This is a genomic window from Affinundibacterium seohonense (assembly GCF_014284305.1).
GTDB classification, from domain to species: domain Bacteria; phylum Pseudomonadota; class Gammaproteobacteria; order Burkholderiales; family Burkholderiaceae_D; genus Undibacterium; species Undibacterium seohonense.
On sequence record NZ_JACOFW010000016.1, the window covers coordinates 1 to 57,671 of the forward strand.

Annotated in this window: 46 protein-coding genes and 1 tRNA gene (1 of these 47 running past the window's edge); 22 read left to right on the top strand and 25 right to left on the bottom strand. The window is 46.5% G+C overall.

All coding sequences use genetic code 11. The features are described 5' to 3' along the window. Window positions 1–228: 228 nt before the first annotated feature. Genes H8K52_RS13635 through glcF form a run of 3 tightly spaced genes read left to right on the top strand, consistent with a single transcriptional unit; the run spans window position 229 to window position 4,313 of the window. Complete coding sequence (locus H8K52_RS13635) at window positions 229–1,695, top strand: FAD-linked oxidase C-terminal domain-containing protein (protein WP_186923461.1); 1,467 nt, start codon at window positions 229–231, stop codon at window positions 1,693–1,695. A 33-nt stretch (window positions 1,696–1,728) separates the two neighbouring features. Further along, window positions 1,729–2,793 (top strand): glycolate oxidase subunit GlcE, encoded by a 1,065-nt coding sequence (glcE, locus tag H8K52_RS13640; protein ID WP_186923462.1) that lies wholly within the window; start codon window positions 1,729–1,731, stop codon window positions 2,791–2,793. 53 nt (window positions 2,794–2,846) lie between these two features. Next, on the top strand, window positions 2,847–4,313 hold the full coding sequence (glcF, locus tag H8K52_RS13645; protein WP_186923463.1) for a glycolate oxidase subunit GlcF: 1,467 nt from the start codon (window positions 2,847–2,849) through the stop codon (window positions 4,311–4,313). Window positions 4,314–4,476: 163 nt separating this feature from the next. Here the strand turns inward: glcF and H8K52_RS13650 are convergent, their stop codons facing one another. The 4 genes from H8K52_RS13650 to glk all read right to left on the bottom strand — a co-directional run bounded on the left by H8K52_RS13650 (window position 4,477) and on the right by glk (window position 9,737). Then, window positions 4,477–5,088 (bottom strand): OmpW/AlkL family protein, encoded by a 612-nt coding sequence (locus H8K52_RS13650; protein WP_186923464.1) that lies wholly within the window; start codon window positions 5,086–5,088, stop codon window positions 4,477–4,479. A gap of 315 nt (window positions 5,089–5,403) precedes the next feature. Continuing rightward, window positions 5,404–6,750 carry an alpha-amylase family glycosyl hydrolase gene (locus H8K52_RS13655; RefSeq protein ID WP_186923465.1) on the bottom strand — a complete coding sequence of 449 codons (1,347 nt, stop codon included), beginning with the start codon at window positions 6,748–6,750 and terminating at the stop codon, window positions 5,404–5,406. A 42-nt stretch (window positions 6,751–6,792) separates the two neighbouring features. Continuing rightward, window positions 6,793–8,721: a glycoside hydrolase family 13 protein gene (locus H8K52_RS13660; protein WP_186923466.1), complete on the bottom strand. Its 1,929-nt coding sequence runs from the start codon at window positions 8,719–8,721 to the stop codon at window positions 6,793–6,795. A gap of 5 nt (window positions 8,722–8,726) precedes the next feature. Then, on the bottom strand, window positions 8,727–9,737 hold the full coding sequence (gene glk / locus H8K52_RS13665) for a glucokinase (RefSeq protein ID WP_186923467.1): 1,011 nt from the start codon (window positions 9,735–9,737) through the stop codon (window positions 8,727–8,729). A gap of 527 nt (window positions 9,738–10,264) precedes the next feature. On the opposite strand from glk, the gene H8K52_RS13670 reads away from it, so the two are divergent. After that, window positions 10,265–12,211, top strand: a complete 1,947-nt coding sequence (locus H8K52_RS13670; RefSeq protein WP_186923468.1) for a glucokinase — start codon at window positions 10,265–10,267, stop codon at window positions 12,209–12,211. Between the two features lie 486 nt (window positions 12,212–12,697). Then, complete coding sequence (locus H8K52_RS13675; protein ID WP_186923469.1) at window positions 12,698–12,961, top strand: hypothetical protein; 264 nt, start codon at window positions 12,698–12,700, stop codon at window positions 12,959–12,961. Between the two features lie 181 nt (window positions 12,962–13,142). Here the strand turns inward: H8K52_RS13675 and H8K52_RS13680 are convergent, their stop codons facing one another. After that, entirely contained in the window at window positions 13,143–14,054 is a 912-nt protein-coding gene (locus H8K52_RS13680) for a hypothetical protein (protein ID WP_186923470.1), read from the bottom strand. 462 nt (window positions 14,055–14,516) lie between these two features. On the opposite strand from H8K52_RS13680, the gene H8K52_RS13685 reads away from it, so the two are divergent. Further along, window positions 14,517–14,789 carry a hypothetical protein gene (locus H8K52_RS13685; protein WP_186923471.1) on the top strand — a complete coding sequence of 91 codons (273 nt, stop codon included), beginning with the start codon at window positions 14,517–14,519 and terminating at the stop codon, window positions 14,787–14,789. Between the two features lie 120 nt (window positions 14,790–14,909). Here H8K52_RS13685 and H8K52_RS13690 read toward each other — a convergent pair whose 3' ends face one another. The 10 genes from H8K52_RS13690 to mutL form a co-directional block, all read right to left on the bottom strand. Further along, window positions 14,910–16,664, bottom strand: coding sequence for a GspE/PulE family protein (locus H8K52_RS13690; protein ID WP_186923472.1), 1,755 nt, complete (start codon window positions 16,662–16,664; stop codon window positions 14,910–14,912). 346 nt (window positions 16,665–17,010) lie between these two features. Further along, on the bottom strand, window positions 17,011–20,190 hold the full coding sequence (locus tag H8K52_RS13695) for a type I restriction endonuclease subunit R (RefSeq protein ID WP_425507539.1): 3,180 nt from the start codon (window positions 20,188–20,190) through the stop codon (window positions 17,011–17,013). Between the two features lie 517 nt (window positions 20,191–20,707). Continuing rightward, window positions 20,708–22,117 (bottom strand): ATP-binding protein, encoded by a 1,410-nt coding sequence (locus H8K52_RS13700; protein WP_186923474.1) that lies wholly within the window; start codon window positions 22,115–22,117, stop codon window positions 20,708–20,710. A gap of 121 nt (window positions 22,118–22,238) precedes the next feature. Next, window positions 22,239–22,742 (bottom strand): REP-associated tyrosine transposase, encoded by a 504-nt coding sequence (locus H8K52_RS13705; protein WP_186923475.1) that lies wholly within the window; start codon window positions 22,740–22,742, stop codon window positions 22,239–22,241. Between the two features lie 535 nt (window positions 22,743–23,277). Further along, window positions 23,278–24,657 (bottom strand): restriction endonuclease subunit S, encoded by a 1,380-nt coding sequence (locus tag H8K52_RS13710; protein WP_186923476.1) that lies wholly within the window; start codon window positions 24,655–24,657, stop codon window positions 23,278–23,280. Further along, complete coding sequence (locus H8K52_RS13715) at window positions 24,647–26,329, bottom strand: class I SAM-dependent DNA methyltransferase (RefSeq protein ID WP_186923477.1); 1,683 nt, start codon at window positions 26,327–26,329, stop codon at window positions 24,647–24,649. Before H8K52_RS13715 ends, H8K52_RS13710 begins: the two co-directional genes overlap by 11 nt. Window positions 26,330–26,394: 65 nt before the next feature. After that, window positions 26,395–27,018 (bottom strand): GIY-YIG nuclease family protein, encoded by a 624-nt coding sequence (locus tag H8K52_RS13720; RefSeq protein WP_186923478.1) that lies wholly within the window; start codon window positions 27,016–27,018, stop codon window positions 26,395–26,397. Between the two features lie 144 nt (window positions 27,019–27,162). Further along, window positions 27,163–27,239: transfer RNA gene (locus H8K52_RS13725), tRNA-Met, on the bottom strand. A 110-nt stretch (window positions 27,240–27,349) separates the two neighbouring features. Continuing rightward, complete coding sequence (gene miaA / locus H8K52_RS13730) at window positions 27,350–28,279, bottom strand: tRNA (adenosine(37)-N6)-dimethylallyltransferase MiaA (protein WP_186923479.1); 930 nt, start codon at window positions 28,277–28,279, stop codon at window positions 27,350–27,352. Between the two features lie 147 nt (window positions 28,280–28,426). Then, the gene (mutL, locus tag H8K52_RS13735) at window positions 28,427–30,334 is read right to left on the bottom strand and encodes a DNA mismatch repair endonuclease MutL (protein WP_186923480.1); all 1,908 of its coding nucleotides are present in this window, start codon (window positions 30,332–30,334) and stop codon (window positions 28,427–28,429) included. A 113-nt stretch (window positions 30,335–30,447) separates the two neighbouring features. Here mutL and H8K52_RS13740 point away from each other — a divergent pair, with 113 nt between their 5' ends. From H8K52_RS13740 to H8K52_RS13760, 5 genes are all read left to right on the top strand, one after another. Further along, the gene (locus tag H8K52_RS13740) at window positions 30,448–31,098 is read left to right on the top strand and encodes a VTT domain-containing protein (protein ID WP_186923481.1); all 651 of its coding nucleotides are present in this window, start codon (window positions 30,448–30,450) and stop codon (window positions 31,096–31,098) included. A 10-nt stretch (window positions 31,099–31,108) separates the two neighbouring features. After that, entirely contained in the window at window positions 31,109–31,438 is a 330-nt protein-coding gene (locus H8K52_RS13745; protein ID WP_186923482.1) for a hypothetical protein, read from the top strand. Window positions 31,439–31,694: 256 nt separating this feature from the next. Beyond that, window positions 31,695–32,759, top strand: coding sequence for an ATP-binding cassette domain-containing protein (locus H8K52_RS13750; RefSeq protein WP_186923483.1), 1,065 nt, complete (start codon window positions 31,695–31,697; stop codon window positions 32,757–32,759). Beyond that, entirely contained in the window at window positions 32,760–33,419 is a 660-nt protein-coding gene (locus tag H8K52_RS13755) for a methionine ABC transporter permease (RefSeq protein ID WP_186923484.1), read from the top strand. It abuts the gene before it with no gap. A gap of 63 nt (window positions 33,420–33,482) precedes the next feature. Then, window positions 33,483–34,289 carry a MetQ/NlpA family ABC transporter substrate-binding protein gene (locus tag H8K52_RS13760; protein ID WP_186923485.1) on the top strand — a complete coding sequence of 269 codons (807 nt, stop codon included), beginning with the start codon at window positions 33,483–33,485 and terminating at the stop codon, window positions 34,287–34,289. A 416-nt stretch (window positions 34,290–34,705) separates the two neighbouring features. Here H8K52_RS13760 and H8K52_RS13765 read toward each other — a convergent pair whose 3' ends face one another. Next, window positions 34,706–36,031, bottom strand: coding sequence for an N-acetylmuramoyl-L-alanine amidase (locus H8K52_RS13765; RefSeq protein ID WP_186923486.1), 1,326 nt, complete (start codon window positions 36,029–36,031; stop codon window positions 34,706–34,708). Window positions 36,032–36,044: 13 nt separating this feature from the next. Continuing rightward, window positions 36,045–36,530, bottom strand: coding sequence for a tRNA (adenosine(37)-N6)-threonylcarbamoyltransferase complex ATPase subunit type 1 TsaE (gene tsaE, locus H8K52_RS13770; RefSeq protein ID WP_186923487.1), 486 nt, complete (start codon window positions 36,528–36,530; stop codon window positions 36,045–36,047). Between the two features lie 44 nt (window positions 36,531–36,574). On the opposite strand from tsaE, the gene queG reads away from it, so the two are divergent. Continuing rightward, window positions 36,575–37,645: a tRNA epoxyqueuosine(34) reductase QueG gene (gene queG / locus H8K52_RS13775; RefSeq protein ID WP_186923488.1), complete on the top strand. Its 1,071-nt coding sequence runs from the start codon at window positions 36,575–36,577 to the stop codon at window positions 37,643–37,645. A 2-nt stretch (window positions 37,646–37,647) separates the two neighbouring features. Here queG and H8K52_RS13780 read toward each other — a convergent pair whose 3' ends face one another. Both H8K52_RS13780 and H8K52_RS13785 read right to left on the bottom strand, forming a co-directional pair. Next, a complete protein-coding gene (locus H8K52_RS13780) occupies window positions 37,648–38,238 on the bottom strand; it encodes a response regulator transcription factor (protein ID WP_186923489.1) in 591 nt (196 codons plus the stop codon). Window positions 38,239–38,247: 9 nt separating this feature from the next. Then, window positions 38,248–40,242 (bottom strand): two-component system sensor histidine kinase NtrB, encoded by a 1,995-nt coding sequence (locus H8K52_RS13785; RefSeq protein ID WP_186923490.1) that lies wholly within the window; start codon window positions 40,240–40,242, stop codon window positions 38,248–38,250. Window positions 40,243–40,491: 249 nt separating this feature from the next. On the opposite strand from H8K52_RS13785, the gene H8K52_RS13790 reads away from it, so the two are divergent. The 7 genes from H8K52_RS13790 to plsY all read left to right on the top strand — a co-directional run bounded on the left by H8K52_RS13790 (window position 40,492) and on the right by plsY (window position 46,619). Further along, complete coding sequence (locus tag H8K52_RS13790; protein WP_246464544.1) at window positions 40,492–41,442, top strand: TRAP transporter substrate-binding protein; 951 nt, start codon at window positions 40,492–40,494, stop codon at window positions 41,440–41,442. Between the two features lie 83 nt (window positions 41,443–41,525). Next, window positions 41,526–42,077, top strand: coding sequence for a TRAP transporter small permease (locus tag H8K52_RS13795; protein ID WP_186923492.1), 552 nt, complete (start codon window positions 41,526–41,528; stop codon window positions 42,075–42,077). After that, window positions 42,074–43,354, top strand: a complete 1,281-nt coding sequence (locus H8K52_RS13800; RefSeq protein ID WP_186923493.1) for a TRAP transporter large permease — start codon at window positions 42,074–42,076, stop codon at window positions 43,352–43,354. The genes H8K52_RS13795 and H8K52_RS13800 overlap by 4 nt, the downstream gene beginning before the upstream one ends. A gap of 543 nt (window positions 43,355–43,897) precedes the next feature. Then, complete coding sequence (locus H8K52_RS13805) at window positions 43,898–44,443, top strand: methylated-DNA--[protein]-cysteine S-methyltransferase (RefSeq protein ID WP_186923540.1); 546 nt, start codon at window positions 43,898–43,900, stop codon at window positions 44,441–44,443. After that, entirely contained in the window at window positions 44,437–45,369 is a 933-nt protein-coding gene (gene xerD / locus H8K52_RS13810) for a site-specific tyrosine recombinase XerD (protein ID WP_186923494.1), read from the top strand. The genes H8K52_RS13805 and xerD overlap by 7 nt, the downstream gene beginning before the upstream one ends. Before the next feature lie 32 nt (window positions 45,370–45,401). Further along, complete coding sequence (locus H8K52_RS13815; RefSeq protein WP_186923541.1) at window positions 45,402–45,890, top strand: aminoacyl-tRNA deacylase; 489 nt, start codon at window positions 45,402–45,404, stop codon at window positions 45,888–45,890. A gap of 123 nt (window positions 45,891–46,013) precedes the next feature. Further along, window positions 46,014–46,619, top strand: a complete 606-nt coding sequence (gene plsY, locus H8K52_RS13820) for a glycerol-3-phosphate 1-O-acyltransferase PlsY (protein ID WP_186923495.1) — start codon at window positions 46,014–46,016, stop codon at window positions 46,617–46,619. Between the two features lie 75 nt (window positions 46,620–46,694). Here plsY and tsaD read toward each other — a convergent pair whose 3' ends face one another. Together tsaD and H8K52_RS13830 are read right to left on the bottom strand one after the other, a co-directional pair. After that, entirely contained in the window at window positions 46,695–47,735 is a 1,041-nt protein-coding gene (gene tsaD / locus H8K52_RS13825; RefSeq protein WP_186923496.1) for a tRNA (adenosine(37)-N6)-threonylcarbamoyltransferase complex transferase subunit TsaD, read from the bottom strand. Window positions 47,736–47,846: 111 nt separating this feature from the next. Then, the gene (locus H8K52_RS13830; protein ID WP_186923497.1) at window positions 47,847–49,973 is read right to left on the bottom strand and encodes a putative bifunctional diguanylate cyclase/phosphodiesterase; all 2,127 of its coding nucleotides are present in this window, start codon (window positions 49,971–49,973) and stop codon (window positions 47,847–47,849) included. Window positions 49,974–50,179: 206 nt separating this feature from the next. Here H8K52_RS13830 and H8K52_RS13835 point away from each other — a divergent pair, with 206 nt between their 5' ends. After that, the gene (locus H8K52_RS13835; RefSeq protein ID WP_186923498.1) at window positions 50,180–50,500 is read left to right on the top strand and encodes a hypothetical protein; all 321 of its coding nucleotides are present in this window, start codon (window positions 50,180–50,182) and stop codon (window positions 50,498–50,500) included. Window positions 50,501–50,597: 97 nt separating this feature from the next. Here H8K52_RS13835 and H8K52_RS13840 read toward each other — a convergent pair whose 3' ends face one another. Further along, on the bottom strand, window positions 50,598–51,278 hold the full coding sequence (locus tag H8K52_RS13840) for a MarC family protein (RefSeq protein WP_186923499.1): 681 nt from the start codon (window positions 51,276–51,278) through the stop codon (window positions 50,598–50,600). A 438-nt stretch (window positions 51,279–51,716) separates the two neighbouring features. Here H8K52_RS13840 and H8K52_RS13845 point away from each other — a divergent pair, with 438 nt between their 5' ends. Then, a complete protein-coding gene (locus H8K52_RS13845; protein WP_186923500.1) occupies window positions 51,717–52,484 on the top strand; it encodes a GNAT family N-acetyltransferase in 768 nt (255 codons plus the stop codon). Further along, on the top strand, window positions 52,481–53,338 hold the full coding sequence (locus H8K52_RS13850) for a UDP-2,3-diacylglucosamine diphosphatase (RefSeq protein ID WP_186923501.1): 858 nt from the start codon (window positions 52,481–52,483) through the stop codon (window positions 53,336–53,338). The genes H8K52_RS13845 and H8K52_RS13850 overlap by 4 nt, the downstream gene beginning before the upstream one ends. Before the next feature lie 165 nt (window positions 53,339–53,503). On the opposite strand, the gene H8K52_RS13855 is transcribed toward H8K52_RS13850, so the two are convergent. The 3 genes from H8K52_RS13855 to ppk1 all read right to left on the bottom strand — a co-directional run. Then, complete coding sequence (locus H8K52_RS13855) at window positions 53,504–55,978, bottom strand: WD40/YVTN/BNR-like repeat-containing protein (RefSeq protein WP_186923502.1); 2,475 nt, start codon at window positions 55,976–55,978, stop codon at window positions 53,504–53,506. Window positions 55,979–56,382: 404 nt separating this feature from the next. Next, window positions 56,383–56,865, bottom strand: coding sequence for a SixA phosphatase family protein (locus H8K52_RS13860; RefSeq protein WP_186923503.1), 483 nt, complete (start codon window positions 56,863–56,865; stop codon window positions 56,383–56,385). Between the two features lie 10 nt (window positions 56,866–56,875). After that, a protein-coding gene (ppk1, locus tag H8K52_RS13865; RefSeq protein WP_186923542.1) for a polyphosphate kinase 1 crosses the window boundary here: on the bottom strand, window positions 56,876–57,671 show its end. 1,289 nt of this gene lie beyond the right edge of the window; 796 of the gene's 2,085 nt are visible here — the last part of the coding sequence; its start codon lies off the right edge, out of view; the stop codon is at window positions 56,876–56,878.

Below are 57,671 nucleotides of genomic sequence, written 5' to 3' on the forward strand. Positions count from 1 at the left end.
TTGAGTCTTCGTTTGAAAAATACGTGGCGAAGTTCTTTTATTTTTAAAGTGCCTACTAGAGACGCAATCATTACCCAATAAAAAACCCCGCTTTTAATAAAAGACGGGGTTTGTCAGCGATCTGAGACGCTGCGGCGTCTTTTTTTTATTTAAGAATTATTTCTTACTCACAAATTCCTCTGCACAGGCTACACTCATTGAGATAGCGAAAAAACCTAAGGCAACGGGATGGAAAGTTCCAATTTAAGAGCGGTGTTAGTGAAGGCTTTACGTAAGTCCATACCTTTGCATTGCATTTTATCGGACGCAGAAGACACACGCCCTTATGAGTGCGACTCTTTGAGCACCTATAAACAATTGCCTTTGGTTGTGGTTTTGCCTGAAGATGAAATGCAAATCTTAGCGATCCTCAAGGTGTGTCGGGAACTGCAAGTACCTATCGTACCTCGTGGCGCTGGCACAGGACTGTCTGGAGGTGCGACGCCGATTGAAAATGGCCTTGTGCTGTCGACCGCTAAACTCAATAAAATCCTAGAGGTCAACGCCTATGCACGCTCCGCACGCGTACAACCAGGTGTTCGCAATCTAGCGATCTCTGATGCCGCTATCAGTTTCGGACTGTACTACGCACCAGACCCTTCATCTCAACTGGCTTGCAGCATAGGCGGTAACTTGGCTGAAAATGCCGGTGGTGTACATTGTTTGAAATATGGCTTGACCGTGCACAATGTCTTACGAGCCCGTGTTGTGACGATCGATGGTGATATTTTGGAATTGGGAAGTGAGGCATTAGATGCTCCGGGTTTGGACTTGCTTGGGCTTTTTATTGGTTCGGAAGGGATGTTGGGAATTGTCACCGAAATTACCGTCAAACTGATACCTAAACCGCAAACTGCCCAAGTGATTGTGGCGTCATTTAGTGATGTCGAGCAAGCCGGGAACGCAGTCGCGCAAGTGATTGCCCAAGGCATTATTCCCTCGGGCTTGGAAATGATGGATCAAACGTCGGTGCGTATGGTGGAGCCATTTGTTCATGCGGGATATGACGTTAATGCGGCTGCGATTTTGCTGTGCGAAGCTGACGGCAATACGGAAGAAGTCGCAGATGAAATAAGTCGCATGTGTGCCGTGTTGGAAAAGGCAGGAGCGAGTAGTTTAAAGCTGTCGATGAATGAAGCTGAACGTACCAAACTATGGTCGGGGCGCAAGAATGCGTTTCCTGCTGCAGGGCGAATGTCGCCAGATTATTATTGCGTTGATGGCACGATCCCGCGCAAGCATCTTGCACAAGTTTTGAGATCGATTACGGAGATGGAGCGTCAATATGCAATGATCTGCGCCAATGTATTTCATGCAGGAGATGGCAATTTGCACCCTTTGATATTGTTTGACGCGAATGACCCAGGTGCCTTTGAAAAAGCCGAAGCCTTTGGCGCTGAGATTTTAGCGCTATGTGTTGCCTTGGGGGGAACCATCACTGGTGAGCATGGTGTCGGTATTGAAAAACTTAATTCCATGTGTTTGCAGTTTAACGCAGCTGAATTAGCCTGTTTCATGGCTGTAAAAGAGGCGTTTGATCCGCACAAATTGCTCAATCCTACCAAAGGTATTCCTAGCCTTAATCGTTGTGCCGAATTTGGTCGTATGCACGTGCAAAATGGCCGTTTAAATTTCCCTGAACTCCCACGTTTTTAAATCTATACAAAATCTGACAGAAATCGCCTAAGCATGAATCCAGTGTTACAACAATTTCGTGAACAAATTTTATTGGCGAGTGAGAGCAAACTGCCACTCTGCATACAGGGTGGCGCCACTAAATCTTGGTATGGAAATCAAGTGAACGGTGAGGTTTTGGATACCCGTGCTTATGCAGGCGTGATTGCTTATGAACCGACAGAATTGGTGCTAAGCGTACGCGCAGGAACTACGTTAAAAGAAATCGAATCGCTATTAGATCAACATGGACAGATGCTCGCTTGCGAAGCTCCCCATTTTGGTGAACACGCAACCGTCGGTGGCATGCTGGCGGCAGGATTGTCCGGACCTCGACGTGCTTATGCTGGCGGGATACGAGATTTTGTCTTAGGCGTTACCATGATGAATGGTCGAGGAGAGTTGTTGAAGTTTGGTGGTCAAGTGATGAAAAATGTGGCTGGCTACGATGTTTCCCGTTTAATGGTTGGATCGATGGGTGCGCTGGGCTTGATCACGGAGATTTCACTTAAAGTGATGCCACGACCTTTGCTAGAAACGAGTTTGGCCTTTGCGCTATCAGAGCAAGACGCATTGCACTGTTTAAATAAATGGGCGGGGCAAGCGCTTCCAATTTCCGCTAGTGCTTATCACGCTGGACGCTTGATGCTACGTTTATCCGGGTCGGAGTCCGCGATCAGATTGGCGAAACAGAAATTAGGCGGGCAAGACGTTCATGATGACAAAGCATTTTGGATAAGTTTGCGTGAGCAGCAGCATCATTTTTTCACCCCGGAACAGGGTCTTGCTTTATTACGTTTATCTCTGCCATCGACTGCATCGGCACTTAAATTGCGAACAAAAACCTTAATCGAGTGGGGCGGTGCACAACGCTGGATTTGGACGCACGAGCCGATACAATCGGTGCGTGAATTGATGCAAAATTTGGGCGGACACGTCACCCAGTTTCGTTATGCGGATGCATCGCAGGTGACCTTTATGCCTTTGCATCCGGCACTTTTAAAGATCCATCAACAGTTGAAAAAAACCTTTGACCCCTTTGATATTTTTAATCGTGGTCGCTTGTTTCCTAGTGATTGATAGATGACCCCAGTTGAATAAAGACGTATTGAACCAATGCGGCAAAAGAGACTATGCAAACTAAACTAAGCGCTGATTTTGTAGCGACTCCCGAAGGGCAAGAAGCAGACCAAATTTTGCGTCAGTGCGTGCATTGCGGAATGTGTAATGCGACTTGCCCAACTTATCAATTGCTCGGTGATGAACTGGACGGACCGAGAGGGCGTATTTATTTAATTAAGCAAGTTCTGGAAGGACACGAACCTAGTCAAAAAACGCAGACCCACCTTGACCGATGCCTGACTTGTCGTAGCTGTGAAAGCACATGTCCATCGGGCGTGCAATATTCACGCTTGTTAGAGATAGGACGCGATATCGTTGAGAAAAGAGTGGGGCGTTCTTGGACCCAAAGCCTATTGCGTGGTGCTTTGAAAAGTGGATTAAGTCATCCACGTTTATTCCAACATGCTTTGTTTTGGGGGCGAGCGTTGAAGTCGGTATTGCCGGCTTCGCTACAAGAAAAAATTCCAGTGCCGGCTGTGACTGCAGCGGATCAACTACCGCAGCGCCAACATAACCATAAAGTGATCTTGTTAGACGGTTGTGTGCAAGGGAGCTTGGCACCGAACATTAATGCAGCGACGGCACGCGTTTTGGATCGCATGCAGATACAGAGCATCCAATTGCCTTCGGTTGCCTGTTGTGGCGCTGTACGACTTCATTTGAGTGATCAAGAGGGCGCTAAGCAAGCGGCTAGACATAATATTGATGTGTGGTGGCCTCTAGTTAAACCTGATGCCGAACCTGAGCGTAAAGTGAGCCAGATCGTGATGACGGCATCGGGTTGTGGCGTGACTGTAAAAGACTACGGCAAGTTATTGGCACATGATAGTGATTACGCTGATAAAGCTTCAGCGATTAGTGCGCTGACCTGTGATTTGAGTGAGCTGCTGGTGGATTTTTCCGATACATTAGTTTCACAAATAGGCGGGCAAATAAGGCAGAAGATAGTCTGGCATGCACCATGTAGTTTGCAGCATGGTCAGCAGGTGCGTGGCAAAGTTGAAGGACTTTTGCAACGACTGGGAGTGGATGTCAGAATTTGTGCCGATAGTCATTTGTGTTGTGGATCAGCCGGAACTTACTCAATTCTGCAATCTGATCTGGCTAGACGATTACGCGACAATAAAGTGGCAGCCTTGGAAGCGACACAAGCCGAAATGATCGTCAGTGCGAATATGGCGTGTCAACAGCATTTGCAAACGGGTACGCAGCTGGCGGTTCAACATTGGATAGAGGTCGTTGATCAGGCCTTTGCGCAACTTCCACTGTTGTCGACACAAGACGCGATACTTGCAACTGATTCCTCAATGAGTGAGGAGACCGCACCTTCAATTGCAACTTCAACTTCTGCTGAGTCAATATCAGTAACAAAGAGTTTAAATTCTGAAAGCATCGTAGTCTCGCGAAAAAAATCGACGAAGAAATCAACTGCTAATCAATCCAAAACAAAATCGAAGACAAAAAAGTCGCTTAAATAGCATTGTTATCGACAAACAAAAAAGCCATCATGTTGATCAACATGATGGCTAGAGATTGTCGATGTTTGCGGATATAACTCCGCAATACGTCAACAATCATTCAACTTAATAACATAACCAAACAGCGTAGCTTAATGATGCAGCGCCGTCGTTCTATTTATGTTTAGAAACGGTAACCAATACCAACGCCAACCAACAATGGATCAACTTTGACCGCACTGGCTTTGGCACCTGCAATATTGACATCACTACGGATTTGAACTTTTTTCACATCCAGATTGATAGACCAATTTTTGTCGATTTTGAAATCGACGCCAGCTTGCACTGAGAAGCCAAAGCTGCTGCTTTCCAAGCCACCTTTACCAGCCAACAAATTCACTTTAGAGAGATTGGTGTAGTTCACACCAAAACCCAAGTAAGGATTGATATCGGCATTTGGTGCGAAGTGGTATTGCGCAGACAACGTCGGTGGCAAATGTTTGAATGTACCAATATTGGCGCCATCTAAATACACATCGTGTTTTTGCGGATATGTCAAAATCAATTCAGCAGAGACGTTTGGTGAAAAGAAGTAAGTAATATCGAGTTCAGGGATCGTTTTCTTGCTGACAGTGATACGATCTGCCGCGCCTACGCCACCGACTGGATCAGAGCCGTTTGCTGGGCTGATATTGACGATGCGACCACGTACCAACCATGGGCTTTCTTGTGCCATTGCTTCTGCGCTGACGAAACCAACTGCTGCTAAAGAGAGTGCGAGAACGAGCTTTTTCATTTTCATTTTCCTTGGTGATTAATGCAAATTATCAATACAGATTTTGATTCTAATGCTTGAGATTTTTTTCCTGAACCCAATGGAGCTAGTGTAGTTGCGCACTGCAACATACGTCTTGAGCTAGATCAAATTTGCTGTTTTCATGGCAAAAAAATTGAAAGATGTCTTGGATTTTCGTTGGCTATGAGTTTGCGTAGATTTTTGTGCATAAAAAAACGCCAGCATTCGGTGCACTGAATGCTGGCGCTTTTATTTATAGTTTTGATTTTCTTGGTGCGACTTCTTTCGGATGAATTCCGCTTACTGCCAGGGATATTATTCGACGAAAACTTTATATTCCCAAGGCTTTAATTCAAACTTAATATTTGTGCCAATTGGCGCTTTGGTGTTGTTGCTAATGTCGAGCATCTTACCTTTTGCGAGCGCTGACTTGATTTCTGCCGTTTTTGTTTGGTTTGATAGATTGAAGACAGCGACAATTTTATTACCCGCTTTTTCACGAGAAAAGGCGAACACGTGCTCATCATTACCAGTCGCTATCCGCTGCATTTCACCACCAGCTTGACCGTTCCATAAAGCTTTGTTGGTTTTCTTTAATTGGAATAAGGTGGTGTAGAGTTGTTTGAACGGGTGCGCCTTCCATTCAATAGGATCGCGTTCAAAGAAGTCCAATGCTTTGGTATTGCCGGCTTCCTGACCGCTATACATGAGCGGCATACCTTTCATGATGTTTGACAAAACTAAGAAAGTTTCTACGGCATCTCCAAGCCGTACAAACTCGGTTCCTTCCCAGCTATTCAAATCATGATTTGTAATATGCATCATGCGATAGGCGTTGGGATGATAATGTTTCTCTTCGCCGTTCAAGTAGGCATCCAAATCTTTCACAGATTTTTTACCTTGTGCGATGTCATTGAATAAGTCTTTGAATTGCCAACCGTAAGTCATATCAAAGGCTTTTTCATGCAATTCAAATTCATGGGCTTCCGCTAGCATAAATACTTTTTTGGTTTTATCTAAGGCTTTGCGAGTGTCGTTCCAAAAGTTGGTTGGCACCATCGCTGCAACGTCACAACGGAATCCATCAATATTGTATTCAGTCAGCCAGAAACGCATGGCTTCGACCATTTCTTTACGTAGTTGTGGATTGGTGTAGTCAAGTGCGATGACGTCGGCCCAATCGGGTACGGGCGGGACAAACTTACCGTCTTTGTCCTTTTTGTAAAACTCTGGATGTTGCGCTGCCCAAGGATGATCCCAAGCCGTATGATTGGCTACCCAATCGATAATCACATACATTCCCTGTGCATGAATTGACTTCACCAATTTTTTGAAGTCAGCTGGTGTGCCGAATTCAGGATTGACACCCTTGTAATCGCGCACTGCGTAGTAGCTACCTAAAGTGCCTTTGCGGTTCTTTTCGCCAATAGGATTGATCGGCATAAGCCAAATCACTTTGACACCCATTTTCTTTAATTCCGGCAGATAGTCTTCAAATTTTTGAAAGCTGCCTTCTTTAGAATGCTGACGAATATTGGCTTCATAAATTGTCGCATTCTTTGTCCATGCCGGATGAATAACCGAGCTCGTGGTTTGCGCAGTGGTCGGCGCAGAATTGAGTGCGCCTATGCTAAGTAATAGTGAAAGGAGTAAGTGCTTCATGGCTTGATCTCATATGGTTGGGATTGTGTTTGGGGGGGGGCTTTATTGCAGCTCAAAAATTAAGGCTGTTTTGGGGCTAACTTTGATTGTCTTTGGTAAGGATAGATGTTGATCGCTAATGAGTTCATAGGCCTGCTTTGCCCCTTGCATAACTTCTTCAAATCGCGACAGTTCAAGCGCCGTTGTCTTTTCATTGCGATTGATAATCACCATGACCTTATGCTTGCCATCGATGCGAAAATACACGTAACAGTTATTTTCTGGAATAAAGTGAATCAGTTTGCCGCGATGAATCGCAGTTTGATTTTTGCGCCAGTTAAATAAACGGGCAATGAAATTTTGCATATCCTGTTGTGCGCCGTTCAGATTTTTGCCTGTGTATGCGTTGACCACATCGCCATCCCAGCCACCTGGAAAATCACCACGCACTTTGCCATCGTCACGTTGTTTTGGACTAGTCATTAAGATTTCGGCGCCATAAAACATCTGTGGTATACCGCGCAAGGTTGCCAGCATGACCATCGCTAATTTATTTAGCGCGAGATCTTGATTTAAGGCTGAGAAAATACGTGGTGTATCGTGATTGCCTTCAAAGATGGTCAGTCGGTCGGGATCAGGATAGACGAAATCATTCGCGATCGCCTCATACATCGTCATCATGTTTGCGGCTTTACCATCGTTGCCCGTCAAGCTGGCATGCAGCGCCTGATAGACGGGGAAGTCCATTAAGCTGGGAAGCGACGAACGGTAGTCATCGTGATTCTGCTTACCACGCTGCCAATAGGCGATGATGTTCGGATTCATGCTCCACTCTTCACCGACGATGTTGAAGTTGGGATATTCCTCCATGATGCGTTGTGACCAACGTGCTAGGAAGGCTTTATCTGAATAGGAATAAGTATCGGTGCGCAAACCGGATAAATCCGCATACTCTATCCACCACAAACTATGTTGTATCAAATAGGTTGCCAACAAGGGATTGCCCTGATTCAGGTCTGGCATGGTTTTGACAAACCAGCCACTGGCAAATTTTTGTTTATCGATTTGTGCGGCGTGTGTGTCTTGTAAAGTGCTGCGTATGTGGTTGGTTTCAGTATAGTTCTGCGGAAAATTGAGCCAGTCTTTGCTCGGCAGATCGCGCATCCACCAATGATTGTCGCCGATATGATTGAGTACCACATCTTGAATCATCCCTATGCCGTGACGTTTGGCATCGCTAACCAATTGTTGGTAGCTGAGATTGCTGCCAAAGCGGGGATCGACTCGGTAAAAATCGGTAGCGGCGTAGCCATGATAGGAATTGATCGGCTGTGCATTTTCTACTAAGGGTGTTGGCCAGAGCATGGTAAATCCAAGCTTGGCGATGTAATCCAGATGTTGTCTGATGCCTTGAATATCACCACCGTGGCGAGAGCCCGGAATATGCCGTGCAAGTTTGTCACTGTAATCGGGGAGACTATCATTGCTGCTATCGCCATTCGCAAAGCGATCTGGCATGAGTAAATAGATCGCATCGTTTGCACCAAAACCTGCACGCTGCGCCGAGGCTGGGCGACGTGGTAGCAGGGTGAAGCTTTGGCTGACCAGTGTGGTTTCTGCTTGTTTGAACGCGATCGACAATTCACCAGCTTTGGTGTTCTCTGCAATTTGTACATCGATAAACAGATAGTTTGGGTTGTCGGTGCGTTGAACTTGAGTGATGGTGACGCCGGGGTAGACAATAGACGGCGTCAACTGAGCGATGTTCTTTCCATGCACCATCAGCTGCAGCTCTGGATGCTTCATTCCTACCCACCACGACGCAGGTTCCACATGTTGTATCTGGTAGGTGCTACTTTGTGCATGTGCTAAGCCGAAAGAGGCGAGACAACTACAAAAAAATACAGCGCCGCTAAGTGCCTTGCCAAGTACCTTAACTAGTGGGGAGAGTAAAGGTGCTTGCTGATGTAAAAGAAGATAACGGCGCTGCATGGGGATTAAGCTTCGCTTTGTTCGATCGCAAAAGCAGCACCGCTCAGTGCCGCCAACGTATCCGTGATTAGGGCAGTCGGGATCTGTTGTAAGTAATGTTGAAAGCGTCCCTTCGCTTCAAACTTTTCCCGAAAACGCGATTGAAAAAAATAGTCTCCGAGGCGCGGGACAATGCCACCGCCAATATATACACCGCTGCGAGCACCGACGGTTAAAGCAATGTTGCCGCAAAAGCTACCAAGCAGGGCGCAAAAACAATCCAAGGTTTGGACGCACACCGGGTCGTCTGACTTGAGTCCAAAATCGACGATTTGTTCTGTGCTCAAGGACTTGGGTATTTGTTTCATCGTTTTGGCAACAGCGCGATACAGCACTGGCATGCCGATTCCTGATAGGAGACGTTCGGCCGATACATGCGCAAATTCTTCGCGCGCGTGTGTTAACACTCTCGATTCAAAAACATCTGTTGCTGCCACTGTGGCATGGCCACCTTCGCCAGGAATTGCAATCCAGCCATGCTGAGTTTGAATCACAGTACCCACACCTAAACCGGTACCTGGGCCGATGACTGCCAGCGTGCCATCGTGCCGTGGCAGTGCACCATGCGCGCGAATATGCTGCGCTCCAAGACCCGGTAACGATAGTGCTAATGCTTCGAAATCATTGAGTACCAAAAATTTTTTCAGCTGTAAGGCTACTTTCACTTCTATTTGTGAAAAACGCCAATGGCTGTTGGTGAAGTTGATTTCATCTTGCGCCACGGCTGTCGCAACAGCAAAAGCTGCGCACTGCGGTGCTTGAAAACTGGAGTCTAGTTTTTGCTGTAAATAGCTTAGATAAGCCTCACTAGCGACTATCGGCGTTGCAAACTCGCTGACTGTTAAGGTGCGAACATGTTCTATACCTTGACTGGCAGAGGCGACCCAGCCGAAGCGAGCATTGCTGCCGCCGATATCTGCCACCAACCATGGATAGGGGGCGGTGGGGTTGTCATTTACGTGTGGGGCTGTTGTCATTGCGGGCAATTCCTGTAGCACAGATCACAAATTTTCGTGAGTCAGTAGGGAAACTAGTTTGAGTAAATGTAGCAAAACTACATAAATATCGCAATGAATTTGTTATGTGTTCTTAGATTTAGGTGGAAAGTGTGGTTTTCCGCCAAATTCACTTTTCAAAAGAATATGCTTGCGCCGTGATTCTGATACATGACGAAGCTTGAATGTTGGATTCTGATTTAACTGACTGATTTTACGTCAGATTCTTTTGCTTTTTGCGTTGGCTGGCGTACTACAATATTCTGTGTTAACCACGAGTTATTTTCTTAGATGACAAAAGACAAACTGAAAAATTTGTAGTCTAGTTACACGAGTTGCCCTTGCTTGCCTCAAAATAGATGACAACAAGTATGAATTGATCACTATATCGTGATTTGGTCTAGTCAGACTACAATGAGAATTGACAAGCAAGCAGCATGCTAAATCCTTGGTATATTTGCCAGCTGCTGCCGCATAATTACCTCGAAGAAATTTAGGAATCTCAGTCTATGCAAGCGAACCAAGCTTCACGAATTCAATCTGTGTCACATTCTTCTCCCCATTTATTGGCCGATATTGGCGGTACCTATGCCCGCTTTGCTCTCGAAGTCAGTAAAGGTGATTTTCAGCATGTGCGCTCTTTGCTCTGTGCTGACTACCCAGATTTCTATACCGCGATCAATACTTACTTGCAGAGCTTGCCAAACCTCCAAATTGAGCATGCGGCGGTGGCGATTGCGAATCCTGTCGATGGCGATCAGGTCAGCATGACGAATTACCATTGGCAATTCTCGATTGAAGAGATGCGCCAAAAGCTTGGGTTTGACACCTTGTTGATCGTCAATGACTTTACGGCGCTGGCAATGGCACTGCCACGCCTTGGGCCAAATGATGTACAGCAGATCGGTGGTGGTGAAGCCCGTAAGCAGAGCGTGATTGGCTTACTCGGTCCCGGTAGCGGGCTGGGAACATCTGGCTTGATTCCGGCGGGAGATAGTTGGATCTCTTTGGGTTCAGAAGGTGGACACACCAGTTTTGCTCCTAGAAATGAGCGCGAAATAGCCGTCTTGCGTTATGTTTGGCAACACTTTGAACACGTCTCGTTTGAACGTTTGGTGTCTGGGCCGGGATTGGAATTGATTTATCGCGCGCTGTCTGAGCAGGCACAAGTGGTAGCTAAAGATCTGAGTGCTCCAGAAATTACCCAACACGCACTACAGCATAGTGATCCTCAATGCGAGGTCGCGCTCGAGATTTTTTGCGATCTGTTGGGAACCGCAGCTGCCAATTTGGCCGTGACTTTGGGCGCGATGGGCGGTATTTATATCGGTGGCGGTATTGTGCCGCGATTAGGTGACTACTTTGCTGCTTCTGGTTTTCGCGCACGTTTTGAAGAGAAGGGTCGTTTCAGTCGCTATGTGGCTGCCATTCCCACTTACGTGATTACCGCCGAGCAGGCCACCTTTATTGGTGCTGCAGCGATTTTAGATGCGCAACTAAAAACCTTAAACACAGAACCTGGGTCAGCGATCTTGGGACAGATTCGTCGTATTCGTCCAGACTTGTCACCAGCAGAGTTACGTGTCGCAGAGCATGTTTTGGCGCATGCCCGTGCGGTGGTGAATGATCCTATTGCTGAAATCGCACGTGCTGCGGATGTTAGTCAGCCAACGGTAATACGTTTTTGCCGATCTTTAGGTTGCGAAGGTTTATCAGACTTTAAATTACGCTTAGCCTCTGGCTTAACTGGCACCGTGCCGGTGACGCACATCCAAGTGACAGATGATGATTCTGCCTTAGAGTTAGGCGCCAAAGTCTTGGGGAATACCGCGTCTTCGATTTTGCAGGTACGTAATCAATTAAATCGCGACATGATAGAACGGGCTATTCAATTGATTAGTCAGGCAAATAAATTAGAGTTTTATGCGATTGGACACTATGGCGTTGTCGCCCAAGATGCGCAGTTTAAGTTTTTACGCTTGGGGATTCCTAGTATTGCGCATACCGATTCACGTCTGCAGCTGTTGTCAGCGAGTGTGTTAAGTGACAAAGACGTGGTGGTCATCAGCAGCAGCAGCGGGCGATTACCCGAGTTATTAGAAGTCGCAGAAAAAGTGCGCGAACGTGGTGCCAAGATTATCGCCATCGCCGCTAGTCATTCACCTTTAATCCGTAAAGCCGATGTCGCGCTGATCGTTGATCATGTGGAAGATGTGAGTACGCATTTACCCATGGTCAGCAGGATTTTGCATTTGTTAGTGATTGATATGCTGGCAGTCGGCGTGGCAATGGGGCGTAACCCGGGTGCTGCTAGTCTATTGCAAGGCGAAGCCGATGAACGCTTAGACGAAGCCAGACCGACTCGATCCCCAGAAAGAAAAGTGGGAGCAAAAACTCAAGCGCCAGGTGTTAGCTTGGCTTCTCCTTTAGCGAAGTTGACCTCGCATAGCCGTTAAAAAAGCATAGCAAGTGTGGCAAGCATGTTTTTTTGTGTCGACGAACATGTTTGCTGCTGGCATTGAAAAAGTCGTTACTTGGTGCGCTTCATAAACGAATCATCTCATCCGATTTAGCCGCTGATGCCGCGTGCTACGTTACATGGGCGTCAATTGTTGATGATATTTCTTTGGTAGGCTAGCCAGTGTGAGGCTTTCGATTACCTACGATCAGTGTATCGTGTCGCCTACCGTTTTGAACTTGCTTCCAAGCTTTGCTTTCTTCCTGCGTGCACCTCTTTGGTACCGACTTTATCAAGAGGTATCTCACATGTAATCCTAATTTAAACCTGATTTTTGCAGCTTAAGGCCGCCTATTTGGCAGTTCGTCGCATGCTTATAGCACTTGACGCAAGGCTCCATTACAGTACATCCATCGAATCAAGATTCGATAAAAAAACAAACGAACATTCACACAAATTATTGAAATTTTTTAGGAGAACTATCATGAAAACATTCACAGCTACCGCCATCGTTTCTGCAGCATCTGCTTGCTTAACGTCCTTAGTTTTTGTTGGTATCGTCAACGTCGCAACGACCACACAAGTCGAGGCTTCACCAGCGCCAGTACAAACTGTCACAGTGCGTCATGCTCGTATGACAGAGGCAGAAAAACTCGCTTATGACCAAGAGAGCGCAATGATGCAAACGGTTGTCATCACTGCAAAACGCTTGACGCCAGAGCAAAAAGCGGCCATGTCTGCTGAATAAAATGGCCAGATCAAATCTGTCATTTGTAAGAAAAGAAGTGAAGTAAAATAAGAGTTCGAGTGCCGACTCTGTAACGCAAAAGCAAATCCGCTGCGACTTTCGTTAGCGTTGATATGAAGAGACATACGCCATGTAATATCTCCTCAGGCACTCATTTTTCTTGGTATGGTAGAGTTCAAAATCAATTGATGAACTTACCGGGTTGAGATGAACGCCAGCTACTATCAAGCCAGTCATACATCATTAAGCTGTAGCTCATTGCGAGCAATACCGTTTTCTCCTCCGCTGCCAGCGGTTCTCCTATCCACACTTTGGGTTGTTGTCCGTCGAAAGACATCGCGCCGATTGTTTGACTATCACGCTCAATTGTTAAGCCAGAGAATTGCTGGAAATGACTTGGCAAAGTCCGCCATTGACCATTCACCAAATAACTGCTGTCTTTGATCATTGTAAATTGCAAGGACTTACCAAGCTGCTGCCCATCTACTTGTAGCTTGATGATTGGAATCTCATTACGTAGCGTATCAACAGTGAGATACCAATGCTTCTCAGCTTTTTGTATATCACAACCGAGATAGCTATTTAAGCGAGTCGCTTCTGTGTTTCGTTGTGTCTTATTGCCATCCATTTTATAGGTGGTTTCTACCTGATCGTTCATCGACAAGGTACGACAACGAACTTGAACCATATCGCTTCGGCTGGCATTGACGGTAAATGCAAAGTCGTTCTCATTCTTGAGCAAGTAACGGCGACTGCTTTTTTGCCGCATATCTAACAAGTCGAGAAATAAGAAACGTAAAAACTTATCTTTAATTTCCAAACCTTGAAGTGAAATTCCAGATTCAGAAAACCAAAGATGACTCTGCTCTGATTTTCCCCAACCCGTTTTTGCGCCACTGATTTCGTAGCTTTCTCGTGGACTCTGTAAGGCTTGCTGATACACGGCATCACTTAATCGCCAGGTAGGGCGCTTGACACTGAATTGATTGGCGTTTTGTATGAATTCACGACCTAGAGGAATGGATTGGTCTTGCACAGTTTGGCAGGCGCTCAGTAGTGCCGTAATCGAGAGTAAAGTCAGCTTTAGTCGCATGATAGTTGGGTTTTGAGTGAAAGGTGCTAGGTCAATTGTCAGGTAAGCAAAGGATTATCGTTGACGTTGCTGAGCGTGTAAATTGTTCACTGATTCGTATCGTCATACTATCCTCGATCGACCTTTAGATACACCATGCCATTTTATTGTTGCTGGCGCACTAATTTGTACATTGGCAAGGCAGATTGTGCGATGTGTAAAACGCTTTTATTAAAGCGCCGGTCATCGCGAGACTACGCGCATATCCTCACGCGCACTTATTAAAGAAAGTCGGCGCGTATTTTCTCTTAGCCCTCGCTTTTTGGTAATTGATTCCCGCGATTCGGCATTTCATCGCATAGCGGTCGCTATTGACTCAGCGCTTGGTTAAAGTACACACATCGAAACACAAATCGATAAAAAATTAATCAGCAAAACAGCGAATTTAATTGCCCATTAAATAGAAACTTTAGGAGAACTACCATGAAAACAATTACCGCAACTGCCATCGTTTCTGCAGTGTCTGCTTGCTTAACTTCATTGATCTTTGTTGGCGTGTTAAACGTTGCGACAACTGCGGATGTGGGCGCCACTGTCACGCCGGTACAATCAATCACTGTTAGTGCTAAACGCATGAGTGACGAAGACAAATTGGCATACGACTTAGAGATGGCTCAGGTCGTTGTGATGCAAGTTGTTGAAGTGCGCGCCAAGCGTTTGACGGCTGCTGAAAAAGCTAGCATGGCGTCAGAATAATCGTTTTGTATTGCGAAGTTGTTTGTGTTTCTTGTTGTTTTATTTGTTTAGCGCATCGGCTCTGTAGTTGCCATTGCGCTGTTGGTTGGAGACGACTGTTGCCATGAGTCGTATGTAGGTTCACATACAGGCACGATAAATCTCAGCAATCGATGTATGTTTCAGACGCGCTTGCACGATCGCATTTTCTGCAATACTCGTCATGCCTTCTCTTTTTGCCAATTGCGACAGTTCATCAGCGGACATGCCGGGTTGTATGTGGGTACGAATTTTGTCATTGATGATTAATAATTCGTAGATGGCCAGGCGACCGGAAAATCCTGTTTGGTGACAGTGTTCGCAGCCACAACCTTGATAGAAAATCTCATCGTCTGTCAGTCCCAAATTCTTTCGCATCAGCGGCGTTACGCTTTCTTGCTGCAAACAATGTGGACAATTTTTCCGCACCAGCCGTTGCGCTAAAATGCCAATGACTGAAGCGCGTATCATATAAGGCTCTACGCCAATTTCCATTAGACGCACGATGCTGCTGGCTGCGTCATTGGTGTGCAGCGTGCTAAATACCAAGTGTCCAGTGAGTGCGCTTTCGAGAGCGATCTTACAGGTTTCAGCATCCCGCATCTCGCCTATCATAATCACGTCTGGATCGTGGCGCAGTATATGCCGCAAGGCCTGCGGAAAACTAAAATTAATCGCATTGACTAATTGTATTTGACGGGTGCCACTCAATTCATACTCGATGGGATCTTCGACCGTAATGACATTAACTTCGTTCTTAACGACTTCTTGTAGTGCCGCATATAAGGTCGTTGACTTACCCGAACCAGTCGGACCGGTAACTAAGATGATGCCGTGCGAGCGATCTAGTAGATCGTGAAAGCGTGCTTCGTCCTGAGTCGTAAAGCCAATTTGATCTATCGTGCGTAATCCTTGATTTTTATTCAGTACACGGATGACGATACTTTCGCCAAATTGCACAGGAATGACAGAAATACGTAAATCAATTTTATGTTTTTCGTATTGGTAGCCTATCCGCCCATCTTGCGGCAGACGGCGTTCTGCGATGTTGAGTCTTGCCAAAATTTTGATACGTCCCACGACGGCAGGCAATAAGCTCCTTGGATAGTCTTTGAGTTTTTGCAGGCTGCCATCAATTCGGTAGAGTAAGTCGAAGTGATGTGCTTCAGGCCGGATATGAATGTCGGAGGCATTCCGCAAGATCGCTGTTTGTAGGATCGTTTCTACCAATTTGACGATAGGCTGCTGTTTCGCCATGAATTCGGCATCTTGTGATGATTGTTGGTCCTGATCATCACTCTCGATACTAAGCTCAAATTCCTGTAAGCCTTCGTTTTCGGTTTGGCTGAGATAACTCTCTTTGATTGCTAGCCGTATCGCCTGCTCGTCAGCAATCACATTGAGGATATTTTTTTGACAGATAAAGCGAATAAACTCATTAGCCTGTTGCGATAATAAAGTCGCGCTCGCCAGGACCAAACTATCTTCGTGAAGCATGATCGGCAGAGTTTGATAGCGATGCGCAATTTCCGCGGGTAACAAGCTGATGACTTGTGGATCGGGGATAAATTTTTCGAGAAGAAGATGCGGTACTTCTAGCTGACTTAGTAGAGCTTGATTTAAATCAGCTTGCTTGAGTGCTTCCATTTCGACTAGTACTTCACCGAGCTTTTTGCCATCGCGATGACGTAGTTGTTGTAACGCTTCTCTCAAGGCTTCGGCGCTGACCAGGTGTTCGCGTAATAGGTATTGGCCGAGACGTTCATGCATAGCACTCGCTTGCATATTGAATAGCGCAGTCAATTCACTTGCTGAGTGAGCGATTGGTTGGTGTGCGTGATGATGGATTGTAGGCATGATTTAACTCAGCTGATGATTGAGCGACAGTTTGTCGAGAGAGGCTGATACCAGCATTTTCGAGTGTATTTTGAAACGGTACCGTACTTCGGGTATTGTGATGCATCAAAAATTTGTCAAAGTTGGGAGTATTTAGGTGACATGTGAGCTATGAATGTATCGTAGTCCAGCTTTGCTAGACAATAGCGCGAGACTGGAAGATAGGAAATGACTGTCGGGAGCTTCTCATTCTCCACGTATGAGACTTTTACAGCGTCAGTCATGTGCTTTCAAAGCATTACGCGAGGTATTTAAAAAAGCATCAAAAATCCGAAAAATTTGGTCGAATTTTAAACTTTTCGATAGTCTAGTGGCTCCAACTTTGACTCAATGCCTCAGCCTGTTTTAAACACAAATCGATCGCTTCATCCGCTTTATCCGGTGGATACTTCCACTTCTTCAAAGCGCGGCGTACCAGATTGCGTAACTTAGCGCGCACGCTATCCCGCACTTGCCAATCGACTGTCGTGGAGGTGCGCAATTGCTCGGTGACGTACTTGGCGAGTTCACGTAGATTATTGTCGCCCAGTTCTTTTACCGCAGATTCGTTTTGGATCAAAGCGCGATAGAAAGCGATCTCGTCGGAATTGAGTCCTAGCTTGGCGGCTTGTTCTGCATCGGCCGCCATTTCTTTCGCCATGTTGATCAATTCTTCGATCACTTGGGCAGTTTCAATCGCACGGTTATGGTATTTACGCAGGGTTTCCAATATGCGATCAGAGTATTTCTTTTCCGACACGACATCGGTTTTCATGCGCGCTTTGACTTCGTCGCGTAGTAACTTTTCTAGCAGTTCTACCGCCAGATTTTTGTGCGGCATGCGCGCCACGTCTTCCATGAACTCAGGAGAAAGTAGACCGATATTCGGTTTGTCTAAGCCCACCATTTTAAAAATATCGTCTACGCCATCGGCAATGATCGCGTTATCGATGATTTGTTTCAGCGCGCTATTTTTTTCCTCATCAGTGCGGCGTTTATCAATGGTTGTGAACTTGGTGATCGCGTGTTTTACTGCACTTAAGAACGCGATCTCTTTTTTCAAAGGTTCAACTTCGCTCATGGTGCTGCACAAGGTATAAGCTTTATTGAGCGCGGCCATTACGTCGAGAAAACGCTTCTTCCCATCGAGCTCGCCGCTCGCACCTTTCATTCCCAATAAATGATTCATTGCTCCAGGCAATAGCTGTAAGGCTTTGGTTTCAAATTGACTGTAGTCAAAGCCATGAAACATCGCATGCACGATATCCATTTTCTCTAACAAAATCGCATAGGCTTCACGCGTATCGTGGGTGGGTTGTCCTTTGCCTTGTGAGCCTGTGTAAGTGTGCAAAGCCTTTTTCAATTCGCTAGCGATGCCAATATAGTCCACCACCAAGCCACCTGGTTTATCTTTGAAAACGCGATTCACCCGCGCAATCGCTTGCATCAAGTTATGGCCTTTCATGGGTTTGTCGATATACATGGTGTGGCAATTCGGCGCATCAAAACCCGTCAGCCACATATCGCGCACGATCACTAATTGCAGAGGGTCGTTTACATCTTTAAAGCGCTTTTCAAACAGTTTTTTGGTGTCTTTGTTGTAGATGTGTGGCTGCAGTTTTGATTTATCCGAGGCCGAACCTGTCATCACTATCTTAATCGCGCCTTTGGTCGGATCGGCATCGTGCCATTCTGGTTGGATCGCCACGATCGCGTCATACATATCGACGCAAATTTCACGGCTCATACACACGATCATGCCTTTGCCCGGCATGCTAGCGATACGGTTTTCAAAGTGCGCTACTAAGTCTTTGCCGACTTGCTGCATACGCGGTTCGCTGCCTACCAATTTTTCTAATGCCGCCCATTGTGATTTGGTGCTTTCACGGCTAGCGACATCTTCTTCATCTTCGATCACTTCATCGACTTCTTCATTCAGTGTTTCAATCTCAGCCTGATTGATAGCGAGTTTTGCTAAACGTGATTCGTAATAGATAGGCACGGTCGCGCCATCATCCACCGCATCTTGAATATCGTAAATAGAAACATAGTCACCAAACACCGCCTTGGTGTCTTTATCGGCAGAATCAATCGGCGTACCTGTAAAGCCGATGAACGACGCCTCCGGCAAGGCATCGCGCATGTGCTTGGAATAGCCAAACGTGTATTGCCCAGTCTTGGTATTGAATTTCGCTTTGTCGCCATATTGACTACGATGCGCTTCATCGCTGATCACCACGATATTGTGGCGCGTTGAGAGAATAGGGTGGCTAGTTTCCTCACCCAACAAAGCAAACTTTTGCACCGTCGTAAAAATAATGCCACCTGCCTGACGAGAACTGAGTAATTCACGTAAATCATCACGATCACCCGCTTGCACCGGGGTTTGCTTGAGCGCTTCTTGCGCCATGCAAAAGGTATTGTAGAGCTGACCGTCCAGATCATTTCTATCGGTCACCACCACGATGGTTGGATTATTCATCTCAGGCTGCGCCAGCAGTTTCGCCGCATAGCACAACATGGAAATCGACTTACCCGAACCTTGCGTATGCCACACCACGCCCGCTTTACCCGAGCCTGCGACCACCTCATTAGCGTAATTGGCACGCGGCTGCGCGATGCTGCGACTATCCGGACGCTGCGCCGCAATCACCGTCGCACGCACCGCCTCGCGCACGGCATGAAACTGATGATAGCCCGCGATTTTCTTAATGATGTTGTCGCCATCTTGTTCAAATAAAATGAAATAACGGATGTAATCAAGGAATAAATCGGGCTTAAAAAATCCCTTCACCAAAGTCTCTAAGTGAAACTCAAACAGCGGCTTATCATGCTCATTCGCCACCGTGCGCCAAGGTAAAAAGCGCTCTTTGTTAGAAGTGAGCGAACCCACGCGCGCAACCAAACCATCACTCACCACGACCGCTTCATTAAAAATAAACAGATCAGGAATTTCTTCTTTGTAGGTTTGTATCTGTTGAAAGGCTTGCCAGATATCGGCGTTTTGATCGGCGGGATTTTTCAGTTCTAATACTGCAAGCGGAATGCCGTTAATAAACACCAACACATCAGGGCGACGATTACCTTTGCTGCCAGCCAAAGAATATTGATTGACGACCAAAAATTCATTGTTACGAGCATTGGCAAAGTCGATCAACTGCACATAATCGATCTTGCTATCGGCATTACCATTGGCATCGACTTCCTGCGACTTAAATTCCACCTTCACGCCTTCCAGCAAAAGCTGATGAAAGGCTTTGTTATTTTTGATCAGTATCGGTGTTTCTGGCTTAGCGATTTGTAGCGCGACTTGTTCTAAGGTGGCGGCAGGGATGTGCGGATTGATTTTTTGAAGAGCCGACAATAAACGTGCTGGCAAAATAATCTGACGATAATCACTGCGTTCAGGGCAAGCACCATCCGGCGCAATGTCATAGCCGCAGACGTAGTCATAACCAATTTCTTGAAACCAGGTGAGACAGAGTTGTTCTAGTTGGTCTTCAGTGATCATGCAATTTGTCCATGTCAGAATTTGTAAATCTTTATATGTAGGGCGCAATGCATTGCGCCATTCAACCAACCGTACAATACGCATGCTTTTACGTGTCGATGCAATGCATTGCACCCTACGGTCCTAAGAATCGTATATTCGCTATTCGCAAATCGCGAATATGATATTTCTAGTGTTGAAACGCGCCACACAGCTGATAAGTATTAGTTTACCGACATTATCAAAAAAATATGTCGATTTTCTTCCTCAAAATCGACATATTGAAGAAACGTGTCGATTCGTTAAAGGTATTGATGCAATTGCAACTTATCTGAAGCTAGCCTTTGCGTAACACGTTAATGGCATTTGGGAGTCCTTACGGAATATTTTTATAAATGACATTAATTATTATGTTGTCGACCTGACTTCATTCAGGTTCGTCTATTACGAACATTAGCAATCAAATTGGAAGTCATTGATTTTAAATAAGTTTATGTTTTTAATGTCCTTAGTGAGCATTAGCCTGCAAATAAACTTATGCCCAGTATGGTATGTACTTAGCATATCTTCGCGAGGCATTTTCAGGATCTTCAAGTTTAACCATACCTTCTTCAATTGCTTGACTAACAATACGAGAAGCAACATCAGATTGTCTCGATCCCAAGCCAAATCGCTCCCGTAAACTCTGATTCGTCATTTTTTCTCCAATCAGATAACGAAGCACGCAGTGCTGAAAACATGCTCTGACTTTATCTGACTTATCCATATCTTCAAATTGTTTGTGGGCAAATAAAGTTGTGTATGTGCGTTTTTCCCCAATACGAATATCCAAAGGAGGTAATTGAAACATCTCAATACTACTCACAACTTTATCGATACCACTGCCTTTTTCTTCACAAATTCTTAACCGTCGCATCAGGTCTGCTAGACGTTCGTTTCTAGATTGATACTCATCAATAAAGCGATTGGCTTCAATACAAGGCAAGCCCGGATTGCTGATTTCTAAGCGATTACTATAAATATCAATCGAAACGGATGAGCCAGGCTCATTGAGATCTTGATGAATAAGTGCATTGGCAACCAATTCCCGTATCGCTATTTCAGGAAACATTGGCACAGCTTCACGTAAGGCTTGGCCTATTACCTCATTTGCAGGTAGTTGACCATTGATGTATTCAATCAACCCAGAGAATCCTACCGCGTAACCTTTTTTTCCTATCGTGTCACGAAGCGTCCGTAATTTATCTTTTCCCTCGTAAGTCGTAACACGTACAGATTTTCGAGACAAAGTATCAAAGCTATCTAAATTTTTTGCGAACAACAACGCGCCGAGATGAGTGATCTTGTAGTGAGAACCTTCATGAATAATCAGTTTTTCTCGTATAAATCGCTCCAACACACCTTCTCTATCAATTGGATAGGGGAGTTGGATTAATTCAAAATAACTTTGCGTGTCGAGCAGTGAAATGACATCGGATGCACTGACTTTATCAAGCGCAATTTTTGATTCAAAAACCGGCTGACCCTCTGCAAATATCATGCGCAATCGATCTTCACTCATTGGCACCAGCTCTTCACCAGAGCGCATTAGATAACTACCTTCAAAATGATATGCCGTACCAGCAAGGCGAGCAGGAATAGAAAAAACAAGTACACGACCATCCGGATGTGCGACCTCTGATACATCAACGCGAAAACCAATTGCAATGAATATTTTAGAAGTAATATCCATCAGATCAGTGAACGCCTGTGTGCCGACAACTTGTCTAGGTGCTTGATCAGCAATGCCTAGCAATAAATGCCCACCACCCTCGTTGGCAAGCGCCACGCAATATTTAAACAATCTCTTGGTGTCAAATTGCGTCTTCGCCTCCTTAAATTCAAGGTTTTGCGTTTCAGATTTAACTTGTCGCCATTTATCGATTTGATCGACACTAATGTCCATTTTCTCTCCAGACTAAAAGCCATTTAACAGCGTAGGGCGCAATGAATTGCGCCATCCACCCCACCAAACACCAAAAAAATTCAACATTCCCATGCGGCGCAATTCATTGCACCCTACGATCTTACTCTCCCGCCCAATCCGCCGGATACACACCTTGCTCAACCAAACCATGAAAAGTCGAATGCGGCCAATCGGCAACTTTGCTCACCAAACCATGTTTGACGGGATTGATGTGCACGTAGTTCATGTGCGCCGCATAATCGGCTTCATTCCGAATCAAATGTTCCCAAAAACGTCGTTGCCAGATGCCGCGTTCACCGCGTCGTTGACGTGTCGCGGAAAGGGTTTCCGTTTTAGGTAGTGACTTTGAGAAGATCGCTTTGATCCGTCGCCAGCGCACAGCAAAATCTACATCCCCTTCGGGCAATTCCATCACACAATGCAAATGATCAGGTAGCACCACCCAAGCATGTATTAAAAACGGATGCAAGCGCCGCACCTCCCGCACCGCCTCACGCAATAGTCCAATATGCCGCACCAACAAATCATTGCCCGAGCGTTCCAGTAGATTCACCGTAAAAAAGTAAGTCCCACCCGGATGCCACAAGCGTCGATAATTCGGCATACATCATCTCCCATCGTAAACATAATCGGTGTAATAAGGTATCGACGTATTGGCGTATTGGCGTATCGGCGTATCGGCGTAAGGCGCAATGTATTGCGCCATTGGTTCAACCACGCGTCACGGTAATTTTAACCTTCCAATGCACCGTAAGGCGCAATGTATTGCGCCATTCATTTCGTCACGCATCACGGAATTTTTAACGATCCCATGCGGCGCAATTCATTGCGCCCTACGTCCCTAATTATGTGTGCAATCTCGCCGATATGAATTATTTCATCATCGAATTCTTTAAAAATTGGCGCCGAACATTCTGGATTGCCACAATATCCACCAGAATCAGCGAATAGACGAAGCTTCGTCATTTGAGTTGGTGCAACCCTTCCGTGTAAACAAGTCATGTGATCGCTTTCAATATGAGTGATGTTCGCTAGCGGCCTATTTGGCACCTTGCAATTCGTTTGGAAACTCTATGTTTTTAATTTTACGTAGCAACTTAGGTCGCGCAGAACTTGAATTTTTAAGAACAAAGACAGTCTCACTCATTATCTATTCCAATAGCTAGGCTTCCCGACAATAACTTAGGTAATAATGAATCACGAATTGAAATTATCTCTCTATTTTCCAGAAGCAGCGAAGTGATTTTTTCATAAATACTACTCGCCTCTTTTGTATAGGCCTGAACAAGCTTTTCATTTGGAACTAGCGTACGAATCAAACGAAAATTGGTCTTACTAATTTCTGCAAAAGTAGTGCCACTGGAACGTTGTTTGATCTCGTCCATGACAGACTCTGCCCATTGCACAATATATTCTGGACTCAGAATTTTCTCGCACTTCATTGCGATGTAACCCTGATTGATAGCAACTGGAATTTTCGCAATTGCTAAATAACCGACAGGCGCACGTGATGACATCAATACGGTGTTTCGAGGTAAAAGTCCTGAGCTAATCTTTTTTAAGCCAGCATCCGTAATTTTTCTATCTGTTTCCAAAAGAATCTTGTCCGTTAGGTTTGACATGTCTTTTGGCGTTGTCCAATGATGTTCTCCATCTTCCCAAAATTCAGTGTTCGCAGTGCTCGGCGTGCCACCACCAACGACATCAACTTCTTTTCCAATTTCACTTACATGCCACCCCTCCGGTATCTCTCCCAACTCCGAATCCACCAACGCATCTGGGAATAGGGCTGCGGTCCTTTTGAGGTTTTGTTGGGTTTCTGGTGGTAGTTGGACTAGTTGGTCTGGGGTTTTGCCGCTGATGGCGCACATGGCGGCGCGTTCTATTTCTTCAGGCGATGCGCCCGCTTCTTTGGCTGCGATCTTGGCGCGTGTGGGTTCGAAATTGACAAACCAACTTTTGAAGTGGGCTTGTGCGATTTGTTCTAGGGTTTGGTTGGTTTGGCGGTTGAGTTCGATTTTTTCTTCAATTGCTTCCAAAAGATCGACAATCTTTTCTCCATCAGCGTCTAATTCTGGGATCTCAAATGCGAAAAAATCTTCTCTGCTCAAGCCTAAATTTGTGGTGCCTGTCGCGTGGGATCGACAATGTTGCCGATACTGGGGACTTCTTAATACCCAATAAAAAAATGGCCTGTGTATATCAGTTTTAAAGGATAGTTTCACAGTGTCTTGCGTCATTCGACCAACTGCGACTTCAGGGGGAACCCTAGCGACCGAACCTAAAAGATCTCCTGATTGAGTTACGTCCTTTAAAGAAACGAACATGTCACCGGGATAAACCAATAATTTGTCTGGAGATGGTCCGCCGTATGTCCTTAATTTTTCTTGACGAAATCCTCCGTCCCGTGCGATCGATCCCAATCCTAGAAGATAGGGGCCTGGTAAATCAAGCAACGCACTCTTGTAGGTCGTTCCGCGTTGAAGTTCTACATGATCACCGATGCACTTAGAACTCATAACCCAACCCCGCCAAGTTCTTCTTAATCTCCACTTCCAAGCGATCACTCTCTTCAAACTGGTTTTTCAATTGGGCAGTCAAACGCGCCATCTTGTCAGCAAAGGCTTCGCCATCCTCCGCCACATCTTCCGCACCCACGTAACGCCCAGGTGTCAGCACGAAATCGTGTTTTTGAATATCGGCTAAATTCGCGCTAGAACAAAAACCTTTTTGATCTTCGTAGTCTTTCCCCATTTGCCATGCGTGATACACATCGCCAATTTTGTTGAGGTCGTCTTGCGTGAAGTCGCGTAGCACGCGGTCTTTCATGTAGCCGAGATTACGCGCATCGATGAACAGTACTTTGTTTCTGCGGTCAATCAATTGACGACCACTTGCCGCGGTGCGGGCGTTTTTGTTTTTAGTGAGGAACCAGATGCAGGCGGGGATTTGGGTGTTGGTGAACAGTTGCCCCGGTAGCGCGACCATGCATTCGACTAAATCGTTTTCGATTAAGGCTTTGCGGATATCGCCTTCGCCGCTGGTGTTGGAGCTCATGGAGCCGTTTGCTAACAACAGACCGAGGCTGCCGTTGGGTGCTAAGTGATACAGCATGTGTTGCAGCCATGCGAAGTTGGCATTGCCGGAAGGTGGTTTGCCATAGACCCAGCGCGGGTCATTGTCGTCCACCCCCGTGTCCCATTCTTTCATATTGAAGGGCGGGTTCGCCATCACAAAGTCGGCGCGCAGGTCGGGGTGTTGGTCGTTGGTGTAGGTGTTGGCGGGCTCTTTGCCAAAATTAAAATCAATGCCACGAATCGCCATGTTCATGGCGGCGAGTTGCCATGTGGTGTGGTTGTATTCTTGGCCGTAGATAGAGACATCGCCGATCTTACCTTTGTGGGCGGTGATGAATTGTTCGGATTGCACAAAGAAACCACCCGAGCCCATTGCCGGGTCGTACACGCGGCCTTTGTAGGGTTCTAGCATTTGCACGATGAGACTGACGATGGCTTTGGGTGTGTAGAACTGCCCGCCTTTTTTTCCTTCGGCTAAGGCGAATTGCCCTAGAAAATATTCGTAGACGTGGCCGAGGATATCTTTGCTCGAAAGCGATTCGTGCTTGAACGGAATGGTGGAAATTAAGTCGATCAACTCACCCAGTTTGGCTTGGTCGATTTGTAATTGCGTGTAGCGCTTGTTGAGTACGCCTTTGAGCTTGGGATTGTCGATTTCAATCGCGTCTAAGGCGTAATCAATGAGATGCCCGACGGAGTTGATTTTGATGTTTTTGATTTCGCCTTTGCTTTGTACGGGTAGCTCCGCACTACCGATGACGACTTTGTTATTGTCGCGCAAAAATTGCCAGCGAGCGACAGGTGGCACCCAGAAGGTATTGGTTTCGAGATAGTAGTCGCGACCTTCGAGTTCGCTGGCGATGTCGGCTTGGTAGTCGGCGTCGTCATCAAAATCGGCAGGGTCTACGAAGTAATCGTTATCGGGATTGGTGAATTGCGCCTTGAGTTCGTCACGGCGAATATCAAAGGCATCGGACACATATTTCAAAAACACTAGCCCCAGCATGACATGCTTGTATTGCGAGGCGTCGAGTGAGGGGAGGAGTTTGTTGGCGCTGGTCCAGAGTTTTTTCTCTAGATTGTTGAGGAATTCTTGTTCGTTTTGGTCGGTCATGTGTTCTTAGTTTTTTATGTTCTTGTTTGATGAGTCATTATTTCTGCCGTGTAAATCATGCTGATCTACATGGCACTTTCAAACTGTTCGCTTTCTATGCGTTGACGTCGTTCATCGAGCGTTTCACCTTCGTACATCCAAAATACCGAACCGCTGACACTGCTTACGCTATGGCCTTTGGCTTGCAGAATATTGAGTGCTGAGCGCGACAGGCTTGTGACGGTGCCTTGGTATTCAATTTGGGTTTCATTGAGCACTGTGCATTTGATGTCGGTATCGCGAGAGAAAACTAGTTCTGCACCGACTGGCACATCAATTGCGCGTAGATTAATGCGATCACGTCTGGCGCGTGTTTCGGTAACAGCACGTTGCTCTTCTGCGTCTTCGAATATCCCGACGCGTGGCGTGACATCTTGATGCGGTGTTAAGCGCAATGCCGTAACAACTTTCTCTGGCGATAGACGAAAGAATTCGCGATTAGGTCGAATGCGTTGTTCCGCAAACAGGGTATGCAAAATGCGTTCAATCTCGAACGCGTTTTCAACGCGGGCTGCGTAGTGGCATTCGAAAGGCAGGGGGAGGGACGTGCGATCTAAAGTTTTGATGCGATTTTCTATATTGTCGGTGTAACCAATTTTGATGATGCCAGGCATCGCTTCATTGGTCATTACGTAAACTATGTCGCCCATTGTGCTAGTCCTTAGTCACGGATTGATTTGCTTGCAAGCATTGTAAGTGAGTTTGCAAGGAATCTTAAAGGCAGAATGATATGTTTATTTCTTTCTACAACAAAAACAAAAAAGCCCTGTTATTGCTAACAGGGCTTTGTGTTCTGGTGGTGATAGGTGGATTTGAACCACCGACCCCAGCATTATGAGTGCTGTGCTCTAACCAACTGAGCTATATCACCAAGAAGCCCAAGATTATGCCAGCGGAAGTTAGAAGCGTCAAGAATTAATCTGAATTGCTTATGTGTGGTTAAGAAAATTCCTTAACGTCGCTTAAGTTCTACTAAGTTTGTCAGAACAAGGTGTGTGTATGCTGTACCACTTGCTCGTTAATATTATCTTTGGTGCAATCGATGATTAGGCGCTCGGGAATTGAGCGACACCAAGTTAGTTGGCGCTTGGCTAGTTGGCGGGTGGCGATGATGCCACGTTCGCGCATTTCTTGGTAGCTTATGCTGCCGTCTAAGTAATCCCAAGCTTGGCGATAGCCAACGCAGCGTATTGAAGGCAGATCTGCGTTCAAATCGGGTCTGAGTTTGAGCTGCCGCACTTCGTCGATAAAGCCTTGTTCCAACATGATGTCGAAGCGTTTGGCGATGCGCTCGTGTAGGAAGCTGCGGTCGCTTGGTTCTAATGAAATCGGTAATAGGTCGAATGGCGCTGCAGCTCTAGGTTGCTGGGCGATGAGTGAGGACATTGCTTGCCCTGTGAGCTGATAGATTTCTAAGGCGCGTTGTATGCGTTGGCTGTCGTTGGGTTGCAGGCGCGCAGCGGTGATGGGGTCAACTTGCGCTAGTCGTGCATGTAAACCCGGTGCGCCGATTGCAGCCATGTCGGCATCGAGTTGGACGCGGATGGCGGGATCGGCTGGTGGTAGGTCGTCGATGCCGTTGATCAGGGCTTTGTAATACATCATGGTGCCGCCAACCAAGATCGGGAGTTTGCCGCGTTCGCGTATGTCTTTAACCAGTCTGGCGCTGTCGTTTAAGAATTGGGCGACGGAATAGGTTTCGCTGGGGTCGATAATGTCGATCAAATGATGCGGGGCGGCGGCAAGCTCTTCGGCGTTGGGTTTTGCAGTGCCTATGTTCATGTCGCGATAGACTAGCGCCGAATCGACAGAAATGATTTCGGCTGGGACTTCGCGTGCAATCGCCAAGGCCGCTGCGGTTTTGCCGGAAGCGGTGGGACCCATGATGGCGATGATTTTTTGTTGTGGCATAAATTTTTTAAAACTTAAAAAGATTGAACCGCAGAGGCGCAGAGATCGCAGAGGTTTTTATATTGCAAAGGTGAAGCAAGTTTGAGTTAGTAAAACGCACTTCGTTTTTCTCTGCGTACTCTGCGCCTCTGCGGCAAAGATGTTTAATCACTGCCCACGCATAAACATTCTATCCAAGTCATTCAATCCCAATTGCACCCAAGTCGGTCGACCATGATTGCATTGATCCGCCCGTTCCGTTTGCTCCATTTGGCGTAGTAGGGCGTTCATTTCCACTATCGTTAAACTGCGGTTCGCACGCACTGCTGTGTGGCAGGCGAGGGTGCCGAGTAATTCGTTGCGTCTATCGATTAGCACGCGTGAGCCGCCAAATTCTCTGACTTCGCGTAAGACATCGCGTGCTAAAGATTGGGCGTCGGCGTTTTTTAATAAAGCAGGTACCGCACGCACGGCTAAGGTAGTCGGTGAGATAGCAGCGATATCGAAACCTAGTGACTTTAAGATGTCTTGGTTTTCTTCTGCAGTGCCGACTTCAACGCCATCGGCGTGAAAGGTCATCGGTATCAATAGTGATTGCACAGGCATGGCGTTTTCATCTAAGGCATTTTTGAGTTGTTCGTACAAAATGCGTTCGTGTGCTGCGTGCATATCAACTAGGACTAAGCCTTTGCTGTTTTGCGCCAGCACATAAATGCCGTGTAGCTGGGCTAGTGCAAAGCCGAGCGGGTGATCGTCGTTGGGTAAATTAGATTCCCCTGCTTGAGCTGTTTTGCCTCCAAAAAAGGCGCCGTAACTTTCTGCCGATTGAGCCACGCCTGCGCCTTGCGCACGTTGCTGCATGAAACTGTAATCGTAGCCAGTGCTATTGCCACCATTATTGCCAGCATTGCCACCGTAGCCGCCACTTTGGTTTAAGTCGCTATCTTTGATGGCAAATGCAGGTGATGCAAATTGCGCTGAAAAGCTGGTTTGTTCGCCACTTATCCAAGGCATACGTCCGCTATTGTTCGTCGCTTCGCTTAAACCTGCTGTCGCTGGGGCAGGTACTGTGCCGAACGCGGTCGCCGAGGTTTGTGCCAACGCGCGATTGACCGCATGGAAGACAAATTGATGCACAGCTCGGCTATCGCGGAAACGGACTTCAATCTTGGATGGGTGCACATTCACGTCGACGAGTGCTGGATCGAGGTCGAGTGCGATGACGTAGGAGGGATAACGGTCACCATGCAAGACATCTTGATACGCAGCACGCACTGCGTGAGTTAATAACTTATCGCGGACAAAGCGGCCGTTGACATAAAAATACTGGGCATCGGCGCGGCCTTTTGATGCGGTCGGCAGGCCGATGAAACCATGCAAGCGTAATGGCCCTGCGCATTCGTCAACGGCTAAGCGAGCGTTGGCAAAGCCATCGCCCAAAATCGTTGCACTACGTTTGTCTATCGCACTGACATTCCAATGATCGACGGTTTTGCCATTGTGCGTTAAGGAAAATGAAACGTCAGGCCGTGCCAAAGCGATACGACGCACGACTTCGGCGCAATGACCGAATTCAGTTTGTTCCGATTTTAGGAATTTACGCCGTGCTGGCGTGTTGTAATACAAATCTTGTACATCGACCGTCGTACCTTGTGCGCCGGAAGCTGGGGTGATGTTGCCATTTTCAATTTGCCAGGCATGCGGTGCTTCCGCAGTGCGAGTGGTCAGCGTCAAAATCGCCACCGAAGAGATCGATGCCAGCGCTTCACCACGAAAACCTAAAGTAGCCACGTTTTCTAATTCTTCTAGCGATGTGATTTTGGATGTGGCGTGACGTTGCACGGCAAGCGGCAATTGGTCGGCGGGGATGCCGCGTCCATTATCGATAATCGCGATGCGCTTGACGCCACCTTCTTCGAGGCGAACGGTAATATTGCTAGCACCCGCATCTAATGCATTTTCCAGTAATTCTTTTACTACGGCAGAGGGGCGCTCCACGACTTCGCCAGCGGCGATTTGAGAAATTAAATGGTCAGGCAGCGCCTGAATCGGGCGGGGAGATAATGTTGTCGTCATACTGGCATTATAACTGTGTTCGCTTAGTGTATGATGTCGCCGCGAGTCGATCTCTCGTGACTTTTTTATTCAATTTAATCAATAGAATTTGCCCTCACTGAAAGTTAAGCATTATGGATTTGATGCAGTTTTTAGATATGGTGTTGCATGTCGATAAGATGGGGCAACTGATTGAACAATATGGCACGCTCATCTATGTGGTGCTGTTTGCTATCGTATTTTGTGAAACCGCTTTTGTTATTTTTCCATTTTTGCCCGGTGATTCTTTGCTGTTTATCGCAGGGACTTTTTGCGCTGCTGGTGCGATGGATCCTTGGTTTTTGATTGCGATTCTATTATTTGCTTCTATCTCTGGAAATTCGATTAATTATTGGATAGGAAGCACGATTGGTCACAAGGTGATGGCAGGTAATTCGCGCTGGATCGATAAGGGCGCGCTGCAAAAGACACACGCGTTCTATGAAAAACATGGTGGCAAGACCATTGTGTTAGCGCGCTTTACACCGATTGTGCGTACCTTTGCCCCATTCGTTGCGGGTTTTTCTGAAATGAGCCATCGCAGTTTTCAATTCTATAATGTCCTTGGTGCGATCTTATGGATCGTCTCTTTGATTTTGGCTGGTTATTATTTTGGTCATATTCCTCTGATTAAAAATAATCTTTCCATCATCGTGATGGTCGGCGTTGGCGCCGCGATTGTTCCTATCATATTAGGACTGGCATGGAAGTTTGGTCGCAAATTGTTTAGCAAAAAAGTTTCTTAAACTTTTAGAAATGAAATCCTCTGGCACTGATCATCAAGTGATTTGGTTGCAGCCAGAGGCGCCGCCAAAGCCAAAAGCGGGACAAAACTGTAATGGCTGTGGCGTTTGTTGTGCTGCCAGTCCTTGTCCCGTTTCCCGCATTTTTCTGTGGCAGTGGCGCGGTCGTTGCCGTGCTCTGGAATGGCATGCCGAGGTGCGGCAATACCGATGCGGTATGCTGCTACGACCAGCCCATTATCTGTTGCTATTACCTTACAGGGGCGAGCCACTTTTTCAACGCTGGGTGCGTCGCTCGATTGCTGCCGATGTTGCCTGTGATTCGAGTGCTGAATTGCACTGATCCTCTTCGTTTATTTATTCAATCTATTTTTAATCTATTTTTAATCTATTTTTTTAATCTATTAAGCAGTTTGCGATCAAATGGTGGCTTCTGTGCATCGACTTGTGTCGTTCCGACTCGCTAAATGCTTTGCACGTATAAGCAAAGCGTTTTAAAAGATTGGAAAGTGGTATGCGAGTTCTATAGAATGTGTTGATGCTTGTTCGGGCTTTATCCTGCCTGCGCAAAACGCGAACAACCAGAAGGGAATTCCTCCGTGATAGAAATCGCGCAATTAGAAAAAGATTATGTGGTGCAAGGAAGACAGGTCTCGGCACTACGAAATATTAATTTGCACATCGCTCAAGGCGAAGTGTTTGGCATCATCGGTCGCTCAGGTGCGGGCAAGAGTACCTTATTGCGTGCATTGAATTTATTAGAGCGTCCAAGTCGTGGCAAAGTCGTTTTTGAAGGTGAAGACATCACGCAATTTGATACGACCCAGCTACAAAACTTGCGTCAACGTATTGGTATGGTGTTTCAGCACTTTAATTTATTGAGTGCAAAAACCGTCACGCAAAATATCGAGTTCCCACTCAAGTTGACCGGGAAATATACGGCAGAAGAGCGGGCAAAACGGGTTGCAGAATTGATCGAATTAGTCGGTTTGCAAGAGCACGCGAATAAGTATCCGGCGCAACTATCGGGTGGTCAAAAACAAAGGGTTGGCATCGCCCGCGCCTTGGCCAATTACCCGCATTTACTGTTATGCGATGAGGCGACGTCGGCGTTGGATCCTGAGACGACGCAACAAATTTTGCGCCTTTTGCTCGACATCAATCAAAAACTCGGCTTGACTATTGTGTTGATTACTCACGAGATGCAGGTGATACGTAGTATTTGCGATCGGGTTGCGGTGATTGATAGCGGTGAGATCGTTGAGACTGGCAATGTGGTCGAAGTCTTTTTACATCCACGCCATACGGTGACACAAAGCTTAGTCGCAGAAAATCAAGCCTTAGATCTGAGCTTGCTGCAAGAACTCGCGCAGCGTGGGCAAGGTGCCAAGCGCAGTCATTTGCTGCGCTTGACTTACGTTGGCAGTGCGACCCATGAACCGATTTTAAGTCGCATCACCGCGCAAACGAGCGCCGATATTACCATCTTACAAGGCGTGATTGCGCGCATCAAAAATACGCCTTACGGTCAATTGATTGTTGAGGTGATCGGCGAAGAGTCCGAAATCGATAATGTGTTAAAGCTCTTAGGTCAAGCCGATATTCGAGTTGATGTGCTGAATCACTTAGTCAATCAAACAGTCAATCAAACTCAGGAGATGTAAATGGATTTTTCAGTGATTGATTGGGAAGATATTCTGCAAGCGACTTTAGATACGCTGACGATGACCGGGGTTTCTTTGGTGTTCACCATATTGCTTGGTTTGCCATTAGGTGTGCTTTTGTTTTTGACAGGGAAGAAGCAGTTGCTAGAACAGCGCGGCATTTATGCGCTTTTATCTTTTGTCGTAAATATGCTGCGCTCGGTGCCTTTTATTATTTTGTTGATCGTTTTGATTCCTTTGACCTTGATCTTGGTGGGCACGTCATTGGGCGTGGCGGGAACCATTCCCCCATTGGTGATAGGCACCACGCCTTTCTTTGCACGATTGGTGGAAAACGTATTGCGTGAAGTTGATAAAGGCATCATTGAAGCATGTCAGGCAATGGGTGCTAAAACGCATCAAATCATTTTGCAAGCATTGTTACCCGAAGCTTTGCCAGGATTATTGGCAGCGACAACGGTGACGACGATCGCCTTAGTGTCTTACTCGGCGATGTCGGGCGTGATCGGTGGTGGCGGTTTGGGTGATCTCGCTTTGCGTTATGGTTATCAACGTTTTCAAACTGAAGTCATGATCGTGACGGTGGCGATCTTGGTGATTTTGGTTCAGTTGTTTCAATGGTGGGGCGATCTGTTGGTCGCTAAGTTTACGCGTAAGTAATTCTTGCTAGAACTGTTTAAAACGAATTTATTTAACTAATTTGCCGAAAGATTGAGAGCTTTTATGTCCGTAGTTTCCAAACAAAGCCGTCGTATTTTTACACTGACAGGTTTGAGTCTGTTGCTGTGCGCGAGTGCGGTGCAAGCGCAAGAGACTCTAACCATTGCAGCCAATCCTGTTCCACATGCAGAGATCTTGGAGTTTGTTAAGCCATTGCTGGCCAAGCAAGGTGTGACGCTGAAGATTAAAGTGTTCACTGACTACATACAACCTGGCGTACAGGTGAATGAAAAGCGTTTGGACGGTAATTATTATTTGACGCAACCTTACTTGAACGAGTTTAAGAAAAGTCACAAAAATGATCTGCAAGTGCCGCTGGTGAAAGTGCATGTAGAACCATTTGCAGGCTATTCCAGTAAATACAAAAAACTCAGCGATTTGCCAAACGGCGCGACGATTGCGATTCCGAATGATCCAGCCAATTCAGGTCGCGCTTTGATTTTGTTGGCGAAGCAGGGGTTGTTAAAGTTAAAGGATATGAACAATATCTCTGCCACCAAAAAAGATATCATCGATAATCCTAAAAATCTGAAATTCAAAGAGTTAGAAGCTGCTACCTTACCGCGTATATTAGGACAAGTGGATCTGGCTTTGATCAACACCAATTACGCGATTGAGGCGAAATTGAATCCATTGAAAGATTCCTTATTTATCGAAGATGCGAACTCGCCGTATGCGAATTTGTTGGTGGCGCGTGAAGATAATAAGAATAGTCCAGCATTTAAGAAATTGGCAGTCGCTTTGAATTCACCCGAAGTGAAGAAATTTATTCAAGAGCGCTATAAGGGCGCTGTGGTGCCTGCGTTTTGATGGGGAACTTGAGTCTGGATACTTATTGTTAAAGATGTGATGTGAATAATGGATTTAAATACCCCTCTCCCGCAAGCGGGAGAGGGGAAGGGGTGAGGGTGGTTAAGAATTCGCGAAAAGTTGAGTGAGATAAACTAAGCAAAAACCTAAAAGGTGTGAGCATTAGACTTAATTCGAATCTGGACGTCCCTCATCCCCGACCCTTCTCCCGCTCGCGGGAGAAGGGAGATTCACCCTAGGCTATCAAGAAATCTAATCTAGATGGTGTTATCACAAATCTAAGTGTGACAACAAACAGCAAATTCATGGGACGGGTGAAACCCGCGCTGCTTATGTGCTGCTCTGGTACTCGATAGACTGGCTGCGCGGGTTTCACCCGCCCTATATGTTATCGATGCATACAGTGCGGTATTTGCTCAAGCGATCTTTCCACGATTTAAAGGCGGATTTTTGGAAAAATATTTCTTAATCCCTCTGACGATCGCTTCCGCTAACTCATTCTGATAGGCTTCGTCGGTCAAGCGCGCTTCTTCTTCCGGATTGGAGATGAAGGCCGATTCAATCAAAATACTAGGAATATCCGGTGCTTTTAAGACGGCAAATCCAGCTTGTTCGACAGCCGGTTTATGCAAGCGATTCACCCCTGAAATTTCCTTTAAAACGACTTTGCCAACTTTCATGCTGTCGTTGATCTGCGCTGTGGTAGAGAGATCGAGTAGGACGCCCGCTAATTGCTTATCTTGATTTTTGAGGTTGATGCCACCGATCAGATCCGCGTCGTTCTCTTTCTTGGCTAGCCAACGAGCAGCGGTTGATGTTGCGCCTTTTTCGGATAGTACGAATACTGAAGAGCCGCGTGCTCTTGGTTCGATAAACGCGTCGGCATGGATTGATACGAATAAATCTGCTTGTACGCCACGTGCTTTCTTAACGCGGGTTTGCAGCGGTACAAAAAAATCACCATCACGCGTCAACATCACGCGCATATTGTCTTCTTGTTCTAATTGGTGTTTGAGGCGTTTCGCAATCGCCAGCACCACGTCTTTTTCGCGACTACCAGCACGACCAATCGCTCCCGGATCTTCACCGCCATGGCCGGGATCAAGGGCGATGGTAATCATGCGGATTTGTTGATTGCCGGCGGGTTTGTCGATTTTTTGTTCTGGCCTGCTGTCGACCTTATTGTCAGTCTTGTTGTCGGTTTTATTGTTGCTGCTTTCGTTCTTACCATTCCCAGACATGGCCGCAGTGAGCGCATCGTCTTTTTGCCATTCGCCTTTTTCAATTAAGGCCGTGATTGGATCAACTGGATTGGCTGGGTACAAATCGAATACCAAGCGATGTTGATAATCGCCAATCGGTTTTAAGCTAAAGACCTGCGGACTAATTTCTTCTTTCAAGTCAAACACTAAGCGAACGACGTTGGGTCGATTTTGTCCAACCCTGACTTGTTTGATGTAAGGATCATTGGTCTGAATCTTGGCGACGAGATCTTTTAAGGTGGCGTTTAAAGTTAAGCCTTCAATTTCGACCACCATGCGATTCGGGTCTTTGACCAGAAAATGCGTGGCTTTAAGCTCCGCGTCGTTTTCTAAGGTAACGCGGGTATAGTCAGCCGCAGGCCAAACCCGTACCGCCAAGATTTGCATGGCGTTGGCTGCGGCAGGCGCGAGCACGGATAAAAAAAGAGTAGCGCCTGCTTTTAGGAAGGTACGGCGGGGAGCAGGAGGGCGGCTGGACATAATCAACTCAAACTTAAAGATTTGGTGCAAAGTGCAATTGACTCAGACAGGCGTTACCTTTATCTGATAAAGCGCGTAATTCTACCTCGCGTCCGACATCTACAATAGCAAAATGAATTTCCAAATCCGGTAAAGGCAAAATGCCATCGGCTTTTTCTGGCCATTCGATGATGCAAATGGTTTGATCATTCATCTCATCGCGAAAGCCCGCTTCGATGAACTCGTCGGGACTGCGCATACGATATAAGTCAAAATGCATTAACTTGGTGACTTCCCCTTTCACCATGATTTCATAAGGCTCTGCCAAGGTATAGGTCGGGCTTTTGACCGTGCCTTGATGACCCGCAGCGTGCAGAATGGCACGGGTTAAGGCGGTTTTGCCTGCGCCAAGATCGCCATGTAAATTAATCACGATGCCTGCCACTAAGCAGTGCGCTAAACTTTTGCCTAGTGCCTGAGTAGCCGCTTCATCTGCCAAGCTTGTCTTATAATGTTGCATTCTGAATTCTTTGCTGCCGTAGAAGGCTCAAAACATACCATAACATGACTGACTACGTCCAACTTGCGCAAGAAATCAAAGAACTCGGCAAACAAGCTGGGTTTGCCGATGTGCGGATTAGCGATGTGGATTTGTCGCATGTGGTCGAAGGCTATCAAGCTTGGATTGACGCTGGTTTTCATGGCGAGATGGCGTATATGGAAAGCCATGGTAGCAAACGCTATCGACCTGATGAATTGGTGCCGGGAACGGTGCGGGTAATTACAGCACGCATGGATTATCTGCCAAGCGATACGCCAGACGACTGGCGTGATATCGAAAAAACGCGGGCGGCCGATCAAGCCGTGATCTCGATTTATGCGCGCGGGCGGGATTATCACAAAGTCTTGCGCCAACGCTTGCAACAATTGGCTGAGGCGATTGCCGCTAAAGTTGGTGACTTTGGCTATCGCGTGTTTACCGATTCGGCACCGGTGATGGAAGTGGCTTTGGCGGAGAAAGCGGGCCTTGGTTGGCGTGGCAAGCATACCTTGTTACTGACCCGTGAAGCTGGGTCCTTATTTTTCTTAGGTGAAATCCTAGTTGATATTCCTTTGCCGGTCGATCCGCCGACCAGTAATCATTGTGGTCAATGTCGTTCCTGTATTGATGTCTGTCCGACGCAGGCGATTATCGCGCCTTATCAACTCGATGCGCGGCGTTGCATCTCGTATTTGACGATAGAACTGCATGGCGCGATTCCTGTTGAATTGCGTCCACTGATTGGTAATCGCGTGTACGGCTGCGATGACTGTCAGTTGTATTGTCCTTGGAATAAATTTGCCCAAGCCGCGACGGTGAATGACTTTGATGTGCGGCATGGTTTGGATCAGCGCACGATGTTGGAATTATTTGCGTGGAGCGAAGCGGACTTTTTACGCAGGATGGAAGGTAGCCCAATCCGGCGTATAGGTTATGAGAAATGGTTGCGTAATCTCGCTGTGGGTTTGGGGAACGCCGCAAGCGAATACCAAGGCAGAGCGGATATCGTGCAGGCTTTGCAAGCGCGTCTCGAAGATAGCTCAGAACTTGTGCGCGAGCATGTGCAATGGGCCTTGGCGCAGCATCTGCAGTAAGACTATTTCAATAAGCCAGCTAATTCGACTGCCGACTTAATCTGCATTTTGTCAAAAATATGGGCACGATGAACTTCCACCGTTCGCATACTAATACCAAGTTCATCGGCGATGTTCTTGTTCATTTTGCCTTGTAGGATAAGTTCAAGCACTTCATGCTCTCGTTGCGATAAACTTTGCAAACGTAGCTGCACCTGATGTGCTTCACCCGCTTTGATCGATTGTTGCAAGGCTTGTTCGACTCTGTCCATTAAGGCATTGTCGTTAAAAGGTTTTTCGAAAAAGTCGAAGGCGCCGCGTTTTAAACTATCCACCGCCATCGGCACATCGCCATGACCAGTCAGAAAAATCACTGGCAATCGTTGTGTTAATTGACGTGTACTTAAAATATCAAATAGCGCGGTGCCGCTTAATTCTGCCATTCTGACGTCTAAAAGGAGGCAATCGCCTTCTTTAGCAAACACCAAACCTTGATCTATGGTTGCCAGAAAAACTTCGCCATTGGCATAGGTCTTTGCTTCAATTTGACGTGAGCGCGCCAGCCACAGCAGGGCGTCGCGTAGTACTTCTTCGTCATCAACAATATGTAGCATAGATGTCTCTCAATCGTGATTCGGCTTGCTTGCACAGGGTATGGTAAATTCAAACACAGTCCCACCCACGGGGTTGGGGCGGTATTTCAAACTACCACCGTGGAACTCTATCGCAGTCCGACAAATATTCAAACCCATTCCCATTCCATCTGCCTTGGTGGAGAAAAAAGGAGAAAAGAGTTTTTCTGCGACTTCTGGCGCAATACCGTGACCTTGATCAATCACTTGGATCAGAACCAAACGAGGAAAGTGTTTGTCAGGACTCATGTTCAGGTGCGCGTGAATCTGCATTTGTCGGTGTTGATATGCTACATCTTGCATGGCCTCGATCGCATTGCGCGTCAGATTCAGAAGGACTTGTTCAATCAAGACTTGATCCGCATACACTTCAGGTAAATCCGCATCGATTTGATAATGGACATGGATGTGTGAACTTTGTGCTTGTAAAGCAACGAGCGGCATCACGCTTTGTAGTAGAGCATTGATATTAAAGTTGCTCCTGCTCGCTTCGCGTTTCTTGACAAATTGATGGACGCTGCGTATTACTTGTGCAGCCCGTTGTGCTTGCTGTGTGGTTTTTTCTAGTGCCTGACTCAAAGATTGAAGATCGACATTGTCGCCTTGTTTGAGCAGATTGAGCGCACCAGTGGTGTAGCTAGAAATCGCAGCGAGTGGTTGATTTAGTTCATGCGCCAGCATCGAGGCCATTTCGCCCATGGTGGCGAGGCGGGCGTTTTGATGTAGTTTTTCTTCTTGTTGACGGCTCAGTTCTTGTGCTCGCTTTAGTTCGGATACGTCGAGAATAGAACTCATCCAACCAGTTTGTCGGCCCTTGTCGTCCACTAGGGGTGATTCATAAATGAGTACAGGAAAGCGTTCGCCATTGGCGCGCTGATAGATGGTTTCAAAGCCTTCCGGTTGTACCGTGCCGGTCAAAATCTGGGCGAAACGATTTTCGTATTCGGCAATTTCCTCGGGAGCCCAATAGGGCATGGGCGGTAATTTGCCGACCAATTCTTCTGCAGGAAAACCCAGCATTTTGCAGAATGATGGGTTGACATAGGTGAGGCGACCTTCCATGTCACGCGCGCGTAGCCCTGTGATGAGCGAGTTTTCCATAGCGGCTCGGAACGCAACTTCTTTGCGCAAGGCACCTTCTGCGTGCAGGCGTCGATTGATGTCGCGCCATAGGGCGATCAGACTCCAGACTAGGCCAAGTGACAATAAGACCACCGAAACGACAAGTAAATTCGATAATAGTTTGGGTTCGCTCTTGGTGCTATTGGTATGTAAATGTAAAGTGAGCTGTGGAAATTCTAAACTACGGTTATGGGTATAGACGCTTTTGCCAGCGCCACCTGCGGTGCGCTTGGCCAAAATGTTATCCTCCTGATCGAGCAAGGAAATTTCGTTCTCCTGCGCAAACCACCAAGGGACAGTTTCGTCTAGTAAGACTTGTAGCTGATAGCTGACGGTAATGCTGGCGCGATATTGGTTGTCGCGAAAAATAGGGTAGCGACAAACCAGGTTGTGGCTAGCCATTTTTGTACAAATCGGCTTTCGTAGTTTTTGAGTGAAGCTTTCGCTCGCGGCTAAAGCTTGTTTGAGTATGTCTGTGTTGACGGTAAGTCCGCTGGTGCTGCTGGTATTGCTGGCAATCTGCTTCTGCTGTGCATCCCATAGGATGACATCTTGGATCTCGTGATTATTTGTTGCATACAATCGCAAGCGATCCGTGATGGTGGCTGCTTCAATGTTGTTATCGACAAAATCTTCTGCAATGGTTAATAAGCTCTCTTCATTGCGTTTGAGCTGAAATTGCAGCGCTTGCTCTACCCATAAAGTATCGGCAATCAATTGCTCTTGTCGCTCATTGGCTTCCATGCGCTGTGCCTGCCAAGGCAACCAGATCAAGACGGCCACGAATAAGAGGACAAGGACGATAGGAAGCATCCACGGCAGTGAAGTGCGAAATTTTTTCGTGGTTAAGGGCTTGATTGGCATGGTAAAAGTGTAGCTGAACTCGCTTGACTTTCGCAGGGAGACTTGGGTTTGTCTATTTCTGACGACATTGTGGTAAACCACAGTTGTCTATTGTCGTTTAAACGGCTAATAATGCTTACACAATTATTAAACTAGGAGACTTCTATGAAACACCAAGATAGCCAACAACAAAAACGCCAAACTTTACGCCATGTATTGCGCGCGATTGGGGCGACTTCGCTGATCGCGACGGGTTTGGGGCTCAGCAGTATGGCTTTGGCGCAAACACCGATCGTGATCAAGTTTAGCCATGTGGTGGCGAACGACACGCCAAAAGGTAAAGCCGCGGAGCGATTCAAAGAATTAGCAGAAAAAGGCACAAAAGGCCGCGTCAAGGTCGAACTGTATCCGAACAGTACGCTGTACAAAGATAAGGAAGAGTTGGAAGCATTGCAATTAGGTGCAGTCCAAATGTTGGCACCATCGCTGGCAAAATTTGGTCCGCTGGGCGTGAAAGAATTTGAGGTTTTTGATTTACCCTATATTTTTCAAAATCGTGATGTTTTGCATCGTGTCACCGAGGGACCGGTTGGTGCCAGCTTGCTCGCAAAGTTAGAACCGAAAGGCATTACTGGATTGGGATTTTGGGATAATGGATTTAAAGTCATGTCTTCGAATATTCCTATGCGCGTACCAGGCGATTTAAAGGGGAAAAAATTACGCATACAATCCTCTAAAGTGCTGGATGCACAAATGCGTGCACTGGGTGCAAATCCACAAGTCATGGCCTTCTCTGAAGTCTACCAAGCCTTGCAAACAGGCGTGGTCGATGGCACAGAGAATCCACCGTCCAATTTGTATACGCAAAAAATGCACGAGGTGCAAAAACACGTCACGATGACCAATCACGGCTACCTCGGCTATGCGGTGATTGTGAATAAGAAATTCTGGGATGGACTGCCAGCCGACATTCGTACTGAGCTCAACAAAGCGATGAAGTCCGCTACACAATACGCGAATGCGATCGCACAAATCGAAAATGATAATGCAATCGAAGCCGTGAAAAAATCCGGTAAAACTACCGTGTATGCGCCGACGGAGAAAGAACGTGCAGAGTGGATTAAAGTTTTGATGCCAGTACAGAAAACGATGGAAGATCGTATCGGTAAAGAGTTGATTCAAAGTGTACATAAAGAAGCCCAAGCGTTGGGCTTAAAGTAAGCCTCATTCCTCCTGTCAATCCAGCATCCATTTGTGAGCTGGATTGACTCCTATAATAAATTTATTTTCTACCGGGAGCTGGCATGAAATTGCTTGATCACTTGGAAGAGTATTTGATTGCCTTGCTAATGGCAACGGCGACCCTTATTACCTTTGTCGCTGTATTACATCGTTATATGTCTGGCTTTAATATTCCTGTGGTGCAGGACTATTTGATCAGCCTCAACACCAGCTGGGCGCAAGAATTGACTATCTATTTATTCGTTTGGATGGCGAAATTTGGCGCTGCTTATGGGGTGCGTTCAGGCATCCATGTTGGGGTCGATGTATTAGTTAATCGTTTGGATGAAAAGAAGAAAAAACTATTCGTCTTGATTAGCTTGGGTTCTGGCGCTTTATTCACAGGAATCATAGGCACTTTGGGCGCTTATTTTGTGTATGGGATAGCCCACACCGACCAGACCTCTCCTGATATGGAAATACCGATGTGGTGGGTCTACATGGCCATCCCCTTAGGATCGTATCTGATGTCTTTTCGCTTCTTACAGGTCGGCTGGAATTTCTTAAAAACAGGTGAGCTACCTAAACACGATCACGCCCATGTTGAAGGCTTGGAAGAAGAGGTGCGCGCATGAACTCCCTGATTATCTTTTCGTTGTTGATCGCCTTGATGTTAACAGGCATGCCAATTTCTATCGCTTTGGGCTTAACGGTTCTCAGTTTTTTATTTACGATGACTTCGGTGCCGATCGAATCTGTGGCATTGAAACTGTTCACCGGCATAGAAAAATTCGAAATTATGGCGATTCCGTTTTTCATCTTAGCGGGTAATTTTTTAACGCATGGCGGTGTGGCTAGGCGCATGATTAATTTTGCGACTTCCATGGTCGGACATTGGCATGGCGGTCTGGCTTTGGCAGGCGTGATGGCTTGTGCTTTGTTTGCGGCTGTGTCGGGTTCGTCCCCAGCGACTGTAGTAGCAATTGGTTCGATTATCATGCCAGCGATGGTGAGGCAAGGTTATCCAAAAGGTTTTGGTGCTGGCGTGATTACGACTTCGGGTGCTTTGGGTATCTTGATCCCACCTTCGATTGTGATGGTCATGTATTCGGTCTCGACCAATACGTCGGTTGGCCAATTATTTATGGCTGGTGTCATTCCTGGTTTATTGCTGGCTTTTTTTCTTGGATTAACCACTTGGTTTTTAGCTCGTAAACATAATTACCCACGGATGAAAAAAGCGACGTGGGCGGAACGGCTTGTGGCCTTTCGTAAGAGCGCGTGGGGATTATTACTGATCGTGATCGTGATGGGTGGGATTTACTCCGGCATGTTTACACCAACGGAAGCAGCGGCGGTATCGGCTGTCTACGCTTTCATTGTCGCGGTATTTGTGTACAAAGATATGAGCTTAAAACAAGTACCTAAAGTCTTGATCGATTCTGCGGCGATGTCGGCCATGCTTTTGTACATCATTACGAATGCCGTCCTGTTTTCCTTCTTGATGACTAGCGAAAATATTCCACAAGCCATGGCAGCGTGGATACTCGATAGTGGCTTTGGTATGATCAGTTTTCTCTTGGTCGTGAATATCCTTTTGCTGTTGGCTGGCAATGTGATGGAGCCATCCTCGATCGTTTTAATCATGGCGCCTATCCTCTTTCCGGTCGCGATGAAGCTCGGTATTGATCCAGTACACTTCGGTATCATTATGGTGGTGAATATGGAGGTCGGTATGTGTCATCCGCCAGTGGGTTTGAATCTCTATGTTGCAACGGGGATTGCGAAAATGGGCATCACCGAATTAACTGTTGCCGTGTTGCCGTGGTTGATGACGATGATAGGATTTTTAATGTTGATCACTTATGTGCCGATCATTTCGACGTGGTTGCCGCGTTTAATTTACAACTGAAATAACTACTGAAGGTCAACAAACAAGTTGCTTCAATTGTCAATTAAAACAGAAAACGCCACGACCAAAATCGTGGCGTTTTGCATGGATTAGATACATCGCATTTATCAAAATATTTCCCAACGGAATTTCTTATATTTCCCTATGGGAAATAAGATAAATCATTTTTGATTTAGCACATTTGTTTTGATATTTGCGATCTTTTTCTGCTGCAGAAGCACAAATGCAACAAAGCTTTTTTTTAATGAAATGTCTTGCTAGCTTTGCCCAAAAGACATGCTATATTTCGCACACCTTAATGATTTGCTTGATGTAGATATCGCAAATTGACGTAAAGGCAGAATATGGAAGTGCAATAATAGCGCTCTGTAGGGCGCAGTCAAAAAAGGGGGGGAGATTCGCGTTTCAAAATGAGCTGAGTCCTGTTCAAAGAGACTAAACAGCCAGAACGTGAAAAAATTTAGAAGGCGCATCCACTGGATGCGCCTTTTTTCTTTGGCGAATATGTAGGACAATCACGTGAACCGTTTGAATGGATATGTGATGGCCACCCCCGAATCAAATTTAGAAGCCGCAATTTTTAGTGCAATCGTGCCTGCCCCGTTTGGCTATATTGGGGTGCGCACCGAAGATCAGCAAATTAGCGAACTAGTCTATTTGCCGCCACGTTTTCAAGAGAAATCACCAGCGGACACAGTCTCATCACTTGCGGCGCAACAAATCGAGCGTTATTTTGCCGATCCGGATTTTCCATTTCAGCTGCCCTTGAAACAAGTAGGCACAGCCTTTCAGCATAAAGTCTGGCAAGCAATCTCGAGTATTCCTCGGGGTCAAGTGCGCACCTACGGACAAATTGCGAAGCACATCCTATCGGCACCACGCGCCGTCGGACAAGCTTGCGGTGCGAATTGGTTTCCATTAGTCATTCCCTGTCATCGGGTAACTGCATCAGGCGGCCTTGGTGGCTTTGCTCATCATGATGATGAGACTGGATTTCATTTAGGTGTGAAACGCTATTTACTGCGTTTAGAACAAGTTCCCGAGTATAGTCAGCTTGAGTCTACACAACATCAGGAGTCGATGTGGTAAAGCGTACGGAAAAGAGTGTGCCATCAGAATTACCCGTACTAGTCCAGGCGCAGATTGATCAATTTTGCGATAGTCTTTGGTTAGAAGATGGTTTGGCCAAAAATTCTTTGGAAGCCTATCGCCGTGATTTGCGTTTATTTGCGGAATGGTTGCAGCACACTCAACAAAAAGATTTGCTGCAAGTGACGGAGGTCGATATTTTTTCTTATGTCGCGGCGAAACATAGCAGTTCAAAAGCGACGTCAGTGAATCGGCGTATGTCGGTGTTAAAACGGTACTATCAACAAGCGTTTCGTCAAAATCTTATTGCTGTCAATCCATGCACTAAGTTGAAATCAGCCAAGCAGGCAGATCGCTTGCCGAAAACATTGAGTGAGAAACAGGTGGAGTCGCTTTTGCAAGCACCAGATGATCAAACCCCCTTAGGTTTGCGTGATCGCACCATGTTGGAACTCCTGTATGCCTGTGGATTGCGCGTAACCGAGCTTGTGACTTTAAAAGCGTTCGAAGTGAGTCTTAATGACGGCGTCTTACGCGTGACTGGAAAGGGCAGTAAAACACGCTTAGTGCCATTTGGCGAAGTCGCCCGCTCGTGGTTGCAGCGTTATTTGAGTGAAGGGCGTGCAGCGATCTTAGGCGAGCAAATCGATGACGCACTGTTTGTGACTGCCCGTGGTGGCGCGATGACGCGGCAAATGTTTTGGGTCGTCATTAAAAAATATGCGGTGATTGCTGGTATCACTTCACCGCTTTCACCGCATACTTTGCGTCATGCTTTTGCCACGCATTTATTGAATCACGGTGCCGATTTACGGGTCGTGCAATTGCTGCTTGGTCATGCCGACATTTCCACTACGCAGATCTACACCCATGTGGCACGTGAACGATTGAAACAACTGCACGCAGAGCATCACCCGCGCGGGTAAAATGCTATTTTTCAAGATAACTAGTGAGAAGTATTTTGGCAAAAAAAGAACACGTCTCCGAGACACCAGCGACGCAATTATTGCGAAAAAAAGGCGCGATATTTACTGAGCATCCTTATGCCTATGAGGAACATGGTGGTACTGCTGTGTCTTCCCGAGAGTTAGGTGTCGAAGAGCATGTCGTCATCAAAACTTTGATCATGCAAGACGAGCACGCCAAACCGATGGTGGTGCTGATGCATGGTGATAAAACGGTTTCAACAAAAAATCTGGCTCGGCAAATTGGCTGTAAGTCAGTTGAACCATGCAAGCCTGAAGTGGCGCAGCGGCATTCAGGCTATATGATCGGTGGAACCTCACCGTTCGGCACAAAAAAAGTGATGCCTGTTTATGTCGAGGCTAGTGTATTGGAACTCGACAAAATCTATTTGAATGGTGGTCGGCGTGGCTACTTGATCGGCATTGCCCCAGTGCTGCTGCTGGAGGTACTATCCGCAAAGTCAGTGAATTGCGCACTCTAAATGTTTTTAAATGACTAGAGTTTCATAAGGTGATGTGCAAAAATGTGCGGCTTGCTTGTTGTATAGCTTTAATAATCAAAAAATAACCAAAACTAAATTTAAAATAATAGGATGGGATAACAGATGAATGCAGTGATCGCAATTATTGCGGCCTACTTGATTGGTTCAATTTCTTTTGCCGTTGTGGTGAGTCGATTATTCGGCCTATCCGATCCACGCACGTACGGTTCCAAAAATCCTGGTGCGACCAATGTACTACGGTCAGGAAATAAGGCTGCAGCTGTTTTGACTCTGCTCGGCGATGGAGTTAAAGGTTGGTTCGCTGTTTGGCTGGCGATGGTTTTTCAAGAGCAGTTTGAGTTGTCGAGCAATACCATTGCTGCGGTTGGATTAGCCGTGTTTGTCGGCCATTTGTGGCCAGTGTTTTTTAAATTCGTCGGCGGTAAAGGTGTCGCCACCGCGCTTGGGGTTTTGTTGGCAATCAATATTTGGCTTGGCCTCGCGACGCTTGCGACTTGGTTAATTGTCGCTTATGCCTTCCGCTATTCCTCCTTAGCGGCTTTAATTGCCTCTTTGTTTGCGCCGTTTTACTATGCTTTATTATTCGGCCCGAATTTGACCTTGCTAGCGGTGGCGATCATGAGTGGCTTATTGATTTATCGTCACAGTCAAAATATCGCGAATTTGATGAGTGGTAAGGAAAGTCGGATCGGTAGTAAGAAGAAATAAGAAGAAATAAGTAGAAGTAGGAATTAAGTGGTGATCAAAGAAAATCCCTCGACCTTTCGGTAACGAGGGATTTTTTTATACCGTTACCAATTCTTGCAAAGGCCATCGTGGTCTGACATTGAAACTGTAATTTTTCGTTGCTAACGTTGGATGGGCTTGTAAGCGCATCGCACCAGCAAAAGCAATCATCGCGCCATTGTCAGTGCAAAATTCCAACTCTGGATAGTAAACTTGAAAGCGTTTTTTCGGATTGCTGGAGTTCGCAGCGGTATTTAATGCCGTGCGTAGCTGCTGATTGGCACCGACGCCGCCAGCGATGACTAAACGCTTTAGACCGGTTTGCTTCATCGCTGTCAGACATTTGGCGACTAAGACATCGACGATGGCATCGACAAAACCACGCGCGACATTGGCTTTATCAATTTCATTCAAAGCGTTGGGATACTTTTTGACGGCAGTGAGTACGGCCGTTTTTAATCCTGAAAAACTAAAATTCAAATCCTTGGAATGCAACATCGGTCGCGGGAACTGATGCACAGTTGGATCGCCGGTCAAGGCGAGTTTTGAAATGGCTGGGCCACCGGGATAATCCAGCCCAAGTAATTTGGCCGATTTATCAAACGCTTCACCTGCCGCGTCATCCAGCGTTTCCCCCAAGAGTGTGTATTGTCCTACTGCGTCAACCCGCATCAATTGCGTATGACCTCCAGACACTAGCAAGGCAATAAACGGAAACTCAGGCGGCTCACTGGCAAGTAAAGGCGACAGCAAATGGCCTTCTAAATGGTGAATGCCGATCAATGGCTTGTCCAAAGCCATTCCTAAACCACAGGCAACGGAAGCACCGACTAAAAGAGCGCCAGCCAAGCCCGGTCCTTGGGTGTACGCAATCGCATCGATCTGCGATGTATCTAGCTCAGCTTTATTGAGGGCCTCGCGCAAGAGCGGCAGGACACGTTTCACGTGATCACGCGAGGCGAGTTCTGGCACCACGCCGCCATACTCTTGATGCATAGCGATTTGTGAGTGCAGGGCGTGCGACAGCAAGCCACGTTCGGTATCGTATAAAGCGATGCCGGTTTCATCACAAGAGGATTCAATACCAAGAACGATCATAATTAAATTTCTATGGAAAATGCAAAAGAGCCAGCCTTGGCAGGTGGCTATTATAAATCATAGTGATGTCTAAGCAATTTGCGACGCTAAGTCGATGTCCACGATGGTGCTTCAGCCAATTGAATCAGCCAAGTGAATCAGCCAATTTTGTAGGCCAGCGCCGTGCAGAGGCTTGCTAGCGAAATAGCCTTGCATGGAATCGCAACCAAGGGATATAAGCGTGTCGCGTTCTGCTTCAGTTTCTATGCCTTCTGCAATCACATGGAGATTCAAACCATGGCCCATTTCGATGATGGTTTTTACCAGTCTTTGGGTCGATGCTTGCTGATCAATATTGATGACAAAGCTGCGGTCGATTTTTAATTCTGTGACAGGTAATTTTTGCAAATAGGCGAGTGAGGAGTGACCGGTACCAAAATCGTCGATGGATAGACCGATCCCTATGTTACGTAGTGATTGTAACAATGGAATCGCATTGCCTGGGTTTTCCATAATGCCGCTTTCAGTTAACTCCAGTTGCAGATTTTCCGGTTTGACTTGGTATTGTTGGAGTAATTGATGAACCCGTTCTGGAAAACTCTGATCTCGCAAATCCTTGGTACTCACATTGACCGCAATGCTCAATTGTGGATAGGCGTGTTGCCAAGACGCTAGAGTTTGTAGCGCTTGTTTCAACATCCAATCCGTCACATGGTTGATATAACCTGTGCGCTCCGCAAAAGGAATAAATTCAGCTGGGGAAATAAATCCACGTTGCGGGTGTTGCCATCGCACCAAGGCTTCGAAGCCATAGCAACTATGATCATTGAAGCGTATTTTGGGTTGCAACCACATTTGTAGTTCATCATTTTGTACCGCTGCGCGCAAATCAGAGAGCAGGCTCAGATGACTTAAGCGCGAGGCCTCTTGCGCATCGGAATACCAGGCTGATAATTGCGTACTTTCCTTGGCAACGTATAAGGCAACTTCGGCATTGCGGATCAGACTCGGCAGATCTTTGGTTGCTGCGGTTGCCAATGCAATCCCAAATACCAGATTCACATCGACACTATGATTACCGCAAATAATCGGAGTAGTGAGTTGCAAATTGATGGCATGCACGACCTGCTCAACAAATTCGGCCATATTTTGTTGTTCATCGAGTGCGCAAGACAATGCGAATTGGCCACCCGAGAATTTTGCCAAAAAGGTCCGAGAAGTTGGCAGGGATTGCAGCGCTGCTTTCAGTCGTTGGCTCGTCTCGACAATGATCGTGTCGCCAGTGCCAAAGCCTAAAGTTTCATTGACTATCTTGAGTCGGGCGACATCCATTAAGATCATTGCATGACCTTGCACGCTCTGTTGTTCAAATTCTTTTAATAACAAGATGCGATTGGGAAGGCCGCTAAGTGGATCAAAATAAGCGAGTTGCTCAATTTCAGCCTCGCGCGCAGCGATCGCATCACCCATGGTATTGAGCGCTTGGCCGACTCTGGCAACCTCGGTGGCACGGGTTGCCGGCACTTTGCTAGCGTAATTGCCTTCAGCGATTTGTCGTGCGCTTTGTTCCAACTGATTTAAAGGTCGAACCACGCTTCTTTGCGTGAAAAAAGCTAAAGCGATGCCAGTCAGAACCGCCAAGATAGAGATAGAAATCACTTGCAGCTTGAGGCGTGCCAGATCATTTTGTTCTTCCTCTTGTCTTTGTTGAATATGTTTCTTGGCTAAATCCAATAAAATGCCACTCTCAGTGAGGAAAGCCTGACGGGCTGGCGCCACCTGCGTTTCAAAAACGTCTTTTGCACCATCTGTGTTGTCTAACTCAATCTCGTCGAAGAGATTTAAATAGGACTGGCGAAACTCTTGATGGGTCACCGCTAATCGTTGCAAGCAGATCGTTTGTATTTCATCTTCTGATTCTTTGCTGAGTTTTTGAATCAATTGATCAATATGCTTTTTCTTAGCGTCGATGGCATCATAGGCAGGTTTGCGTTTATCTTGCGTGGTATTAAATATGAGCACTAATGCACTGGTTGACCCCTCAATGTCCAGAGCTAAATTTTGTACCTGTAAAAGCTGCTGTAAGTCATTTCTAGCAAATTCTTGGCTACGCTGTGAGACTTGTTGAACTTGGATCACGCTGCGAGCTACCACAATGATAAACAAGCACAAGATTAGGGAATAGCTCAGCGCTAGGCGATAACTGATTCTGCTTGGCAGAATTCGGTCGATAACATAAAGGTAGGCATTTTTTAACATGCGGTGGAAGTGCTTTCTTATTAGCCTGACTATTAAATCAAATTCTCGGTTAACTGGAAAGCGAATCTTTGCTTGCTTGTAAGATTCGTTGTAAAGCGTCCTGCGACGATATACTGTTAGCTTGAATTGCGCTGAAAAAACCCAGAGTCTTTAGGGATCAGCTACAATGAAATTCTTAATATTCTATCGATTTTGGGAGACAGTCTATGTTTTTAGATCATGCAAAAATTTCTGCGACGCATAGCGAAACTGAACCGGATCGTATAGAACGATTAAATCGAGTCTATGGATATGCAATGGCTTTGGCGGATAGTGATAGCAATCATGAGTGTATTACCAAGCTCGCCAAATTACATGATCACAAAGGGACGCTAATGGTGATCTGGCATGAAGCGCCAAGTGAATTCGAAAGAATTTATTTTATGAAAGCGTGGAAAAGTAAAATAGGCGATGAGTCCACGCATGTTGAGCATGCCTTAATGCTGCAAGAGCCACATGCAGAAGAGGGAAATGACGCCGCTGCGTAAATGCAGATGCCATCTTCATTTTGCTGAATTAAAAATGGCGAGATCGCTCCCAAGTTGAGAGCCTTCTCGCCATTTGCATTATTGGTCTTTAAAACGACTAGCCCAACTTCAAATCTTCCAATAATTCAGAAATGCCGCTCCAACCAATTTCAATCCCGATACATAACAAAATGAACGCGGACAAGCGCATTAAGACAGTGGCGCCGACATCACCTAAAAAGCTTTCCAAATTGCGCGCGAAACGATAGGACAAATAAATTGCAATCGTCGTGAGAAAGACACCGATTGTTGCTGCCAATCCTGTGATCAACCAATCAACTGGTTTGTTTGGTAACTGTGCACCTAAGGTAATTGAGGTGGCAATTGCACCAGGACCGACCGTTAAGGGAAAGCTGAAAGGAAAAAAGCTATGTCGACGTAGTTCTTCTTTGGTCCAATTCCCAGCCGACGCTGCGACAGACGTGCGCAACTTATCTTGGCCCTGATCGTTCAATAATTTCCAGCCTGCCATCCCTACCACGATACCACCCGCGACTCGGACAATAGGCAAAGAGATACCGAAAAAATCCAGTACGTAGGAACCAACGAAGACGGCTCCCATCAGTAAAAAGAAACAATTAAAAGCAATTCGCTTGGCTAGTCGATTTGCCATCACCTGATCCATAGGGCCAGTCATTGACAAGAAGATTGGCGCCACCGCGATCGGATTGAGTATCGGTAGCAAGGTCACCGGTACGACAATGAGTGCCTTCACAAAGACGGTTAACGCGATACTCATGTTGCCTCCAAAATGTTGTAATAATCCTAGAAACGGTAGTTGGACAGGTTCGAGTGTGCATTTTTCCGCCTCTCTGGCGAGGCGCGACGACGACGGAACCTCCATGTTCATAGGAGGAGTAACGAAGTCCAGAGTGGCGGAAAAGTGTGCAATCGTGCCTGTAGCGCTCTCACCCAAATGGAGCAATACAAAATTAACCGAATCTTACGATAAATCATTAACTTACTTTACCTTTGAAGCGGTCAACTGCCGTTTCTAGGATTATTGTGATTATGCAATATTTCCTCTCTATGGTGGGGGATTTCATACATCGAATTATGGCGTGAACTTTGTTGTAATTTTACCTTGTCATAAAACAGACATGCAATTGTCACAATCTTGAAGTATTCGCTCTTTATTCTGCTCGCTAAAGCTGATTTGAATAAAGGAGACCAGCGCATGAGAGTGTTGACGATACCGGGCGATGCCAACCCAAGTTTTTCTAAACTTAGCCTCAGTCTTGCCAGTACCAAGAAGGAAGTAAAGGAAGTCCAGCGCTTGCGCTACAAAGTATTTATTGAGGCCATGGGATTGTCAGCTTTAGCTAATGAAGACTGCCTCGATAAAGATGAATTCGATGAACATTGTGATCATCTGATCGTGCGCGATACCAAAACGCTGAAAGTCGTTGGCACATATCGCATACTCGGTCCGAATGCAGCGCGTGACGTGGGTCGTTACTATTCCGAAGGTGAATTTGATTTGTCGCGTCTGCAAAATATCCGTGGCAGCATTGCAGAAGCGGGGCGCGCTTGCATTCATCCTGACTACCGTAGCGGTGCCGTGATTATGTTGTTGTGGGCGGGTTTAGCAGCATACATGCGGCGTGAACGTTGTGAATTTTTGATCGGCTGTGCCAGTATCAGTCTGGCAGATGGTGGTCATAATGCAGCGGCGATCTATCGTAGTTTTGGTGAAGAGGCATTCGCACCATTGGACTATCGAGTGACGCCACATCTGCCTTTCCCATTAGAGAGTATGGATGAAGGACATGAAGCACGCATTCCGCCATTGCTGCGCGGCTATTTGCGAGCTGGTGCGTGGATCTGCGGCGAACCTGCTTGGGATCCTGATTTTCATAGCGCTGATCTATTCGTGATGTTGCCTTTAGCGAATTTGGATAACCGTTACGCCAAGCATTATGGCACTGAGGACCTCGTCAAATGATGCCAGCAGATCAGTTCCTCGATAAGAAAATGCAAAAGCTTTTAAAGACCCCGAAACCGCCTAAAAAAGACATCAAACATTTTCGAACGATATGGATTTCTGATCTGCACCTCGGTACTACAGGCTGTCAGGCTAAGCGCTTGCTAGAGTTTCTGAAAGCAACCGAATCGGAAACCCTATATTTGGTCGGTGACATCATCGATGGTTGGCAATTAAAGCGCCGGTGGTATTGGGATCAAACCCACAACAACATCGTGCAAACGGTCTTGAAAAAAGCCAAGAAGGGGACCAATGTGATTTTTGTCCCCGGCAATCATGATGAGGCCGCACGACAATTCATCGAGTTGGATTTTGGCGGCATACAAGTGCGTGATGAGCTAGTACATACGACCGCCGATGGTAAGCGTATGTTGGTGTTGCATGGTGATCGCTTTGACGGCGTGATTGCCTGCGCGAAGTGGCTAGCCTATTTGGGCGACAGTATGTACACCGTGATTTTAAAAATCAACCAAGTCTTTAATCAGTGGCGTGCACGCGCAGGCTTACCTTATTGGTCGTTGTCGCAATACCTAAAATCAAAGGTAAAGAATGCAGTTAGTTACATCACCAAGTTCGAAGATGCATTAGCCGATGAAGCCCGCAAACGCGGTCTGGATGGTGTGATCTGCGGTCATATTCACAAACCAGAGATTCGTGACATCAACGGGATTATGTATTGCAATGATGGCGATTGGGTTGAAAGCTTGTCTGCGCTGATCGAAGAGGCCGACGGAGAATTACGTTTAATCACATGGCATGATGTGGTGCATCAGTCTCACCATGTCGAGTTACAACACTTGGCCTTGCCTGCTTGAATGACTTTTTAGCTGGCATGGCTGTGAATGTTTATTCCTAGTCAAATTGCTAGAGTCAATTCTCCTTTGTTTTACACAAAAAACGCCGACCTTATTAAGGTTGGCGTTTTTATTTGTGACATTGAGGAATTCAATCTCAAATAACTAAGATTGAGCACCTAAGTCTTATGGATTCAACTGCCAGAAACCACGTCCAAAACTAGCGGCACGCACGAGCGTGGAAGTTGGTGAAATGTAGATATCGTCCACGTTCACCAATGGCATGCCAGAGCCAAAACGCGCCCACGTTGTTCCAGAATCGAGTGAACGATAGACACCTAAATGTGTACCTGCATATAAAGTTGTGTTGCTACCCGGATCAACTTTCAAGATGTTGACTGGAGCTCCAGCTGGTAAGCCGTTGTCAATAGCTGTCCAGCTTGCGCCAAAGTCAGTCGATCGCCATGCGTGCGTTTTCGTACTATCTGCAGCCACCGAGCTTACATAGATGGTGTTTGGATTGGTCGGATCAAAGTTGATTTTACTTAAAGACGAGCCATTGTTTGGTAGAGCCGCTGGCGTTGTCCAGCTGGTGCCACCGTTGTTCGTCAAGAAAACCCGACCACCACTGCCAACGACGCCAAGTACATTGACATTACTTGCGGCAACACCGACACCACGAATGGCGAATGCTGTCGTTGGTAAGCCTGTTGTACCGAGTGCCGTCCATGAGCCAGCGTAGTTTGTCGATTTATACACTTTTAAATTTGACCAAGTGAAAACCGTGTCCGCGTTAGCAGCGCCTTCCCAACTTACGATGCCCGTATTGAATGGCGCAGTAGAGCTGTTATTTGATTCGGTAATGCCGGTGCTGGCCGAGGTGAAAGTCAAACCACCGTTGGTACTCTTGTAAATTCGTGAATAATACAGCGAGCCCAACATGATGCTAGCGTTCGTCCGGTGAATAGCTGAACCAAAACCATCACCACCAATGTATTGATTAAAGGTCGTTGTGGCGCCGCTACGTACGCGGGTGCCGTTGTCTTGGAAACCACCGATCATCGCATTGACATTTGCTGGTGAGGAACCGACGCTATAAATCAAATGCGTGGTCAAACCAAGATTTAAGGCGTCGGTGAACGTGGTGCCGCCGTCGGTCGATTTAAACAAGCCACCGTCAGTACCAACGATTAAGGTGCTGCCCTGCATTGCACTGGTGTGGAAATCCGCATGCACGTATGGCAGACTGAATTGTGCTAACCAGTTTGATTTTTGTGTATAGGTTGAACCACCATCACTGGTTTTTACCAAAGCCAAAGCGCCACCAAAGTAGGCAATACTTGGATTTGTTGGGTCAACTTGTACCATATGGTTATACCAACCCTGACCATTGAGAAGCGTACCCAAGGTGCTCGACTCGGTATTGGTCTTTGTGTAGCGTTTACTTGGCGCGCCCACAGTTGTCCAAGTTGTTCCGCCATTTGTTGATTTTAGAATGCCGGCCAAGTCTGAAGCAGACGTCGCATTTGGTACAGCAGCCATCGCGTAGAGGATATTTCGATTACTTGCTGCGACGCCTAAACTAGATCGTCCAATGCCAGCGGTCGCTGTGAATCCAGTGGCCTTCGTCCAGGTTGCACCGTTGTTCGTGGTTGTCATCACTTGACCGTCCGAGGTGCCACTCGCGACACCAGGATTTGCTTCCAGAGAGATGGCAAAATTGGTACCGCCGGTCCATACCATCGTCCAGATGTACGGTACGGCGGTTTGCGCTGTTGGCAATGTGACTTGGGTAAATGAGGCGCCCGAATTGGTAGAGCGGAACAGTCCTTTGTTGGTCGCTACCATCACAATCGCGCTATTCGTCGGTGCAACTTGAATCGCATTGATGACAGTCGATGTGCCTAGGAACACTGGGGCACTCCATGTGGCACCGCCATCCGTTGATTTCACCATGCCGATGCCAGTGCCATCAAATGCGTCACCTAAACCCAGATAAATCGTTGAGCTACTATTTGGATCCATCGCCAAAGCGCCGACCGATAAGGTACCAAGATTTTCTGTCAGCGGTGTCCAGTTAGTGCCGCCGTTGATTGTTTTCCATAAACCACCACCTGCGAAAGAGGCATAAATGATGTTGGTATTGGCAGGATCAAAAACGATGCCAGTTGGGCGTCCTGCATCTGTTTTAGCTAACGAGGTGCCACCATTTTTTGCGACATCTGCTTTGGTTGGCCCCATGTTAACCCAGGTCGTACCAGCTGCTGCCGCATTCATATCAATCGATAAGCCGCCAATGGCATTGCGCTCAATTTGGCTAAATTCGGTTCCCATTTTTTCGATACCGGGAATCATGCGTCCCCATTTCGCACGTTCTTTATCTGCAGAACTTAACATTTGACGACGAAACTCGGCACTCAATCTACCGCCATTTTTTTCTTTCTTTTTGACGTTTTGCCCTGAGCCTTCGTCATACCAATCCGCACGCCATTTAGAACGTTCAGTTGGGCGGTCATACTCTTGGTAAAAACCAAAAGCAGAGCCGGCGCCTGCTGTTAATGTGAGGCCAATGACCGAGGCGAGTAAACCCTTCACCCAAGTTTGATTTGAAAGACGCTTGTTGTTAGTCTTTCGTGTTGACAGTGATTTTTTTTGATGCATTGTTAAGTCCCCCAATAATGGATTGATTTTTTATGTTTTGATTTTCTGATAAAAGGTCTTATCAGTGGATTGATTGTTTCAGAGTTGACTGGGGGCGTCTACGAATTCTTTTGGATTAATTACTCGAATTTGTCTGTCTCCTAGTACACATATTCTGCGCAATGACTGGTGTGTCGTTTTTTTGCAAGACGCCGATATGTAAAAAATATTTCTATTTTTTAATTGCGTGGCATTGGATGCAAAATGAAGAAGTGAATAAGATAATATGGCGATTCGGCTGTGCCGAATCGATCAACGAGCCATCGAACTGAACGCTGTGTGTAAGTGAGCTTGCCTTGAAAAACAAACTCACTTGATTGAAGATTCCTGTGGGGGTAGAGGCTATTTTTACAGAAGATTTGTAATTATGACTTGATCACCAAGTCGGGGGACATAATCGCTTTTAGATAAGTTCGCAAGCCTTCACCATCTCGTTCTTTTTGGGTAATCCACCAGACATTGCCTTTGCGTACAGCAGATTCGTTTTGCGCTGGCGTAATTAGCCTTGTTGCCACTTCACCTAAACTGGGTTGATGACCAACTAACAGTACCGTTTCACGTGATTCAGGCCAGTTCGCTGCTTTGAGTAAATCATCAGCACTTGCTTCGGTACCTATCTCTACTGCGATTTTGTATTTGCGATTAAGTTTAGCCAAGGCTGCCATGGTTTCTCGCGTTCTAATCGCTGGACTAACCAAGATTCTGCAATTGTCAGGTAGAACACTGTCTAACCAATACGCCATTTTTTGCGCTTGCTTTTGACCTTTGGGTGTCAGGCGGCGCAATGCATCGGCTAGCTCTTCGCTACCAGGTTCTGCTTCTGCATGGCGCCATAAAATCAAATCCATTGCTCGTCCTTTATCCGGCCTCGTCTTCAGGGGAGCCTAGCGTCTGCATTAAGTATTGTTGGGCACTAAATGGTTTTTGTTTGCCACGCACTTTTCGACGTTCATAGCTGCCATCGGATGCCAATACCCAGGCATTTTGGTTATCTTTTAAGTAGGGATCTAAACCCTCTGTGATGATGCGCTTTTTGAGATTTTTTTCTAGCACTGGAAATGCTACTTCAATCCGGCGGAATAAATTTCGACTCATCCAATCGGCACTGGCAAGATAAACATCATGTTGCAAATCGTTGCGGAAGTAATAGATGCGTGAATGTTCCAAAAAACGTCCGATGATAGAACGAACGCTGATGTTTTCGGATAAACCTGGCACGCCAGGACGCAAGGTACATGCACCGCGCACTATTAAATCGATTTTGACGCCATCGGCGGAAGCTGCGTACAAAGCGCGGATCACGGATTCATCGACCAGTGCATTCATCTTGGCGATGATACGCCCGGGGCGACCCTCACGCGCAATCCGTGCTTCATTGCGAATCGCTTTGATGATCTTAGGCTGCAAGAAAAACGGTGCTAGCCATAAATGTTCCAGCTTCTTTGGTTTGGTTAAGCCAGTTAAGTGAATAAAGACTTCATTCACTTCGGCAGCTTTCTTTGGATGTGCAGTTAATAAACCGAAGTCCGTGTAGAAGCGGGTGGTAGAAGGATGATAATTGCCGGTACCCAAATGTGCGTAATGGCGCAAACCACCGCCTTCTTCGCGACGGATGACTAACGCCAATTTAGCATGTGTTTTTAAACCCACCACA

Coding starts and splice junctions, on each gene's coding strand:
- H8K52_RS13850 (WP_186923501.1), top strand. CDS start 52,481: ATGATGCCAGCAGATCAGTTCCTCGATAAGAAAATGCAAAAGCTTTTA.
- H8K52_RS13675 (WP_186923469.1), top strand. CDS start 12,698: ATGAAAACATTCACAGCTACCGCCATCGTTTCTGCAGCATCTGCTTGC.
- H8K52_RS13845 (WP_186923500.1), top strand. CDS start 51,717: ATGAGAGTGTTGACGATACCGGGCGATGCCAACCCAAGTTTTTCTAAA.
- H8K52_RS13670 (WP_186923468.1), top strand. CDS start 10,265: ATGCAAGCGAACCAAGCTTCACGAATTCAATCTGTGTCACATTCTTCT.
- H8K52_RS13690 (WP_186923472.1), bottom strand. CDS start 16,664: ATGCCTACAATCCATCATCACGCACACCAACCAATCGCTCACTCAGCA.
- H8K52_RS13800 (WP_186923493.1), top strand. CDS start 42,074: ATGAACTCCCTGATTATCTTTTCGTTGTTGATCGCCTTGATGTTAACA.
- H8K52_RS13700 (WP_186923474.1), bottom strand. CDS start 22,117: ATGGACATTAGTGTCGATCAAATCGATAAATGGCGACAAGTTAAATCT.
- H8K52_RS13720 (WP_186923478.1), bottom strand. CDS start 27,018: ATGGGCGACATAGTTTACGTAATGACCAATGAAGCGATGCCTGGCATC.
- H8K52_RS13795 (WP_186923492.1), top strand. CDS start 41,526: ATGAAATTGCTTGATCACTTGGAAGAGTATTTGATTGCCTTGCTAATG.
- H8K52_RS13650 (WP_186923464.1), bottom strand. CDS start 5,088: ATGAAAAAGCTCGTTCTCGCACTCTCTTTAGCAGCAGTTGGTTTCGTC.
- miaA (WP_186923479.1), bottom strand. CDS start 28,279: ATGCCACAACAAAAAATCATCGCCATCATGGGTCCCACCGCTTCCGGC.
- H8K52_RS13835 (WP_186923498.1), top strand. CDS start 50,180: ATGTTTTTAGATCATGCAAAAATTTCTGCGACGCATAGCGAAACTGAA.
- queG (WP_186923488.1), top strand. CDS start 36,575: ATGACTGACTACGTCCAACTTGCGCAAGAAATCAAAGAACTCGGCAAA.
- H8K52_RS13655 (WP_186923465.1), bottom strand. CDS start 6,750: ATGAAGCACTTACTCCTTTCACTATTACTTAGCATAGGCGCACTCAAT.
- H8K52_RS13860 (WP_186923503.1), bottom strand. CDS start 56,865: ATGGATTTGATTTTATGGCGCCATGCAGAAGCAGAACCTGGTAGCGAA.
- H8K52_RS13760 (WP_186923485.1), top strand. CDS start 33,483: ATGTCCGTAGTTTCCAAACAAAGCCGTCGTATTTTTACACTGACAGGT.
- H8K52_RS13790 (WP_246464544.1), top strand. CDS start 40,492: ATGGCTTTGGCGCAAACACCGATCGTGATCAAGTTTAGCCATGTGGTG.
- H8K52_RS13780 (WP_186923489.1), bottom strand. CDS start 38,238: ATGCTACATATTGTTGATGACGAAGAAGTACTACGCGACGCCCTGCTG.
- H8K52_RS13660 (WP_186923466.1), bottom strand. CDS start 8,721: ATGCAGCGCCGTTATCTTCTTTTACATCAGCAAGCACCTTTACTCTCC.
- H8K52_RS13635 (WP_186923461.1), top strand. CDS start 229: ATGGAAAGTTCCAATTTAAGAGCGGTGTTAGTGAAGGCTTTACGTAAG.
- glk (WP_186923467.1), bottom strand. CDS start 9,737: ATGACAACAGCCCCACACGTAAATGACAACCCCACCGCCCCCTATCCA.
- H8K52_RS13685 (WP_186923471.1), top strand. CDS start 14,517: ATGAAAACAATTACCGCAACTGCCATCGTTTCTGCAGTGTCTGCTTGC.
- H8K52_RS13740 (WP_186923481.1), top strand. CDS start 30,448: ATGGATTTGATGCAGTTTTTAGATATGGTGTTGCATGTCGATAAGATG.
- H8K52_RS13715 (WP_186923477.1), bottom strand. CDS start 26,329: ATGACCGACCAAAACGAACAAGAATTCCTCAACAATCTAGAGAAAAAA.
- plsY (WP_186923495.1), top strand. CDS start 46,014: ATGAATGCAGTGATCGCAATTATTGCGGCCTACTTGATTGGTTCAATT.
- H8K52_RS13805 (WP_186923540.1), top strand. CDS start 43,898: ATGGCCACCCCCGAATCAAATTTAGAAGCCGCAATTTTTAGTGCAATC.
- H8K52_RS13855 (WP_186923502.1), bottom strand. CDS start 55,978: ATGCATCAAAAAAAATCACTGTCAACACGAAAGACTAACAACAAGCGT.
- H8K52_RS13680 (WP_186923470.1), bottom strand. CDS start 14,054: ATGCGACTAAAGCTGACTTTACTCTCGATTACGGCACTACTGAGCGCC.
- glcE (WP_186923462.1), top strand. CDS start 1,729: ATGAATCCAGTGTTACAACAATTTCGTGAACAAATTTTATTGGCGAGT.
- H8K52_RS13830 (WP_186923497.1), bottom strand. CDS start 49,973: ATGTTAAAAAATGCCTACCTTTATGTTATCGACCGAATTCTGCCAAGC.
- H8K52_RS13745 (WP_186923482.1), top strand. CDS start 31,109: ATGAAATCCTCTGGCACTGATCATCAAGTGATTTGGTTGCAGCCAGAG.
- H8K52_RS13785 (WP_186923490.1), bottom strand. CDS start 40,242: ATGCCAATCAAGCCCTTAACCACGAAAAAATTTCGCACTTCACTGCCG.
- H8K52_RS13710 (WP_186923476.1), bottom strand. CDS start 24,657: ATGAGTTCTAAGTGCATCGGTGATCATGTAGAACTTCAACGCGGAACG.
- tsaD (WP_186923496.1), bottom strand. CDS start 47,735: ATGATCGTTCTTGGTATTGAATCCTCTTGTGATGAAACCGGCATCGCT.
- H8K52_RS13840 (WP_186923499.1), bottom strand. CDS start 51,278: ATGAGTATCGCGTTAACCGTCTTTGTGAAGGCACTCATTGTCGTACCG.
- H8K52_RS13755 (WP_186923484.1), top strand. CDS start 32,760: ATGGATTTTTCAGTGATTGATTGGGAAGATATTCTGCAAGCGACTTTA.
- mutL (WP_186923480.1), bottom strand. CDS start 30,334: ATGACGACAACATTATCTCCCCGCCCGATTCAGGCGCTGCCTGACCAT.
- H8K52_RS13705 (WP_186923475.1), bottom strand. CDS start 22,742: ATGCCGAATTATCGACGCTTGTGGCATCCGGGTGGGACTTACTTTTTT.
- H8K52_RS13765 (WP_186923486.1), bottom strand. CDS start 36,031: ATGTCCAGCCGCCCTCCTGCTCCCCGCCGTACCTTCCTAAAAGCAGGC.
- tsaE (WP_186923487.1), bottom strand. CDS start 36,530: ATGCAACATTATAAGACAAGCTTGGCAGATGAAGCGGCTACTCAGGCA.
- glcF (WP_186923463.1), top strand. CDS start 2,847: ATGCAAACTAAACTAAGCGCTGATTTTGTAGCGACTCCCGAAGGGCAA.